The 56576-nt window shown below is 72.6% G+C and carries 48 protein-coding genes, 2 pseudogenes and 1 riboswitch (2 of these 51 only partly in view); of the genes and pseudogenes, 29 read left to right on the top strand and 21 right to left on the bottom strand.

The window, feature by feature from the left end:
- Positions 1-1170, bottom strand: partial view of an MFS transporter gene (locus ABZ567_RS23400; RefSeq protein ID WP_360792993.1) — the 5' portion only. It extends 267 nt beyond the left edge of the window; the window shows 1170 of its 1437 coding nt (coding positions 1-1170); it begins with the start codon at positions 1168-1170; its stop codon lies beyond the left edge, outside the window.
- A gap of 277 nt (positions 1171-1447) precedes the next feature.
- On the opposite strand from ABZ567_RS23400, the gene ABZ567_RS23395 reads away from it, so the two are divergent.
- Positions 1448-2098: a carbonic anhydrase gene (locus ABZ567_RS23395; RefSeq protein ID WP_360792991.1), complete on the top strand. Its 651-nt coding sequence runs from the start codon at positions 1448-1450 to the stop codon at positions 2096-2098.
- A gap of 101 nt (positions 2099-2199) precedes the next feature.
- Here ABZ567_RS23395 and ABZ567_RS23390 read toward each other — a convergent pair whose 3' ends face one another.
- The 4 genes from ABZ567_RS23390 to ABZ567_RS23375 are packed head-to-tail and all read right to left on the bottom strand — an operon-like array spanning position 2200 to position 6531.
- Positions 2200-3054, bottom strand: a complete 855-nt coding sequence (locus tag ABZ567_RS23390; RefSeq protein WP_360792989.1) for a galactosyltransferase-related protein — start codon at positions 3052-3054, stop codon at positions 2200-2202.
- Positions 3039-4355, bottom strand: coding sequence for a glycosyltransferase (locus tag ABZ567_RS23385; protein ID WP_360792987.1), 1317 nt, complete (start codon positions 4353-4355; stop codon positions 3039-3041). The genes ABZ567_RS23390 and ABZ567_RS23385 overlap by 16 nt, the downstream gene beginning before the upstream one ends.
- Positions 4352-5422 carry a glycosyltransferase gene (locus tag ABZ567_RS23380; RefSeq protein WP_360792985.1) on the bottom strand — a complete coding sequence of 357 codons (1071 nt, stop codon included), beginning with the start codon at positions 5420-5422 and terminating at the stop codon, positions 4352-4354. The genes ABZ567_RS23385 and ABZ567_RS23380 overlap by 4 nt, the downstream gene beginning before the upstream one ends.
- Entirely contained in the window at positions 5419-6531 is a 1113-nt protein-coding gene (locus ABZ567_RS23375; protein WP_360792983.1) for a glycosyltransferase, read from the bottom strand. The genes ABZ567_RS23380 and ABZ567_RS23375 overlap by 4 nt, the downstream gene beginning before the upstream one ends.
- 266 nt (positions 6532-6797) lie before the next feature.
- On the opposite strand from ABZ567_RS23375, the gene ABZ567_RS23370 reads away from it, so the two are divergent.
- Positions 6798-7019: a DUF5133 domain-containing protein gene (locus ABZ567_RS23370; protein WP_360792981.1), complete on the top strand. Its 222-nt coding sequence runs from the start codon at positions 6798-6800 to the stop codon at positions 7017-7019.
- A gap of 35 nt (positions 7020-7054) precedes the next feature.
- A complete protein-coding gene (locus tag ABZ567_RS23365; protein WP_360792979.1) occupies positions 7055-7324 on the top strand; it encodes a hypothetical protein in 270 nt (89 codons plus the stop codon).
- A 129-nt stretch (positions 7325-7453) separates the two neighbouring features.
- Here the strand turns inward: ABZ567_RS23365 and ABZ567_RS23360 are convergent, their stop codons facing one another.
- From ABZ567_RS23360 to ABZ567_RS23345, 4 genes are all read right to left on the bottom strand, one after another.
- On the bottom strand, positions 7454-8923 hold the full coding sequence (locus ABZ567_RS23360; protein WP_360792977.1) for a non-reducing end alpha-L-arabinofuranosidase family hydrolase: 1470 nt from the start codon (positions 8921-8923) through the stop codon (positions 7454-7456).
- Between the two features lie 211 nt (positions 8924-9134).
- Positions 9135-9965 (bottom strand): carbohydrate ABC transporter permease, encoded by an 831-nt coding sequence (locus ABZ567_RS23355; protein WP_360792975.1) that lies wholly within the window; start codon positions 9963-9965, stop codon positions 9135-9137.
- On the bottom strand, positions 9962-10897 hold the full coding sequence (locus tag ABZ567_RS23350) for a sugar ABC transporter permease (protein ID WP_360793218.1): 936 nt from the start codon (positions 10895-10897) through the stop codon (positions 9962-9964). The genes ABZ567_RS23355 and ABZ567_RS23350 overlap by 4 nt, the downstream gene beginning before the upstream one ends.
- Before the next feature lie 46 nt (positions 10898-10943).
- Positions 10944-12236: an extracellular solute-binding protein gene (locus tag ABZ567_RS23345; RefSeq protein WP_360792973.1), complete on the bottom strand. Its 1293-nt coding sequence runs from the start codon at positions 12234-12236 to the stop codon at positions 10944-10946.
- A 234-nt stretch (positions 12237-12470) separates the two neighbouring features.
- Here ABZ567_RS23345 and ABZ567_RS23340 point away from each other — a divergent pair, with 234 nt between their 5' ends.
- From ABZ567_RS23340 to ABZ567_RS23325, 4 genes are all read left to right on the top strand, one after another.
- The gene (locus ABZ567_RS23340; protein ID WP_360792971.1) at positions 12471-13484 is read left to right on the top strand and encodes a LacI family DNA-binding transcriptional regulator; all 1014 of its coding nucleotides are present in this window, start codon (positions 12471-12473) and stop codon (positions 13482-13484) included.
- Between the two features lie 9 nt (positions 13485-13493).
- Positions 13494-15716, top strand: a complete 2223-nt coding sequence (locus ABZ567_RS23335; protein ID WP_360792969.1) for a glycoside hydrolase family 3 N-terminal domain-containing protein — start codon at positions 13494-13496, stop codon at positions 15714-15716.
- Entirely contained in the window at positions 15713-17173 is a 1461-nt protein-coding gene (locus ABZ567_RS23330) for a glycoside hydrolase family 43 protein (protein ID WP_360792967.1), read from the top strand. Before ABZ567_RS23335 ends, ABZ567_RS23330 begins: the two co-directional genes overlap by 4 nt.
- A gap of 141 nt (positions 17174-17314) precedes the next feature.
- Entirely contained in the window at positions 17315-18748 is a 1434-nt protein-coding gene (locus ABZ567_RS23325; RefSeq protein ID WP_360792965.1) for an endo-1,4-beta-xylanase, read from the top strand.
- Between the two features lie 90 nt (positions 18749-18838).
- Here ABZ567_RS23325 and ABZ567_RS23320 read toward each other — a convergent pair whose 3' ends face one another.
- Both ABZ567_RS23320 and ABZ567_RS23315 read right to left on the bottom strand, forming a co-directional pair.
- Positions 18839-19015: a hypothetical protein gene (locus ABZ567_RS23320; RefSeq protein ID WP_360793239.1), complete on the bottom strand. Its 177-nt coding sequence runs from the start codon at positions 19013-19015 to the stop codon at positions 18839-18841.
- 76 nt (positions 19016-19091) lie between these two features.
- The gene (locus ABZ567_RS23315; protein WP_360792963.1) at positions 19092-19760 is read right to left on the bottom strand and encodes an anthrone oxygenase family protein; all 669 of its coding nucleotides are present in this window, start codon (positions 19758-19760) and stop codon (positions 19092-19094) included.
- Positions 19761-19936: 176 nt separating this feature from the next.
- On the opposite strand from ABZ567_RS23315, the gene ABZ567_RS23310 reads away from it, so the two are divergent.
- The gene (locus ABZ567_RS23310) at positions 19937-20806 is read left to right on the top strand and encodes a LysR family transcriptional regulator (protein WP_360792961.1); all 870 of its coding nucleotides are present in this window, start codon (positions 19937-19939) and stop codon (positions 20804-20806) included.
- Between the two features lie 162 nt (positions 20807-20968).
- Here ABZ567_RS23310 and ABZ567_RS23305 read toward each other — a convergent pair whose 3' ends face one another.
- On the bottom strand, positions 20969-21616 hold the full coding sequence (locus ABZ567_RS23305; protein ID WP_360792959.1) for a response regulator transcription factor: 648 nt from the start codon (positions 21614-21616) through the stop codon (positions 20969-20971).
- The gene (locus ABZ567_RS23300; RefSeq protein WP_360792957.1) at positions 21601-22821 is read right to left on the bottom strand and encodes a sensor histidine kinase; all 1221 of its coding nucleotides are present in this window, start codon (positions 22819-22821) and stop codon (positions 21601-21603) included. Before ABZ567_RS23300 ends, ABZ567_RS23305 begins: the two co-directional genes overlap by 16 nt.
- A gap of 110 nt (positions 22822-22931) precedes the next feature.
- Between ABZ567_RS23300 and ABZ567_RS23295 the strand changes: the two genes are divergently transcribed.
- Entirely contained in the window at positions 22932-23699 is a 768-nt protein-coding gene (locus tag ABZ567_RS23295; protein WP_360792955.1) for an ABC transporter ATP-binding protein, read from the top strand.
- Positions 23699-26068 carry an FtsX-like permease family protein gene (locus ABZ567_RS23290; RefSeq protein WP_360792953.1) on the top strand — a complete coding sequence of 790 codons (2370 nt, stop codon included), beginning with the start codon at positions 23699-23701 and terminating at the stop codon, positions 26066-26068. The genes ABZ567_RS23295 and ABZ567_RS23290 overlap by 1 nt, the downstream gene beginning before the upstream one ends.
- Positions 26069-26426: 358 nt before the next feature.
- Here ABZ567_RS23290 and ABZ567_RS23285 read toward each other — a convergent pair whose 3' ends face one another.
- Positions 26427-27638, bottom strand: coding sequence for a PQQ-binding-like beta-propeller repeat protein (locus ABZ567_RS23285; RefSeq protein WP_360792951.1), 1212 nt, complete (start codon positions 27636-27638; stop codon positions 26427-26429).
- 395 nt (positions 27639-28033) lie between these two features.
- On the opposite strand from ABZ567_RS23285, the gene dhaK reads away from it, so the two are divergent.
- The 11 genes and pseudogenes from dhaK (at position 28034) to ABZ567_RS23230 (ending at position 39365) form a co-directional block, all read left to right on the top strand.
- Positions 28034-29026, top strand: a complete 993-nt coding sequence (dhaK, locus tag ABZ567_RS23280; RefSeq protein ID WP_360792949.1) for a dihydroxyacetone kinase subunit DhaK — start codon at positions 28034-28036, stop codon at positions 29024-29026.
- A gap of 26 nt (positions 29027-29052) precedes the next feature.
- Positions 29053-29673, top strand: a complete 621-nt coding sequence (gene dhaL / locus ABZ567_RS23275; RefSeq protein ID WP_360792947.1) for a dihydroxyacetone kinase subunit DhaL — start codon at positions 29053-29055, stop codon at positions 29671-29673.
- Positions 29670-30110: a PTS fructose transporter subunit IIA gene (locus tag ABZ567_RS23270; RefSeq protein WP_360792945.1), complete on the top strand. Its 441-nt coding sequence runs from the start codon at positions 29670-29672 to the stop codon at positions 30108-30110. Before dhaL ends, ABZ567_RS23270 begins: the two co-directional genes overlap by 4 nt.
- A gap of 37 nt (positions 30111-30147) precedes the next feature.
- A riboswitch (cobalamin riboswitch) is annotated at positions 30148-30384 on the top strand.
- A gap of 28 nt (positions 30385-30412) precedes the next feature.
- Entirely contained in the window at positions 30413-31111 is a 699-nt protein-coding gene (locus ABZ567_RS23265; protein ID WP_360792943.1) for an energy-coupling factor ABC transporter permease, read from the top strand.
- Positions 31108-31410, top strand: a pseudogene (locus ABZ567_RS23260) (energy-coupling factor ABC transporter substrate-binding protein); the annotation flags it as partial. The gene ABZ567_RS23265 and the pseudogene ABZ567_RS23260, both read left to right, overlap by 4 nt.
- A gap of 345 nt (positions 31411-31755) precedes the next feature.
- The gene (gene cbiQ, locus ABZ567_RS23255) at positions 31756-32505 is read left to right on the top strand and encodes a cobalt ECF transporter T component CbiQ (protein ID WP_360792941.1); all 750 of its coding nucleotides are present in this window, start codon (positions 31756-31758) and stop codon (positions 32503-32505) included.
- A 5-nt stretch (positions 32506-32510) separates the two neighbouring features.
- Positions 32511-33395 carry an ATP-binding cassette domain-containing protein gene (locus tag ABZ567_RS23250; RefSeq protein ID WP_360793216.1) on the top strand — a complete coding sequence of 295 codons (885 nt, stop codon included), beginning with the start codon at positions 32511-32513 and terminating at the stop codon, positions 33393-33395.
- Between the two features lie 171 nt (positions 33396-33566).
- Complete coding sequence (locus ABZ567_RS23245; protein ID WP_360792939.1) at positions 33567-35582, top strand: NADPH-dependent 2,4-dienoyl-CoA reductase; 2016 nt, start codon at positions 33567-33569, stop codon at positions 35580-35582.
- Between the two features lie 32 nt (positions 35583-35614).
- Positions 35615-36160: a PadR family transcriptional regulator gene (locus tag ABZ567_RS23240; RefSeq protein WP_360792937.1), complete on the top strand. Its 546-nt coding sequence runs from the start codon at positions 35615-35617 to the stop codon at positions 36158-36160.
- A gap of 249 nt (positions 36161-36409) precedes the next feature.
- Positions 36410-37855 carry an FAD-dependent monooxygenase gene (locus ABZ567_RS23235; RefSeq protein WP_360792935.1) on the top strand — a complete coding sequence of 482 codons (1446 nt, stop codon included), beginning with the start codon at positions 36410-36412 and terminating at the stop codon, positions 37853-37855.
- A gap of 55 nt (positions 37856-37910) precedes the next feature.
- On the top strand, positions 37911-39365 hold the full coding sequence (locus ABZ567_RS23230) for an endonuclease/exonuclease/phosphatase family protein (protein WP_360792933.1): 1455 nt from the start codon (positions 37911-37913) through the stop codon (positions 39363-39365).
- 50 nt (positions 39366-39415) lie between these two features.
- Here ABZ567_RS23230 and ABZ567_RS23225 read toward each other — a convergent pair whose 3' ends face one another.
- Positions 39416-40756, bottom strand: a complete 1341-nt coding sequence (locus ABZ567_RS23225; RefSeq protein WP_360792931.1) for a DUF2252 domain-containing protein — start codon at positions 40754-40756, stop codon at positions 39416-39418.
- Positions 40757-40940: 184 nt separating this feature from the next.
- On the opposite strand from ABZ567_RS23225, the gene ABZ567_RS23220 reads away from it, so the two are divergent.
- Entirely contained in the window at positions 40941-41696 is a 756-nt protein-coding gene (locus tag ABZ567_RS23220; protein WP_360792929.1) for a GntR family transcriptional regulator, read from the top strand.
- 55 nt (positions 41697-41751) lie between these two features.
- Here ABZ567_RS23220 and ABZ567_RS23215 read toward each other — a convergent pair whose 3' ends face one another.
- Entirely contained in the window at positions 41752-43287 is a 1536-nt protein-coding gene (locus ABZ567_RS23215; RefSeq protein ID WP_360792927.1) for an amino acid permease, read from the bottom strand.
- Positions 43288-43396: 109 nt separating this feature from the next.
- A complete protein-coding gene (locus ABZ567_RS23210) occupies positions 43397-44371 on the bottom strand; it encodes a hypothetical protein (protein ID WP_360792925.1) in 975 nt (324 codons plus the stop codon).
- A 302-nt stretch (positions 44372-44673) separates the two neighbouring features.
- Between ABZ567_RS23210 and ABZ567_RS23205 the strand changes: the two are divergent.
- From ABZ567_RS23205 to ABZ567_RS23185, 5 genes and pseudogenes are all read left to right on the top strand, one after another.
- Positions 44674-46107: pseudogene (locus ABZ567_RS23205) on the top strand (FGGY family carbohydrate kinase); the annotation flags it as partial.
- Positions 46108-46364: 257 nt separating this feature from the next.
- A complete protein-coding gene (locus ABZ567_RS23200; protein ID WP_360792923.1) occupies positions 46365-47801 on the top strand; it encodes an FAD-dependent oxidoreductase in 1437 nt (478 codons plus the stop codon).
- Entirely contained in the window at positions 47798-49003 is a 1206-nt protein-coding gene (locus ABZ567_RS23195; protein WP_360792921.1) for an FAD-dependent oxidoreductase, read from the top strand. The genes ABZ567_RS23200 and ABZ567_RS23195 overlap by 4 nt, the downstream gene beginning before the upstream one ends.
- A 68-nt stretch (positions 49004-49071) precedes the next feature.
- Positions 49072-49548, top strand: coding sequence for an NUDIX domain-containing protein (locus tag ABZ567_RS23190; protein WP_360792919.1), 477 nt, complete (start codon positions 49072-49074; stop codon positions 49546-49548).
- Between the two features lie 62 nt (positions 49549-49610).
- Positions 49611-49856, top strand: coding sequence for a hypothetical protein (locus ABZ567_RS23185; RefSeq protein ID WP_360792917.1), 246 nt, complete (start codon positions 49611-49613; stop codon positions 49854-49856).
- Between the two features lie 60 nt (positions 49857-49916).
- Here ABZ567_RS23185 and ABZ567_RS23180 read toward each other — a convergent pair whose 3' ends face one another.
- Together ABZ567_RS23180 and ABZ567_RS23175 are read right to left on the bottom strand one after the other, a co-directional pair.
- Complete coding sequence (locus ABZ567_RS23180) at positions 49917-51167, bottom strand: cytochrome P450 (protein ID WP_360792915.1); 1251 nt, start codon at positions 51165-51167, stop codon at positions 49917-49919.
- Positions 51168-51438: 271 nt separating this feature from the next.
- On the bottom strand, positions 51439-52131 hold the full coding sequence (locus ABZ567_RS23175; protein WP_360792913.1) for an NAD-binding protein: 693 nt from the start codon (positions 52129-52131) through the stop codon (positions 51439-51441).
- 337 nt (positions 52132-52468) lie between these two features.
- Here ABZ567_RS23175 and ABZ567_RS23170 point away from each other — a divergent pair, with 337 nt between their 5' ends.
- Positions 52469-53722: a serine hydrolase gene (locus tag ABZ567_RS23170; RefSeq protein WP_360792911.1), complete on the top strand. Its 1254-nt coding sequence runs from the start codon at positions 52469-52471 to the stop codon at positions 53720-53722.
- A 78-nt stretch (positions 53723-53800) separates the two neighbouring features.
- On the opposite strand, the gene ABZ567_RS23165 is transcribed toward ABZ567_RS23170, so the two are convergent.
- Positions 53801-56164 carry an excinuclease ABC subunit UvrA gene (locus tag ABZ567_RS23165; RefSeq protein ID WP_360792909.1) on the bottom strand — a complete coding sequence of 788 codons (2364 nt, stop codon included), beginning with the start codon at positions 56162-56164 and terminating at the stop codon, positions 53801-53803.
- Between the two features lie 37 nt (positions 56165-56201).
- Positions 56202-56444: a DUF5133 domain-containing protein gene (locus ABZ567_RS23160; RefSeq protein ID WP_360792907.1), complete on the bottom strand. Its 243-nt coding sequence runs from the start codon at positions 56442-56444 to the stop codon at positions 56202-56204.
- A gap of 128 nt (positions 56445-56572) precedes the next feature.
- Here ABZ567_RS23160 and ABZ567_RS23155 point away from each other — a divergent pair, with 128 nt between their 5' ends.
- A protein-coding gene (locus ABZ567_RS23155) for an NAD-dependent epimerase/dehydratase family protein (RefSeq protein ID WP_360792905.1) crosses the window boundary here: on the top strand, positions 56573-56576 show its start. The gene runs 1034 nt beyond the window's last position; only the first 4 of its 1038 coding nucleotides appear in the window; the start codon lies at positions 56573-56575; its stop codon lies off the right edge, out of view.

The following is a 56576-nucleotide window of genomic DNA, read 5'->3' as shown; positions in this document are numbered from 1 at the left end:
GGCCGTGTTCGTCAAGGGGGCGTTGGCGAAGCCGAACCCGACGCCGATCAGCAGGAAGGCGAGGAGGATCACCCAGACGCCCGTGTCCTGGTCCAGGCGCACCAGGCACAGTCCACCGGCCGCGGTGAACCCGCCCGCGAGGACGAGCGGCAGCCGCGCGCCGCGCCGACCCACCAGGGCGCCGGCCCAGGGTGCGCACAGGGTGGCCCCGAGCGCCATGGGCAGGGTCGCGGCACCGGTCGCGAGCGGAGTCCAGCCGCGGGCGTGCTGGAGGTGGAGGGTGTTGAGCAGCAGGGTCACGTTCAGCGCGACGAACACCGCGGTCGCCCCGAGCACGGCCGTGACGAAAGGCGGCCGACGGAAGAGGCCGAGGTCCATCAGGGGTTCGTCGCGGCGCTGTTCGACCAGGACGAAGCCGGCGACGGCGGCCGCGGTCAGGGCGTAACCGGTGAGGGCCAGGGGTGACGTCCAGCCGATGCGCGGTCCCTCGATGAGGAGACCGACGGAGAGCCCGATCATCGCGGTGAGGAGCGCGGTCCCCGGCAGGTCGACTCGGCGGGCGCGCCGGCCACGGGACTCCGGTACGAAGACGGCGACCAGGACGAGAGCGACGAGGACCACCGGCACGTTGATCCAGAACACCGAGCGCCAGCCGAACGCGGCGATGAGCGCCCCGCCGGTGACGGGACCCGCCGCCATGCTGAGGCCGAAGACCGAGGCCCACACCCCGATCGCGCGGGCCCGTTCACGGGGGTCGGGCATCGCGTTCACCACGATCGCCAGGGCCACGGGGCTCAGCATCGAGGCCCCGATCCCCTGCGCGGCCCGGGCGGCGACGAGCGTGCCCAGGGAGGGGGCGAGGGCGCACGCGAGGGAGGCGAGACCGAAGACGAGCAGTCCGCAGCGGAAGACCCGGCGGCGCCCGAAGCGGTCCGCGAGGGCGCCGGAGACGATGAGCAGACCGGCCATGACGACGGTGTAGGCGTCGACGACCCATGCGAGGCCGCGGGTGGCCGTGCCGAGGCCGCGTCCGATCTCCGGCAGCCCCACGTTGACGATGGTGGTGTCCACACCGACCAGGAACATGCTGAGCGCGCAGACCGCGAGCACCGTCCAGCGTCTCCGTGGACTCAGTGGGGCGGGTGGGGCGGTCAGGGCTGTCGTGAGCATGGGCGTTCCCCCTTCGACGAAGTCGTACGCGCCCAGGTTGGGGCGGGGGGACGGCCCGGGACCAGAAACTTTGCGGATACCGCAAAACGGCCGCGTGGACGCTTTCTCGCATACCGCACAACGGCGCGCGGACGCCGGACTCGCGGACCGTTGCCGGGCCCGCCGCGGACGGTGCCGTCGTGCGCGTACGGCCGCCCCGGGAGGTCGGGGGGAAGTCGACGCGCGTCAACGGACCCCCGACCCGGCACGGAGTGCCGCCGGATCATAGGCTGCGGGTATGCCCAGAACTTCACCCCACATCGCCTTCGACGCCCTCCTCGCCGGCAACAAGCGCTTCGTAGCGGGCTCGGTCGAGCATCCGAACCAGGACGCCGCCCGTCGCACCGAGCTGGCCCCCGGTCAGAACCCGTTCGCCGTCGTCCTCGGCTGCTCCGACTCGCGGCTCGCCGCGGAGATCATCTTCGACCAGGGACTCGGGGACCTGTTCGTCGTACGGACCGCCGGCCACGTGCTGGGGTCGGAGGTACTGGGGAGCGTCGAGTACGCGACCAGCGTGCTCGGCGCACGTCTGGTCGTCGTCCTCGGACACGACTCGTGCGGGGCGGTCGCGGCCGCCCGCGCGGCGGTGGAGGACGGCTTCTCCGCCGGCGGCTTCGTCCGTGACGTCGTCGAGCGTGTCACGCCCAGCATCCTCGCCGCCCGGGCGGCCGGTCTGACCGGTGACAGCGACATCATCGACGAGCACATCCGGCACACCGTGGACCTGATGCTCGACCGCTCCCGTCTGCTGTCGCAGCAGGTCGAGGCCGGGGAGGTCGCCGTGGTCGGCCTCGGCTACCAGCTGGCCGAGGGCAGCGCGCGCCTGGTGACCTCGCGCGGGGACATCGCCGGAGGGGACGAGGAGGGCGACGCGCCTTCGAGCCGCTGACTGTCGACGCGTGACGTCGCCCGCCGACGCGTTGGTCCGCCGACGCGTCGGCCCGCTGACGCCCTGGTCCGTTGACGGTCGTGCGATCGGGAGCGGGCGTCTCACCCGGCCGGGCCGGGGCGCCCGGCGCCCGCGGGTTCCCGTCTGTGCCAGGAGCCGGTCCGGGGGTCGTGGGTGACCAGCCCGAGGCGGGCGAAGTCACGGAGCCAGCCCTCCATCGGCCACTCGCCCCACCGGTCGTGGAAGAGGGCGCCGTTGCGCAGGATGTCGTCCAGGTGCTCGACGGGCGGCCTGCTGACGGGGTGGTACTGGTGGTGGGCGGCGGCACCGCCGACCCACCACAGGTCCACCCCCCGGGCGGCGGCGGTCATGGCGAAGTCGGTGTCCTCGCCACCGTAGCCGGTGTAGTCCTCGCAGAAGCCGCCGATACGCCGCCAGGTGGCCGCGGTCACCGCGAACGACAGGGACCAGAACAGCCGGTGGTCGCCGCCGGTCCGCAACTCACCGTCCGAGGGGACGGGCCGTCCGGGGTGCGGCGGCGCCAGCCGGGACAGTGCGTCGAGGCGGTAACCGTCGGCGGGCGGCGGAGGGAGGTAGGCGACGGTGCCGCACAGCAGAGCGCCGTCCTCGGCGGCGTCGGCGTAGCGGGCCAGCAGGCCGGGTCCGGATACGCAGTCCACGTCGAGGAAGACCAGCAGGTCGGCGCCGGCCTCCAGAGCCCGCCGGGCGCCGGCGTTACGGGCGGCCGCCAGCGGCAGACCGCCTCCCTCGGTGCGCGGTACGGCCACGGTGTCGGCCGTCGGCGGACGGCCCCGCACCACGTCGGCGGCGCCCGGATCGTCCATGGTCACGACGACGTAGTGCTCGGGCAGACGGGCGCCGTGGGCGAGACCGCGTTGCTGCAGGGCCAGATGGCGGTGGCGACCCGCGACGAGGGTGATCACCGCGACGCGCATGTGCTGCTCCAGCCCGGGGGTGAGGTCGGGGCCGCGTCCGCGGGCGCGCCCGTGTCCGCGCGTACGCCGGTCTCCCCGCTTCCGCCCACGTCCGCACGTACGCCCGGGTGCGCGTGCGCTCCCAAGTCCTCACGCACGCCCAAGTCCTCACGCCCGCCCGAGTCCCTACGCGTACCCGAGTCGTCCCGCCTGCACGGGTCGGTGCGCGCCTCCGGGTCGGTGCGCGCCTCCGGGTCGGTGCGCGTCTCCGGGTCGGTGCGCGTCTCCGGCGAGGCCATGCGGTCGAGCAGTCGGGCGGCTCGCTCGGCCCCGTCACCCGGAGCCCACAAACCCCACCGGTCACCCCGGGTCCGTAGGGCTTCGTCCAGGAGGCCGGGCCAGTCCCGGGGCTCGGGCCAGCGGTCCCGGACGGTGGCGAGTCCGCCCGCCGCCAGGGCGCGGGCGGTGGCGTGCTGTTCGCCGTGCGGCCGGGACTGCGGGACGATCACGGCCGGAGTACGGGCCGCGGCGCACTCGGCCACGGCGTTCTGGCCCGCGTGGGTGACCACCACGTCGGCCCGGCAGAGCAGCGGCCAGGGGTCCTCGGTCCAGCCGCCCGGGCCGCCGAGCACCGTCCAGTTCCATCCCGGGGTGGCATCGGCCGCCCCCCGCAGGTCGGCCGCGGTCAGTTCGGTGCCTCCGGCACCCAGCATCAGCAGCACCTCCCGTCCGGCCGGGGACCGCTCGGACCGTGGACCCGCACCGTCCGGGTGACGCTCCTCGGGGCGGGGCCGTCCGTCGTGCCGGGAGAAGGCGCCGGTGTACTCGGTCTTGGCGTGCCACTCCGGTGGCCAGCCGGGTTCCGGCAGCGCCGCCGGCCAGGGCGCCATGAGGGCGTCGGCCAGGTCGTACGCGAGGCGGTGGGCCGCGTCGGAGCGGTCACCGCGCATCGCGGAGACCACGACGGGCACACCCATGAGCCGGGCCAGGGCGGCGACTTCGACCGAGACGTCGCTGACGAGCAGCGCGGGCGCGGTGCGCTCGATCCAGTCGGCGACGGCCGCCATCCGGGAGCGGAGCCCGGCGTGGTGGCGGGGTACCCAGTGCAGTCGGCCGTGCGCCGTGGGATCGGCGGTGGCGGTGCCCGCCGGTCCGTCGGTCACCGGCCCGGTGTCCAGGGGCAGCGGGATCCAGTCCCCGTGCCAGTCGGCGGGGCGGGGAAGCGAGGACAGACCGGTGAGGGGCGTACGGGTCCGGTGGGCGACGCACCGGGCGCGGTGGAGGTGCCCTCGGCCCTGGTGGTGGACGTAGTAGCCGATCACAGGGTCAACTCCTCGTAGATCGCGGTGTACTCCTGGGCCATGGTGTCCAGCGAGCAGAAGCGTTCGGCGCGTTCCCGCGCGGCCCGGCGGTCCAGCCGTACGGCCTCGGGAACGAGCGCGGCGAGGGCCGCGGGGTCGTCGGCCGGGGCGAGCCGCCCGCATTCCGGCGTGAGGATCTCGCGCAGCGCACCCCGGTCGAAGGCGCACACCGGGGTGCCGCAGGCCAGCGCCTCGGCGACGACCAGGCCGTACGGCTCTTCCCAGCACGGGGTGACGAGCGCCGCCGCCGCCCCGCCCACCAGCCGGGCCAGGGCCCTGCGGTCCAGGTGGCCGACGTAGTCGATGCCGTCGCCGAGGAGGGGTTCGACGTACTCGGCGAAGTACCGCGGGTCCCCCACCGGTCCCGCCATGCGCAGCGGCCGGCCGGCCTTGCGGGCCGCCTGCGCCGCCAGGTGCGCCCCCTTCTCCGGGACCAGCCGGCCCGACCAGACGAGGTAGGGCCCACCGGGGCCGGGAGCCCACAGGCGGGTGTCGATGCCGTTGCGCACCACCCGGGCCCCGGGCGCGGTCCCGCGCCAGGCCTCCGCGGTGTGGGCGCTGACGGCGGTGAACGTCACGGGGCAGCGGTCCTGCGCCTGGACGGCCGACTCGAGCCAGGGGGTCGGCGGGGTGTGCAGGGTGGTCACGACCGGCAGCCGCAGCGCCGACGCCATCGCCACGGGCAGGTGGTGGAGACTGTTGTTGTGCACCACGTCGAAGCGCCGTTCGCCGTCCTGCGCGAGGTCCAGCATGAGCCGCAGATAGGCGTGGTGCTCGGCCATCCAGACGGCGTCGGGCATGCTGACGTCCTGGCGGGCGGCGGGGCTCAGCACCGGCCGGTGCACGGGGAGTTCGCGCACCCCCAGGCTCGGGTCGGAGCCGGGGGCGGCGAACAGTTCCACGTGGTGCCCGCGCTCGGACAGCGCCTTCGCGAGCGTCCAGGTATGCGCCTCAAGACCTCCGGCGAACGGCTCGCCGACGGGGAAGCGGGCGGAGGCGATCAGGACGATCCGCAACGGGACGCTCATCGATCCAGCTCGTGGTAGAGGTCCCGGTGCGCGCGGGCGACGGCGGCACGCTCGGCGGCCCGGGCGGCGGCCGAGGCCCGCCACGCGGGACGCGTGCGGTACGCCTCCAGGACCGCGGCACGCAGGGACTCCTCGTCGAGTCCGTTCTCCGCGTCGTTGCCGAAGGACAGGCAGGGACGCTGCTGGGCGTAGTACCCGCAGGTGGGCGCCGCGACGGCGGTGCCCAGGTCGTGACACGCCTCGAGCCACCCCGAGTGGGTGCCGAAGGTGTACGGCAGGACGGACAGGTCCAGGCCGCCCAGGTAGTCCCACAGCGCGTCGTCGTCGAGGAAGTCGTGCTCGTGCAGGTGCAGCAGGCCGCGTGCCGCCAGTGCCCGCAGCTCGTCGAGCACGGCCGGGGCGTAGGCGTGCGCGCCGGGGTCGCCCACCTCGCGGTGGATGTTCACCTGGAGGTCGGAGTCGGGCAGCTCGGCGAGCGTCTCGGCCAGGACGCGCACCACGGGCAGGACGGCCATGTTGGGTCGCAGGCTCTTCGCGTGGAGGCCGACGCGGAAGCGGTCGTGCGGCGGGCGGGGCCGGGTCAGGTGCGGCCGCTCCACCACATGGGGGTGGGGCAGCACCGTGGCCGTACGGTTCCAGCGCCGTGCGATCTCGTCGGCGGCGCCGGGCGTGAGGGTGATCAGCCGGTCGGCCGCCGGGACGAGCACGTCCAGGGCGGCGCGGTGCGGCGCCGGGTCCACCTGGTGCGGGTTGTGCAGGTCGTGCACGGTGTAGACGAGCGGCTTGCCGTGGCGGCGCAGCGCGGTGACGAGCTCGTCGAGCGCGGCCGGGCCCTGCGCGTCGAAGCCGAAGTGGAGGTGGAAGACGTCGAACTCCGTATGGTGCCCGTCCACCCAGGCGGGTTCGAGCATGACGGGCGGCCACCAGCGGGCGGAGGTGCTGGGCGCGCCGTTGGGCCGGGGGTCCGTGAGGCGGATGACGCCGTCGGCGGCTTCCTCGTCTCCGCAGTGCCGGACGTACACGTGACCGGAGGGCACGGAGGCCACCCGTACCGAGCGGTCGACCGGTCGGCGGGGCGGTGAGGTCGGCAGGGCGGTCTGATCGGTCATGACGGTGCTGACTCCCGCGTGAGGGTTCCGGCGCCCTGGGCAGTGCCCGCGCCTCTTGTCACGGCATGCACGGCACGGGACCGGCGCGTCGGCACCGCTCGTCCCGTGCCTCGATGGTCGTACAGTCGCGTCGCCCGCGCCTCCGCTGAGGGTCAACCGTGGGGCGGACGGTTTTCCGTCGGATGCCGCGCATATCTCCGCGCCCCCGGGGGCAGGCGAGCGGCACGGGACGGGTGTCCCCTGTTGGGAGTAGAAGGAGAAGCCTGATGCTGATGGCCCACCCCACGGTGCTGACGGACCTCATCGAGCGGTACGAGACGCTGCTGCGTGCCGATGACGGTTCGGCCGAAGCGCGCCGACGGAGGGAAGACGTCACGTACACCCTGTGCGTGGCCACCGGCACGCGCGACATCGACACCGCGCTGGCCACCGCCCGCCGACAGCTGTCCGCCGCGAACACCGAGAGCCGCTTCGCGCTCGCCGGCTGACCGAAGCGCCGGCCTGTCCCCGAGGACAGACCGGCATGGGCGAGCACGGGTCAGGACCGGGGGAAGCCGCGCCCGGCCCTACTCACCCGCCGGTGAGGATGCGGATCTCCGCCACCGCCGGCACCGCTGCGGCGACCAACCAGATCAGCCAGAGGTCCATGGCGCTCTCCCGGCGGGTGCGACTCCGCGGAGGGCCGTACAAGCAGCGCACCCTTCTGTCGTGTCTACCCCGTTTTGCGACGGTGCACGCTCAAACCGCCGCCGTCGGCGCCCGCCTCCTGGACTGGCCCGACCAGCCCCTGTGATCAGTCTCCGGCCGGCCTGGTCGGTGTCGACGGAGACCTGCGGCGCGGCGGGAGTCCGGCCGGGCGGGCCCGGCCCTCGGCCGAGCCCGCCACACCGGCTCCCCACGGGAGCCGGACCGTGTCATGCCGTCAGCGCCGCAGTGTCAGCAGCCCCGGCCGGTAGGGCCACAGACCGTACTCACCCCCGGAGTCGGGATCGCGTCCCTGGTAGAGGAACTGCAGATTGCAGGGATCGACGGTGAAGGTCTGATCGGCGCCGGCGCGGATCAGCTCGCCATGGCTGATGTCGTCGGTCCACGTGACGCCGGTGTTGGCCTTGCCGGCGAAGGAGTTGCTCTCGGTCGCGGCCTGGGGCGTCCACGTGCCGTCCAGACTGGTGGCCGTGAACGAGCGGAAGTACCGGCCCTGCGAGCCGATCGCCTCGACGAGCATGAGGTAGCGGTTCTGACCTTGGAGCTTGTAGACCTGAACGGCTTCGAACAGGTTGTTCGTCGTGTCGCTCATGATCACGGTCGAGGTCGTTCCGAAACTGCCCGGGAAGTTCCCGATCGGCATGCCGGCCCGGTAGATCCTGCCGTTGTCACCGGCGAAGAACAGGTACATGTTCGTGCTGTCACCGATGAGCGTCTGGTCGATGGGTCCTGTCGAGGAGCCGGTGATGCTTCCGGAGAAGAGCGCCTGCTCCGACGACCAGCCGTTCGGGTTGGCGGGATCGCTCGACGTCCGGTAGGAGAAGGCTGTCCTCCCCCACTGGTAGGCGAGTACCCAGATGTTCTTCGGTGCGAAGTAGAAGAGCGTGGGCGCGACGACGGGCGTCGACATCGTGTTCTGGGCGGCCGAGGCCATCTCCGACCAGTCGGTGAACGGGCCGAAGTTCATCGAACCCCACTTCTCCCCCGTGTCGTGCGTCGTCGCGTAGACGAGCTGCCGGCCGTTGTAGGGGGCGACGGTGAAGTCCTTGAGCGAGACCCACCCCGGCTTGGGCTGTGCCAGCGGGCCCGTCGACGTCCAGCGGTACGTCGACGGAAGGGTGCACGGGCCGGGGTTGCCGCCGCCGACCTTGACGAGCTGCCACTGCTGGTTGCCGCCGCCCCAGTCGTCGTACTGGACGATGTTCGCGTTGTCGGCGGTGGAGCCGCCCTGGACTTCGAGGGCCTTGCCGCTGTGGCGCGCGATGAACCTCACGTGGCCGTCCGAGCTGTCGGCCAGCCGCCACTGCTGGTTGGCGCCGTTCAGGTCGGCCCACTGGACGATCGGGCCGCCGTTGGCGGTGGACCCGTTGTGGACGTCCAGCACCTTGCCGGAGTGTCGGGACTTGATGCGGTAGTAGCCGCCTCCCGAGTCGATGAGCTGCCACTGCTGCTGGTTCTGATCGTTCCTGGTCCACTGGGTGATGCGGGCACCGTCATGGGTCGCCAGGTTGTGGACGTCCAGGGCTTTGCCGCTGGTGCGGTTGACCAGCACGTACGAGGCGTTGGTGTCGATGACCGGCGCCGCGCCGGCGGGCTGCGCACCGAGGTAGGCGGCCAGGAACAGCAAGGGCACGAGGACCGCGAGCAGGCCTTTCGGGTGGAACGGGGACGGATGGCGGGACCACATCAGAAGAGCTCCTTCGGGGGGCGTGGGTGGGATGACCCCGACGAACCGCGGAGCGGAAGCGGCAGGGGGGCGGGTACGGGACGGACGCGGAGGCGGCCGCACACTCGACGCCGGATCGGGGCGCCGCATGTTAGCGCTAACAATTTGGTGCCTTCCGGTACGGTCGGGCGTTTGACGAGACTCCTCACGTGGAGGTGACACAGGGGCGTGTTCAGCCTTTGGTCGCGCCCGCGGTGAGGCCGCCGATCAGCTGCCGCTCAGCGACGGCGTAGAAGGCGAGGGCGGGGACCATGGCGAGCACGATGTAGGCGAGGACGAGCGCGTAATCGGTCGAGTACTGGCCTTGGAACTGCTGGACGCCGACCGGGATCGTCTGCCATGTCGGGTCGTTGAACACCAGCAGCGGCAGGAAGAAGTTGTTCCAGCTCGCGACGATCGCCAGCACCGAGACCGTGCCGAGCGCCGGACGCGCCATCGGCAGCAGGATCTTCCAGAAGAAGCGGAACTTGCCGCAGCCGTCCATGACGGCCGCCTCCTCCACCTCCGCCGGGACGGTCCGGAAGAAGCCGCGCAGAATGATGATCGTCATGGGGAGCCCGAAGGCCGCCTGCGGGAGGATCACCCCGAGCGGGTTGTCGAGCAGGCCGAAGTTGCGCAGCATGAGGAACAGCGGCAGGACGGCCACCGCGAACGGGAACATCAACCCGATCGTGAACAGCGTGTAGAACAACTCCCTGCCCCGGAAGGCATAGCGGGCCAGCACGAATGCCGCCATCGCGGCGGCCGCCACGGTGCAGCACGTCGTGCCGATCGCGATGCCCGCGCTGTTGGCGATCTGCCGCCAGAACATTCCGTCGCCGAGAATGCCGGTGTAGTTGCCGGTCTTCCACCGCTCCGGCAGGCCGAACGGATCGGTCGTCAGCTCGGCGGTGCTCTTGAACCCGGAGATCACCGCGTAGATCAGGGGCACGACGACGAACGCGCCGATCAGCCAGACCACGGCGTGCAGCGACAGGCCGCGTGCCGTCCCTCGGGCGTTCATCGGCCACCTCCCGTGGTGACGGCCCCGCCCAGGTCACGGCGGAGCACGTAACGCTGGTAGAAGAGGGAGAAGACCAGGCTGATCATGAACAGCACCACACTGATCGCACTGGCGTAGCCGACCTGGTACCGCTTGAACCCGAACTGGAACATCGAGATCGCCATCGTCTCGGAGGAGTGGTTGGGCCCGCCCGCCGTCATGACCCAGACGAGGTCGAAGAGCTGGATGGACCCGATGATCGAAAGGAAGACGCTGATCCGGATCGTCGGGCCGAGCAGCGGCAGCGTCACGTGCCGGAAGCGCTGCCAGGCGCCGGCGCCGTCGATGGAGGCGGCCTCGAGGATCTCGCGCGGGATGCTCTGCAGCCCGGCGAGGAAGAGCATCATGTGGAAGCCGAAGTACTTCCAGATCATGACCACGAACAGGGTCGGCATGACCGTGGAGGGATCGGCGAGCCACGTGCCCTGCAGCCCCTCCAGTCCGAGGACGCCGACGAGATGGTCGGCCATGCCGTCGCCGGGCAGGAAGATCATGGTGAAGAGGACCGCCGTCACCACCTCGGACAGGATGTACGGCGCGAAGAACAGCATCCGGTAGACGGCCCGGCCGCGCAGCCTCTGGTTGAGCAGGACCGCGGTGAACAGCGCGAAGGGCAGCTGCACCGTGACCGACATGACGATCAGGTACAACCCGCGCCGCAGGTCGCCGAGGAAGACCTGGTCGTCGAACAGCTTGGTGTAGTTGGCGAAACCGACGAAGTCGTCCATGGGGCCGATCCCGCCCCACTTGAAGAAGCCCGTCCAGACGGCGACGACGATCGGGGCGAGGACGAAGACGAGGAAGAGGACCAGAGCCGGGACGAGGAACCAGGCGACCGACGCCCAGCTTCCGCACGCGCGCAGGAGCGACCGGGCCGGGGCTGGCTTGCGCATCGGCACGGCGTCCTCCGTCCGCTCCTCGGCCAGGACGAACACGGAGTCAGGCACCCTTCGCAGCCTCGGTGATCGATGCGGTGACCTGCTCGGGCGTCTTCTCGCCGGCGATGAGGTCGGCGACACCGTCGTTGATCTCCTGGCCGACCGCCGGGGGGTAGGCCTGGTCGAGGAAGAGCTGGAAGCCCGTCGCCCTGACGAGGCTGTCGGCGACCACCTTCCTGTTCGGGTCGGTGAGTTGACTCTCCGCGCCCTTGACCACCGGCAGGAAGCCGTTGGACGCCAGCAGCTTGGACTCGTTCTCCAGGACGAGGAACTTCAGGAAGTCCAGCGCCTCCTTCGGGGCCCCCTTGCGCAGCGCGAAGCCGCCGCCACCGCCGAACACCTCGGTGACCTGACCGACGCCGCCGTCGACCGCCGGGAAAGGGAAGAAACCCAGGTGCGCTCCCAGGTCGGCGCCCGCGTCCTTCTGTACCGACGGCCCCCACTGCCCCATCAGCTCCATGGCGGCCTTGCCGTGGCCCATGGTCGCGGCCTGGCCGCCCGGGGTGGCGTAGCCGGCCCCGAGGAAGCCCTTCTGGAACGGCTGGAGGTCGACCAGTTCCTTGAGGTGGATGCCTGCCTGGACGAAGCCCGCGCCGGTGAAGTCCTTGGTCGTCGCGGCCTGCTGCAGCGCCGGGAGGCCTGCGACACGCATCGCGAGGTAGGCCCAGTAGTAGTGGCCCGGCCATTTCTCCTTGCCCGCGAGGGCGATCGGAGTGACACCGGCCGCCTTGAGCTTCCTGACGTCTTCGAGGAGCTGGGCCCAGGTGGCCGGCGGAGCGGTGATCCCGGCCTCGGCGAAAAGCTTCTTGTTGTACCAGAAGCCGACCATGCCGACGTCGTAGGGCACCCCGTAGGTCCGGCCCCCGAACTGATACGCCTGCAGCGAGACCGGCGTGAGGTCGGACGACCAGTCGAGCGCGTCGGTGAGGTCCTCGACCAGCCCCGCGTCGACCTGCTGCTGCAGCACACCGCCGCCCCAGGTCTGGAAGACGTCGGGGAGCCTGCCCGAGGAGGTGGTGGCGGTCAGCTTGGATTTGAACGCCTCGTTCTCCAACGAGGTCGTCTTGATCGTGACGTTCGGGTGAGCGGACGTGAACGCCGAGGAGATCTGCGGGAAGAGGGACTTGCCCGGTTCCGTGGTGGCGATGTTCCACCACGCGAACGTCACCTCGCCGTCGGCCGACCGCTGGTCGCCGGAGTCGTCGACGCCGCATGCCGCGGCCAGGGATACGGACAGTGCGGTCAGGCCCGAGAACGCCAGGAAGCTTCGTCGGCTCGGGGGTGTGCTGGCCATGGGACCTCCGGGGTGGGGAATGCCGGTGCGCGCCCGAAAACATTTCGAAACACTCTCGAATTCTGTGCTGCCACAAACTAGGAACGCGAGGCTTGTCGGTCAAGGCCTGTCGCCAACTTAAGCAAAAACAACGGCTGTTCGCGGGCTTGACAAGCAGTCACGCCAACCAGAAACTCTTCGAAAGTTTGCGATACCTTTCGCCAGCCGAAGGGGTCCGCGCGCAGAGGAGAGAAGTTGAGTGAGCAGCGCCCCACCCTCGCCGTCATCGCCGCGGAGGCGGGGGTCTCCCAGGCAACCGTGTCCAAGGTGATCAACGGCCGTTCCGATGTCGCACCCTCGACACGCGAACGGATCGAGGGTCTGCTGCGGTCCCACCACTACCTCCATCCCGGCCGGCCGGGCAGGGTCCGCAGGTCGGGGCTCGTGGACCTGATCATCGGCGGTCTGGACAGCGCGTGGGCGGTGGAGATATTGCGCGGCGTCGAGGCCGAGTGCGCCCAGCGGAGCGTCGGCACCGTGGTATCGCTCGTGCCGCCGGGCGAGGCCACGCCGTCGAGCTGGGCCGCCCTTCCGGCCCTGCACCACAGCGACGGCGTCATCCTGGTGACCAGCTCGGTCACCCGGGCCCAGCGCACCCAGGTCGAACGGGCCGGGGTGGCGCTGGTCGTCATCGATCCGATCGACCTGCCGGGCAACGGTGTGCCGAGCATCGGCGCGACCAACTGGGCGGGCGGCCTCGCCGCCACGGAGCACCTGCTGGAGCTGGGACACCGCCGGATCGCCACGATCGGCGGGCGCAAGGAGATGCTCTGCAGCCAGGCCCGCATCGACGGGTACCGGGCCGCCCTGGAGCGGGCCGGGATCGAGGTGGACCGCGCTCTGATCCGCTTCGGTGACTTCCAGCACGAGGGCGGGTTCCGGCAGGCCCGGGAACTACTCGCCCTCCCCGAGCCGCCGACCGCCATCTTCGCCGGCAGCGACCAGCAGGCGATGGGCGTCTACGAAGCCGCCCGGCAGGCCGGACTGAGCATCCCGCGGGACCTCAGCGTGGTCGGCTTCGACGACCTGCCGATGTGCGAATGGCTGTCACCACCGCTGACGACCGTGCGCCAGCCGCTGGAGGAGATGGGCCGACTTGCCGCTCGCACGCTCTTCCAGCTTCTTGACGGCCAACCCCTGGTCAGCCCCCGGATGGAGCTCTCGACCGAACTCAAGGTCCGGGTCTCCACCGCCCCGCCGCGTCCCTAGGAGAACCCCTTGACCACCGGTCCCTGGCGTGACCCACACCTCCCCGCGTCCGTACGCGTCGTCGATCTGCTCAAGCGGATGACGTTGGAGGAGAAGGCGGGCCAACTCGCGGGCTTCTGGGCGTTGCCCTCGGATCCGGGAGCGCCTGTCGCGCCGATGGAGGACGATTCGGGCGAATCCGCGCCCGGCCTCGACGACATCGTCGCCCACGGGCTGGGCCAGCTCACCCGGGTGTACGGCACCGCTCCGGTCACCGCTGAAGCCGGAATGGAACGGCTCGCCTCACTCCAGCGGCAGGTGACCGAATCCGGGCGGTTCGGAATTCCGGCGATCGCGCACGAGGAGTGCCTGACCGGGTTCATGACGTTCGGAGCGACGGTCTTCCCCGGGCCGCTGGCCTGGGGCGCGTCCTTCGATCCGGAGCTCGTGCGCCAGATGGCCGCCGCCATCGGCGCGGGTATGCGACGGGTCGGCGTCCATCAGGGACTGGCCCCGGTGCTCGACGTGGTCCGTGACTACCGGTGGGGCAGGACGGAGGAGTGCATCAGCGAGGACCCCTACCTCGTGGGAGCGATCGGCACCGCCTATGTGCAGGGCCTGGAAGGCGCCGGGATCGTGGCGACACTCAAGCACTTCGCCGGGTACTCGGCCTCGCGCGGCGGCCGGAACATGGCCCCCGTCGCCTCGGGGCCTCGCGAGTTCGCCGACGTGCTGGTCGAACCCTTCGTACGGGCGCTGCGCGAGGGAGGCGCCCGTTCGGTGATGAACAGCTACACCGACGTGGACGGCGTCCCGGTGGCCGCCGACCGACGGCTGCTGACCGAAGTGCTCAGGGGGGAGCTCGGCTTCAGCGGGGTCGTCGTCGCCGACTACTACTCCGTCTCCTTCCTGGAGACCCGGCACAACGTCACCGGATCGCGAGGTGCGGCCGGCGCGCTGGCGTTGACCGCCGGCATCGACGTCGAGCTGCCCACGGCTCGATGCTACGGCGAGCCGCTGACCGAACTCGTGCGGTCGGGAAGCGTAGCGGAGGAGCTCATCGACCGGGCCGCGGAACGTGTCCTGTTGCAGAAGGCCGAACTCGGCCTCCTCGACCCCGACTGGGAACCCGTCAAGCCCGAGCCCGTCGACCTCGACCCGCCGGAGAACCGGGCGCTGGCCAGGCTCCTGGCCGAACGGTCCACCGTGCTGCTCGCCAACGACGGCATCCTGCCGCTGCGGCCGTGCCGGGTCTCGATCAGCGGGCCCTACGCCGACGACCCCCAGTCCTTCCTCGGCTGCTACTCGTTCCCCAACCACATCGCGCGGCCCGGCGCCCTCGGGCTGGAGATCCCGACGCTCGGCGAGGCGCTCACCGCCGCCGGGTTCACGGTCACCACGGACGATCCGGACGTGCACGTACTGGTGCTCGGGGACCGGGCCGGCATGTTCGGCCGGGGCACCTCCGGAGAGGGCTGCGACGCCGAGACCCTCGACCTGCCCGGCGACCAGGCCGCACTCGCCTCCGCCGTGCTGGAGTCCGGTGTGCCGACCGTCCTGGTCCTCGTCGCCGGACGGCCCTACGCGCTCGGCTCACTGGCCGAGCGCGCGTCAGCCGTGGTGCAGGCCTTCTTCCCCGGCGAAGAGGGGGGGACGGCACTCGCCCGGATCATCAGCGGGGCCGCGGAACCGTCCGGGCGGCTCCCCGTCTCCATACCCCGCCGGGCCGGCGGTCAGCCCGGCACCTACCTGCACTCCCGGCTCGGCGGGCACACCGCCTGGAGCTCGGTGGACCCGACCCCGCTCTTCCCCTTCGGACACGGGCTGAGCTGGACCAGTTTCCGCTGCTCGGAGCTCTCGGTGGATCCCCACGCCGCGACGGACGGAGCCGTCGCCGTCTCGGTCACCGTACGCAACGTGGGAGAGGTGGCCGGAACCGAGGTGGTCCAGTTGTACCTCTCGGATCCCGAGGCGTCCGTCGTCCGGCCGCAGCGGTGGCTCGCCGGATTCGGCAGGGTCGAACTGCAGCCGGGCGCGGCCGCGCGGATCACCTTCTCCGTCCATGCCGACCGGACCTCGTTCACCGGGCTCGACCTGCGCAGAAGAGTGGAACCCGGAAGGATCGGGGTGGCCGTCGGACGGTCCAGCGGCGATCTTCCGCTCCAGGGCTCCTTCACTCTGGACGGCCCCGTACGTCACCCGGCGGCCGACCGCGTCCTGTCCGTTCCGGTCGAGATCGTCCCGGTTCCATGACCGGGTCGTTCGGCGATCCCGTACTGCCCGGGTTCCGGCCCGACCCTTCCGTCTGCCGAGCGGGAGCGGACTACTACGCGGTGACGTCCAGCTTCGAATGGTTCCCGGGCCTGCCCGTGTTCCACAGCCGCGATCTCGTGAACTGGCGGCGCCTCGGCTCCGCGCTCGACCGGGCATCCCAGCTCGACCTCGATGGGTGCGAGCCCTCGCGGGGGCTGTTCGCACCGACGATCCGGCATCACGACGGGGTCTTCCATCTCGTCTGCACACTGATGGACGGACCCGGCCACTTCGTCGTCACCGCGACCGACCCGGCGGGGCCGTGGTCGGAACCCCACTGGCTTGAGGGCGACGGCTTCGACCCGTCGCTGTTCTTCGACGACGGGCCGGACGACGGCGACGGCGACGGGGACGGCCGGGCCTGGTTCACCGCGGCCCGCGTACGGGACGAGGCGGCCGGCCGCACCGAGATCTGGATGCGCGAATACCTTCCCCTCGAGCGACGGCTCACGGGACCCGAACACGTCCTGTGGTCGGGCAGCCGACCGGGGGCCCGATGGTCGGAAGCCCCGCACCTCTACAAGACCGACGGCACCTATCTGCTGCTCACCGCCGAGGGCGGAACCGACGTGGACCACAGTGTGGTGGCCGCCCGCGCCGACCGCGTGACCGGCCCCTACCGGGGCGCCCCCGGCAACCCGGTGCTCCCACCCGCCACGGGCCCGACCAGGTGCACCGGGCATGCCGACCTCGTCCGAACCCCTGACGGCGACTGGTGGGCCGTCCTGCTGGGCGTCCGCCCGGGTTCCGCCATCGGCCGCGAGACGTTCCTCAGCCGGATCACCTGGGACGACGGCTGGCCGGTCTTCTCCCCCTCCGGCCACATCGGCCTTCGCCGCCCCCTCCACGACGACTTCGCCACCCTCTCCGCCGACTGGAACACGCTGCGCACGCCACGCACCCGGTTCTGGAGCACCGGCGACGGGCTCCGCCTCCATCTCCGCCCCGAGCGCCTCGGCGACCGCACCACCCCGTCCCTCCTGGCTCGCCCCCAGGAGCACCCCGACTGCGACGTCTCCACCGAACTGCGCTTCACCCCCGCCGCACCGGACGAACAGGCGGGGCTCGCCGTAGTCCTCGACGACGACACGCACCTCCTCCTCCTCCTGCACAGCACGGAAGGACTCAGCCTCCGCCAGGGGCCCGATGTCCTGGCCCGCGTTCCCGTTCCCCCGGGCCCCGTTCGCCTCGGAGTCCGCATCCGCGGCTTCCGTCACACCTTCGCCTACGCGGCATCCGACGGCACCTGGCAGGACCTGGCCACCGTCGAAGCCACCTTCCTCACCCCGCTGTTCACCAGCATCCAGCTCGGCCTCTACGCCACATCCAACGGCCGCGTGTCCACCAACCAGGCGCATTTCCCGTGGTTCGACATCACGTACCCGAGCCGGCAGTGACGGCCGGGACTCAGGCGCCGATGAGGAAATGCGCTTTTACGGCGATCTCTTCCCAAGAGTCGCCGTTCAGATCCCGCACCCTTGCGCGGAAATCCGCCGCGTTCAGTCCCGTTCCGTGAATTCCCTCCTGGAGGCTCAGTCATGCGCTTGACCGCCAGTCCCCCATCCACCGTCCGCCGGAAGATCGACGGCCTGTGTGCGGCGCTGATCGTCGCCGTCCTCAGTTCGGTCGCCGTACTGGTGGCGCCGCTGACATCGCACGCCGCCGAGACCACGCTCGGCAGCGCGGCGGCGCAGAGCGGACGCTACTTCGGCACCGCCATCGCCTCGGGCCGGCTCAACGACTCGGCGTACACGACGATCGCGGCCCGCGAGTTCAACTCGGTGACGGCTGAGAACGAGATGAAGATCGACGCCACCGAACCACAGCAGGGCCGGTTCGACTTCACCGCCGCTGACCGCGTCTACAACTGGGCGGTGCAGAACGGCAAGCAGGTGCGCGGCCACACCCTGGCCTGGCACTCCCAACAGCCCGGCTGGATGCAAGGCCTCAGCGGCAGCACGCTGCGCCAGGCGATGACCCACCACATCAACGGCGTGATGGCCCACTACCGGGGCAAGATCGTCCAGTGGGACGTGGTGAACGAGGCCTTCGTCGACGGCACCTCGGGAGCCCGGCGCGACTCCAACCTGCAGCGCACGGGCAACGACTGGATCGAGGTCGCCTTCCGCACCGCGCGCGCGGCCGACCCGGCCGCCAAGCTCTGTTACAACGACTACAACGTCGAGAACTGGACCTGGGCCAAGACCCAGGCCATGTACGCCATGGTCCGGGACTTCAAGCAGCGCGGCGTACCGATCGACTGCGTCGGTTTCCAGTCGCACTTCAACAGCGACAGCCCGTACAACAGCAACTTCCGTACCACCCTGCAGAGTTTCGCCGCCCTCGGCGTCGACGTGGCCATCACCGAACTCGACATCCAGGGTGCCTCGGCCACGACCTACGCCCAGGTGACAAACGACTGCCTGGCCGTCCCGCGCTGTGTCGGCATCACCGTCTGGGGTGTGCGCGACACCGACTCCTGGCGAGCGGAGCAGTCTCCCCTGCTGTTCAACGGCGACGGCAGCAAGAAGTCCGCCTACACCTCCGTCCTCAACGCGCTCAACGCCACCTCCCCTCCGCCCGCTCCGCCCGGTTCCGGACCGATCAAGGGCGTCGCTTCGGGCCGCTGCCTGGACGTGCCCGGCTCCAGTACCACCGACGGCACCCAGGTCGCCTTGTGGGACTGCAACAACCGCACCAACCAGCAGTGGACCCTCACCGCCGCAGGTGAGCTCAGGGTCTACGGGGACAAGTGCCTGGACGCCGCCGGCACCGCCAACGGCTCCAAAGTCCAGATCTACAGCTGCTGGGGTGGCGACAACCAGAAATGGCGCCTCAACTCCGACGGATCGATCGTCGGCGTCCAGTCCGGCCTCTGCCTCGACGCCGCCGCCGCCGGCACGGCCAACGGCACCCTGGTCCAGCTCTACTCGTGCTGGAACGGCGGCAACCAGCGCTGGACCCGCACCTGACCTGCCAGGAGTGGTGCTGACGGAGCGCGTTCCGTCATCCACGGCGGGGCCGCAGGCGGATGTGCCTGCGGCCCCGCTCGGCGCGTCGGGTCAGGACGGGTCGCCGTACTGGAGTCCGCGTCCGTTGGTGCCGACGTCGACGCGCGCGGCAGTTTCGGGGTCGCCGGTGATGACGCCGACACCGCCGACCATCCACAGGTCCCGGGCGGTGCCCGGGACGGCCATGAGCCGGCCCGAGGGCAGAGTGCCGGCGCGGGCGGTGAACACGCCCGGCCGGCCGGTGCAGACCGAACCGGCCGTCGCGTCGCCGATGGAGTCGGCGTACGTCAGGTACAGCGAGCCGTCACCGGAGACCTGGCGGCGCGGGTGGCGGGTGCTGTGCCGGATGCCGTTCAGCTGTCGGTGGGGGCGTGGTGGGCTGTGGTCCCCTCGCGTCGTCGGCGGGCTGCGGATGTCCCGCAGGGGACGCCGGGGTGAGGGTTCGCGGGGGCGCGCCGATGTCGTCGCTCCCGTGGGACCGGTGCGCGCCGTGCACGACCAGCGCCCAGAGCAGGCCGGCGAACGCAGCCGTGTGGAGGAGGGCGCGGACGTGGTTCCAGACGACCCACCGGTTCTCGAAGTCCGCGCGGACCTCCGCCAGATGACTGAGGTGGGCGGGGTCGCCCACGCTCGCGAGTCGGTCGTTCAGGGGGACGTTGACGGCGCTGGTGACCACGAAGGCCACCAGGTACAGGACCAGTGCGACGATCAGCCACGGCAGAGCGGGACGGCCCTCGTCGCGCCAGGCCAGGAACACCGCCAGGCCGAGGAGGGGGATCGAGCCCATGAACGGGAGCATGAAGGCCGGGTTGATGATCGCCTTGTTGATGCCCTGCATCGCTTCGACGAGGGTGTGGTCGGACGATCGGGCCAGGCCGGGCATGACCGCGTAGGAGAAGGCGGCGAACAGTCCGGCCATGAGCCCCGTGGAGAGCGTGGCGGCGAGCAGCACGACGGTCTGCAGGTTCTTCATACGGCATCCTCCTGGGTTCCGGATCCCCTCGACCACGCATCCATGACGTCGCCACAGCTCGACTGTCGCTCACGGTGACGGCCTCGGCAACGGCCTTTTCCGCAGCCTGCGTTAACCTGGCGGTTAACGCGACCGAGGGACGGCGGCGAACCGGGGGGCCCGTGGAGATCAGGGACATGGAGATCTTCCTGGCGCTCGCCCAGGAGCTGCATTTCGGTCGGACCGCCGAGCGGTTGCGCGTCTCCCCGGCCCGGGTCAGCCAGGCGATCAAGAAGCAGGAACGCCGCATAGGCGGCGCGCTCTTCGACCGCTCCAGCCACCACGTCCGTCTCACTCCGCTCGGCCGGCAGCTCTACGACGACCTGCTTCCGGTGCACCGTGGACTGCGGCAGAGCCTGGAGCGGGCGGCGTTGACGGCCGGCAGGGGGACGGAGGTGCTGCGCCTGGGCATGATGTCCAGCAACAGCGAGGACCTGCGGCCCGTCCTCGCCGCGTTTGCATCCCGCCGCCCCGGGTGCCGCGTGCAGATCCGCGCCGTGGGCTACGACGACCCGTTCTCCGCCCTGCGCCGCGAAACCGTCGACGTCCTCCTCGCCTGGCTCCCCATCCGGGAACCTGGTCTCACGGTGGGTCCGGTGGTCTACACCGAGCCCGTCGTCCTGTGCGTGTCCTCCACCCACCGGTTGGCCGCCCGTGAGTCGGTCTCCTACGAGGACCTCGCCGACGAGGCCGTCCCGACCGGTGCCACCCCCGACTACTGGCGCGAGGCGCTGATCCCCACACGCACCCCCGGCGGACGGCCGATCGCCAGGGGGCCGGCCGTGATCGACGGCACGCAACTGCTTGCCGTCGTCGCCAGCGGGGAAGCCGTCTGCCCCGTTCACGCGCACGCGCTGCGCTACTACGCCCGGCCCGACATCGCCTACGTCCCCATCCACGACGCCCCGCTCAGCCGCTGGACGCTCTGCTGGCGCACCGGCGGCGACACCGGCCCGATCCGCGACCTCGCCGAAGTGGCCGACGCCCTCGGCCCCTTGGCCCTGTGACCGGGGAGCGGCGAACGCGAAGGGCCTGGACGTACGGGGCGGGAACGGCGACCCGCTTCTGTCGGGGTGGCGAGGCCCCCGGCCTGCGTACGTTGCGGCCCCGCCCCTTTCGGGCGGGAGACGGGGTGCCTCGCGGTGACCGGGACCGGGACCGGGTCCCGGTCAGGACCGCAGGAAGGCGAGCACCGCGAGGACCCGTCGGTGCCCTTCGGTGGCCACCGGCAGGTCGAGCTTGGAGAAGATGTTGCCGATGTGCTTGTTCACGGCCGCCTCGCTGACGAACAGCTCGGCGGCGATGGTCGCGTTGGTGCGGCCCTGGGCGACCAGGCCGAGCACCTCGCGCTCGCGGGGGCTCAGCCCTTCCAGGGGGTCCTTCCGCATGCGTACGAGCTGCTGGATCACCTCCGGATCCACCACCGTCCCGCCGACGGCGATCCGGTCGATGGCGGCCGTGAAGTCGGCCACCGCCGCCACCCGCTCCTTGAGCAGATAGCCGACTCCGGCTCCGCCGCCGGAGTCCAGCAGGCCCAGCGCGTAGGAGCGTTCCACGTACTGGCTGAGCACGAGCACCGGCAACCCGGGGAACTCCTCCCGGAGTCGCACGGCGGCCTTGAGCCCGTCGTCGCTCAGCGTCGGCGGCATCCGTACGTCGGTGACGATCAGGTCGGGCCGCTCGGTGCGCACGGCCGCGACCAGGGCGCCGGCGTCACCGACCGCCGCCACCACCTCGTGCCCGACCCGCTGCAACAGCCCGACCAGGCCCTCGCGCAACAACACGGCGTCCTCTGCCACGATCAGGCGAAGCGACACGGAACCTCCACATGCAACAGGGTGGGACCACCGACCGGACTCGACACCCGCAGACGTCCGTCGAGCGCCTTGACCCGGTCGGCGAGCCCGGTCACACCGCTGCCCGCTTCCGTGTCCACGCCGCCGCGGCCGTCGTCCGTGATGTCGAAGATCAACAGATCGGCATGGTAACGACCGCGCACCTCCGCGCTCGCGGCCCCGCTGTGTCTGGCGATGTTCGTCATGGCCTCGTTGATGAGGTAGTACATGGTCGTCTCCACCTTCCTGGGCAGCTTCTCAGGCAGCCTCAGGTCCACCGTGACCGGGATCGGGAACCGGGCGGCGTAGTCCTCGATCGCCGCGACAAGCCCGTGATCGGCCAGGACCGGCGGATTGAGCCCCCGGATCAGCGCCCGCAACTCCTGGTGGGCGGCGGACAGCTGGGCCTCCGCCCGGGTGAGCAGGTCGGCCTGCGGGGAGTCCGGAGAGGTGTCCAGGCGCAGCATCCCGAGGGTCATCCCCAGGGACACCAGCCGCTGTTGCGCCCCGTCGTGCAGATCACGTTCGATCCGTACCCGTTCGGCGTCGAAGGTGTCCAGGAGGCGCGCCTGCGAGGCACGCACCTCGCGCAGCTCCTCCGCGAGCTCCCGGTCGCGCGGGGCGAGGAAGGTACGGGCCAGGGCGGCCCTGGCGCCCGCCCAGGAGGTCACCGTGTAGGGCGAGGCGAGCAGCACGGTCACGCTGAAGACCGCCCACGGCCAGGTCTCGCCGTCCAGCGAGCTGAGGAAGACGGCCGGCACCCCGAAGCAGAAGCCCAGCACCATCAGGTCCAGCCACCACAGCGCGGCCGTCGAGATCAGCGTGAACAGCAACTCCCGCCAGGTGACCTGCTCCTTGAGCCGGGTCGCCACCCAGGCCTTCGTGCCCCCTGCGTACGGGCGCCTGTGCGGGTCCGGCAGCCGGTCGAGGTCCACCAGCCGCAGCCGGTGGCGCTCCACCGTGGCGACCACCGTGGAAGCCAGCACCAGACCCACCAGGGGGGCTATCCCGATCAGCACCACCAGCAGGACGACTCCCGCCGCCAGACCGACGGCGAAGACCATCAGCGCCACCGCCCCGACCAGGACACCGCTGCTCAGATAGGCCAGCGACCGCCAGGGCCAGCTCGACGTCAGAAAGCTCATGGGGCGCTGGGCCATGGCCTGCCAGGCCGTAGTGGGACGCATCCGCCCACCGTAGCCGGGGCAGTCCGGGCCGCCGGGGTAGAGCTGGCACTACCTCGGAAGTAGAGCGGGGATCAGTGCCCCGCTCCCCCCTCCTGCGGTGAGATCGACGCATGACGACAACGAGGCAAACCTCCGGGCAGGACGCGGTCGAACTCCACGGCGTACGCAAGGTCCACGGCACGGGAGGCCACGCGGTGACCGCACTCGACAGCGTCTCCATCGGCTTCCCCCGCGGCACCTTCACCGCCATCATGGGGCCCTCGGGCTCAGGGAAGTCCACGCTGCTGCAGTGCGCGGCGGGACTGGAGCAGCCGACCGAGGGACACATCGTCCTCGCGGGCGTCGACATCGGCCGGCAGAGCGAGAAGCAGCGCACCGAGCTCCGCCGTCAGCACGTCGGCTTCGTCTTCCAGGCGTTCAACCTCGTCGAGTCCCTGACGGCGGCCCAGAACGTGGAGCTGCCCTCCCGCTTCGCGGGCCGCAAGGTCAAGCCCGAGCAGGTCGCGGGCGCTCTCGCCTCGGTCGGTCTGGCCGAGCGGGCGAACCACCGGCCCAGTCAGCTCTCCGGTGGCCAGCAGCAGCGCGTGGCCCTGGCCCGCGCCCTGGTCACCCGCCCCGACGTCCTCTTCGCCGACGAACCCACCGGCGCCCTGGACACCGTCACCTCGCACGAGGTGCTGCGCATGATGCGGATGCTCGTCGACCAGGAGGGCCAGACGACCCTGATGGTCACCCACGACCCCGTGGCCGCGGCCGTGGCCGACGTCGTCGTCTTCATCAAGGACGGCCGGATCGCCGACCGGATCGTGCTGGACCGGGACCCCCGGACGAACAACGCCGCGGCGATCGCCGCCCACATGACCCGACTGGAGGCGTGATGCTCATCCTCGCGAACGTACGTGAACGCTGGTCCAGCTTCCTCGGAGCCTTCCTCGCCGTCATGGTCGGGGTGGCCCTCATCACCACCACCCTCGTCATCCACGACTCCTCCCGCCCCACCGTCCAGGACCGCTATGCGGGCACCGCCGCCCTGGCCCTGCCCGAGCGGGCGCTCGACCGGGAGGGCAGCCCCGAGGACCGGATGCCGTGGAGCCAGGCCGAGGCCGCTCCGATCCGGGCCGAGCTCCACGCGGTCCCCGGAGTCGCCTCCGTCGTGGTGGACCGTTCCTTCTACGCCCAGGCCCTCAAGGGCGACGAGCCCGTCACCGACGAGGGCGCCGCGGAAGCGGGACACGGCTGGGGCAGCGCGCAGATGGCGCCCTACAGGCTCGTCTCCGGCCGGGCCCCGAGCGGTCACGGCGAGGTCGTGGTCGACCGCGCCCTGGACGTGGCAGCGGGCAGCGAGCTCACCGTCAACATCACGGAGGGCCGCAGGCAGTTCACCGTCGTCGGCACCGTCGACGGCCCCGGCTACTACTTCAGCGAGGCATTCGCCGCCGAGCAGCAGCCCGGCGTCGTCGCCCTCGCCCTGATCGCGGACGAGGGAGCGTCCGCCGCCTCCGTCGCGTCCGCCGCACAGGGGACCCTCGGCGGCAGGGGCGACGTGCTCGCCGGCGAGGCGCGCTCCGAACTCCAGCCCCGGTACGTCGAGCACAAGCGCAACCTCGGCGTCCAGCTCATCAGTGCCATGGCCGCACTCGGCCTGTTCACCACGGTCTTCGTCGTCGCCTCCATGCTGATCCTGTCGACCGGCATGCGCCGCCGTGAGATCGGCCTCCTGCGCACCATCGGCGCCGCACCGAGCCAGATCCGCCGCATGATCCTCGGTGAGGCCGCCGTGGTGGGCCTGCTCGGTTCGCTCGTCGGCTGCCTGACCGGCATCGCCGCCACCCCGATCCTGCGAGACATCCTCAAGGGCCTGGACGTCACCCCGCCGGGCATGGAGGTCACCGTGGCCGCCTGGCCGCTGCTCACCGCCTCGGCGGTCGGCGTCGGCGTCAGCCTCATCGGTTCCTGGGCCGCCGGCCGCAAGGCGGCGAAGGTGGCCCCGATCGAGGCCCTCCTGGACAGCCGTTCCGCCAACGACGGCATGGGGCGCGGCCGTTGGATCGCAGGACTGTCGGTCCTCGGCCTCGGGGCCGCCCTGGCCGTCGGCACCGCGACCACCGGCGCCGACACCCGTATCAGCATGGCGCTGTTCGCGACCATGACACTCATCGTCGCGGCGGCCCTGCTGGCCCCCGCCCTCGTCGGCCCCCTCGGCCGCCTCCTCACCGCTCCCCTCCGTACACGCGGCTCGGCCGCTCCCGTCCTGATCCGCTCCGAACTCACCGCCAACTCCCGCCGCGCCGCCTCCCTGGTGGCCCCCGTGATCGCCGCCGTCGGCTTCGCGGTCCTGCTCAGCGGAGCGGTGGAGACGATGCGGGTGGCCTACCCGGCGGGCGAGGCGCTCAAGGTCGCCGGCCAGACGATCGTCACCTCGGACGGCACCCCCGGCAACACCGATGAGGTCGTCGCCGCCCACCCGGTGGGCAAGGCCTCCCTGCCGACCCGCGCCTTCGTCGGCGATGAGCGGACCGTCCTTGACGTACTCGGCAGCCGTGACGCCCGGTGGAACAAGCCGGGAGAGGCCGTGCTCGGTCGGCGCACCGCCGCCGACCTGGGCCTGGAGCGGGGCCAGAGCGTCCTGGTGCGGTTCGCCGACGGCGCGGGCGTCGACCTGACGGTCAGCCAGATCTCGCCCGACGACCCGGCCCGCGGTGACTTCGTGGTCGCCCGTGACCTGGTCCGAGCCCATGACCCGGCCGCGCTCACCGACGACATCTTCGTCCCGGCGGGGCACAAGGCCTCCGCCACGATCCCCGGCACGGTCGTGCACGACGCCATGCGGTACGCCCTCGACGACTACAACACCGACGCCAAGCTCACCGACAGCCTGGCCGCCATGCTCATCGCCATCGCCGTCGGCTACAGCGTGATCGCCGTCGCCAACAGCATGGCCATGGCGGCCCACGGCCGTCGCCGCGACTACGCGGTGATGAGGTCCGCCGGCGGCACCGTCCGCCAGCTCCTCGGGCTGGCCGCCGGCGAGACCGCGGTGCTGGTGGCCGTCGGCGCGGGCCTCGGTGTCCTCGTGACACTGCCCCCACTGGCGGGCATGGCCTCCGGCCTCTCCCAGGCCACCTCGTCCGACGTCGGCCTGCACCTGAACAACGGAGCCGTCCTCACGGCGATCATCGGCACCCTGGTCGCGGCGGTCCTGGCGGGGGTGCTGGTCACCGGGAAGACCCTGCGGAAGACCGCCTAGCCACCCCGACGACGACGTGCCCGCCTGCCTGCGGCGGGTCGGGGCAGGGCCGGGGTCCGGATCGGACGTACGCGGTCGGCGTCCTCGCCCAGGGCGTTCCGCCCCGGCCACGGGCCTGACGTCCCTCCCCCGGGCTGTGAGGCCGGCGGGCCCGGTCGGTACGTTGCGGCCGCGGGCGCGGCCAGTCCCGACGCGCCGATACGGACAGGCCCGACGCCGCCGAGGGGGAGGCGCCCCCGACCGGCCGGAACGTTCGCAGCCCCCGCACACGCCCGACGGGGTGCCCGGCCGCCCCCGCACACGCCCGACGGGGTGCCCGGCCGCCGCCGGGCACCCCGTCTCAGCTGCGACCGCCAGGTCAGGCGTTGCCGAACGCGAGCAGGACGCCGCCCTGCGCGGGCGCGAACAGCCTCCCCTGCGCCGTCCCGAGCCCCGGCACGGTCCAGCCCCGCCAGTCGCTCTCCGCGACGATGTTCTCCATCGGATGCGGCTCCGCGGACAGCCGGTACGACCAGACCCTCTTCCCCGTCTGTTCCTCCAGGACCACCAGCTCGCCGGAGCCGTCGGCCACGTACACGTGCCCCCCGGCGACCAGGCGCACCGTCGCCGCCTGGCGCGGGCTCGTGTACGTCCAGCGCGTGGCGTATCCGGCGGTGGTGTCGAGGGCCTTCACGACGCCCCGGTTGGCGACGTACACCCGCCCCGTGCCGAACGCGGGCGTGGCGTCGGCGGGCAGCCTCCGCACCACGGCGCCCGTCCGGCGGTCGTAGGCGACGACGTTCGCGTCGTCGGCGAAGCTGTTCCGCAGCCACAGGGCGCCGTCGCCCAACGCGGTGGGGTTCCCGCCCGCCCCTGACCTGTCGGGCACGTCGTAGCGCCGCAGTTCCTTTCCGGTCGCCCGGTCCAGCTGCTGGTAGGCGAGATTGTCGAAGCCGATCCAGACGCCCTGGTCGTCGACGAGGACGGGGGCGAACCCGTTCTCGACGAGGGGGGCCTCCCACAGGCGAGCGCCGGTGTCGGCGCGCAGCGCGTAAGCCCTGCCCCGACCGTCCTGCGCGTAGACGACGTCGGCGTACCAGGCGGGCGGGTACTGGCAGAACCCGTTGCCGAGCTCCACGGTCCACTTCACGGTTCCGGTGGCGGGGTCCCACGCCCGTACCTGGCCGTCCATGGTCTGCGTGTAGAGCAGCCCCCCTCCGTAGGTGACGGTGGCGTTGGGCCGACTGGTCAGGAACCTCTGGGGCCACAGGGACCTGCCCGTAGCGGCGTCGAGCCCGACGAGTTCCATGCGCGGGCCGCCCTCGTCGCCCTGGTCGGCGTTGACGACGGCGAAGACCTGGCCGCCGACGGCCACGGGGGCCGACACGACCGACCCCAGGTCACGCTGCCACAGCTTCTTGAACGGCGGCTTCGCGGTGGCGCCCACGACCCGGCTGTCACCTCGCGCGTTGGCCCGGTACCCGACGGTGCCGCTCCGTACGGGCATCGCCGCGGGCCCTTCCGCCGACGGTACGGGCGACGCCGGCGGCGCGATCCCGAGCACCAGCAGGGCGCACGCCGTCGACGCCACCGCTCCCGCCCGCCACGGTCCTCGAAGCGCGGTCCCGTTCACATGACCCCCCACGGTCTTGCTGAAGTTGACGATCCGTCCGATCCACCTCGGACGGCCTCGCCCTCATACCCCCGCCCGTTGCTCCCATACACCCTCGGGAACGCACCTCGCCGTTCTCCGTGTGGGGAGCGGCGTCTTTCCGCACGGCGCATCCGACGTGCCGAGTGGCGCCGCAGCGGTCCTGTGCGGACCAGGGGGTGTCTGACACATGATCACCGCGCGGGGATGTGCATGCCCGGTCGCCTTGCCTTGCCGTACGGGCGTCGGCCCGTGAGTCTGGGTGGGTGCCGGGCCACTCCGACCTGCCAGGACCTGCACAGCGGCTTGTCTGTCCGTCTCATCAGGAGGTACTCATGAGGATGCTCATCAACGTTCCCGAGACCGTGGTCGCCGACGCGCTGCGGGGGATGGCGGCCGCTCATCCCGAGCTCACCGTCGACGTCGAGCGGCGGGTCGTGCTGCGGCGGGACGCGCCCGTGGCGGGGAAGGTCGCGCTGGTCTCCGGCGGCGGGTCCGGGCACGAGCCGTTGCACGGGGGGTTCGTGGGGCCCGGGATGCTGGCGGCCGCCTGCCCCGGGGAGGTGTTCACGTCTCCGGTGCCCGATCAGATGGTGCGGGCCGCGGCGGCCGTCGACAGCGGCGCCGGGGTGCTGTTCGTCGTCAAGAACTACACCGGTGACGTGCTGAACTTCGAGATGGCGACGGAACTCGCGGAGGACGAGGGCATCCAGGTCGCCAAGGTCCTCGTCGACGACGACGTCGCCGTGACGGACAGTCTGTACACGGCGGGCCGGCGTGGCACCGGCGGCACGCTCTTCGTGGAGAAGATCGCGGGCGCTGCCGCCGAGGAGGGCGCGCCCCTCGAACGGGTGGAGGCGATCGCCCGCCTGGTCAACTCACGCTGCCGGTCTTTCGGCGTGGCCCTGGGCGCGTGCACCACCCCCGCCAAGGGAAGCCCCACCTTCGACCTGCCGGCCGGGGAACTGGAGTTGGGCATCGGCATCCACGGCGAGCCGGGCCGTGAGCGGCGGCCCATGATGACCTCCCGGGAGATCGCGGACTTCGCCGTCGACGCCGTCGTCGAGGACCTCCGCCCGTCCGGGCCGGTGATCGCGCTGGTCAACGGCATGGGCGCGACCCCGCTCCTGGAGCTGTACGGCTTCAACGCCGAGGTGCAGCGCGTGCTGGGCGAGCGGCGCGTGCCGGTGGTCCGTACCCTAGTCGGGAACTACGTGACCTCGCTGGACATGGCCGGCTGCTCGGTGACGCTGTGCGAGGTGGACGAGGAACTCCTCCGCCTCTGGGACGCTCCCGTGCAGACGCCCGCGCTGCGCTGGGGTCGGTGAGACGAGGGATGGGAGAGGGGACCGGCATGACGGAGGACTTCGGCGCGGACTTCCTGGTGCGCTGGCTGACCGCGGTGGCCGAGGCCGTCGACCGTGAGGCGGACCGGCTCACCGAGCTCGACTCGGCCATCGGCGACGCCGACCACGGGGCCAATCTGAGGCGGGGGTTCACCGCCGTCACCGAGACCCTGGCCGAGGAGTCGCCGGCGACACCGGGCGCGGTGCTGACCGTCGCCGGACGGCAGCTGATCTCCACCGTGGGGGGCGCGTCGGGACCGCTGTACGGCACGCTGCTGCGTCGTACCGGCAAGACCCTCGGCGACGACGAGCGGGTCACCCGGGCACGGTTGGCGGAGGCGCTCGGCTCCGGCGTGACGGCCGTGTCGCAGCTGGGCGGCGCGCAGGCGGGCGACAAGACGATGCTGGACGCGCTCCTCCCGGCCGTGGAGGGCCTGCGGGAGTCGTTCGAGGCGAGCCGCGCCGCCGCCGAGGAGGGCGCTCTCGCGACCGTACCGCTGCGGGCGCGCAAGGGCAGGGCCAGCTATCTGGGTGAGCGGTCGGTGGGGCATCAGGACCCGGGGGCGACCTCGTCCGCGCTGCTGTTCACCGCGCTGGACGACACCGCGCGTGCGGAGGGGGCGTCATGAGCGGCGGGAGCCGGGGCGGGCCGGTCCGCGACGGTTCCGTGCGGGTCGGCATCGTGCTCGTCTCGCACAGTGCCGCCGTCGCGACCGCAGTGGCCGAGCTGGCCAGAGGGCTGTCCGGTGGCGGCGACCTGGCGCCGATCGTCCCCGCCGGCGGGACTCCGGACGGTGGTCTGGGGACGAGTTCCGGGCTGATCTGCGAGGCGGCGAAGGCCGCGGACCGGGGCTCGGGAGTGGCGATCATGGTCGACCTGGGGAGCGCGGTGCTCACCGTGAAAACGTTGCTCGCCGAGGGCGACGAGCTTCCCGAGGGCTCCCGTCTGGTGGACGCGCCGTTCGTCGAGGGCGCGGTCGCCGCGCTGGTCACGGCGAGCGCGGGAGCGGACCTCGACGCGGTGGTGGCGGCGGCGTCGGAGGCGTACGCCTACCGCAAGGAGTGACAGCGCTGTGTGAGCGAGAAGCCGCGCCGGGTGGCGACCGTGTTGTGATGTACCTGGTCAACACACTAGTGTCGCAGGGCCTTGGTGTTCGGGAAACCGGTGCAGTACCGGTGCGGCCCTCGCCACTGTGATCGGGAGGTCCGGCTCCACCCCCGCGGGATGTCACCCTCGGGGAAGCCACTGGACCGCGATGGGAGACCGTCGTGGTGTGGGAAGGCGGAGTCCGGGCGTATGACCGTCAGCCAGGAGACCGGCCAGGGTGCGTTGTCCATCCACGAGGTGCTGGAGAGGGTCTCCCAACCATGCATATAGCCGAGGGGTACCTACCCCCTGTGCACGCGGCCGCCTGGGGCGTCGCGTCCGCACCGTTCATCGTCCACGGGGTCCGCGCGCTGACCCGCGAGGTACGGTCCAACCCCGAGTCCACTCTTCTGCTCGGCGCCGCCGGCGCCTTCACCTTCGTCCTCTCGGCTCTCAAACTGCCGTCCGTGACCGGTAGTTGTTCCCATCCGACCGGTACGGGTCTGGGCGCGATCCTGTTCCGGCCGCCGATCATGGCGGTCCTGGGGACGATCACCCTGCTCTTCCAGGCCCTGCTGCTCGCCCACGGAGGGCTCACCACGCTCGGCGCGAACGCCTTCTCGATGGCGATCGTCGGGCCCTGGGCGGGTTACGGCACGTACCGGCTGCTGCGCCGGTCCGGTACGCCGCTGATGGTCGCCGTCTTCTTCGGCGCGTTCGTCGCCGACCTGTCGACGTACTGCGTGACCAGTGTGCAGCTGGCGCTCGCCTTCCCGGACCCGGGCAGCGGTGTGGCCGGGGCGCTCGCCAAGTTCGGCGGGATCTTCGCCGTGACGCAGATTCCGCTGGCCGTGAGCGAGGGCCTGCTGACCGTGCTCGTGATGCGGCTGCTCACGCAGTCCAGCAAGGGCGAACTGATCCGGCTCGGCGTCCTCGCCGGGCGGACGGCGGAGCAACGCGAGGAGGCGGCCGCGCGATGAGCCGGAACGCGAAGATCAACGCCCTGTTGCTGCTCGTCGTCGCGGCGCTCGCGGTACTGCCGCTGGCGCTGGGGCTCGGGGATCACAAGGAGGAACCGTTCACCGGGGCGGACGCGGAGGCGGAGACCGCGATCACGGAGCTCCGGCCGGACTACGAGCCGTGGTTCACGCCGCTGTACGAGCCGCCGTCCGGGGAGGTCGAGTCCGCGCTGTTCTCGCTCCAGGCGGCGCTGGGCGCCGGTGTCCTCGCGTACTACTTCGGTCTGCGGCGAGGGCGGAGGCAGGGCGCCGCACGGGCCGGGGCGACCGGGGCGGACGGGGCCGCCGGGGCTGCTGAGGCATCGGGGGTCGTCGGGCCTGCTGGGGTCTCTGGGCCTGCTGGGGCCGCCGGGCCTGCTGGGGCTGCCGGGGAGGTCGGGGTCTCCGGGGCTGCTGAGGCCTCCGGGGTCGCCGAGGCCGCTGAGCCTGCTGGGGCCGCTGAGCCCGCTGGGGCATCCGAGGCCGCCGGACCTGCTGCGGCCGCTGAGCCCGCCGGGGCGTCCAGGGCTGCCGGGGGCCTCGTGGACGGTGCGGTCGCGGCGCCCGGAGCCCGGGAGCCGGGCGGCCCGGGAGTTCCGGCCGACGGGCGGGACGCGTAGCCGCCGATGCTGCCGATCGACGCGGCGGCGCACAGCAGCCGCTGGCGCCGCCGTCATCCCGCCGAGAAAGCGCTGCTCGGCTTCGGTCTGACCCTGTGCGCGGTCTGTCTGCCGCCGTGGCCGGGGGCGGTGCTCGTGGCCGCGGTCACGCTCGGGGTGCTGCTCGGGCCGGCCGGTGTGCCGGGCCGGGCGCTGTGGCGGGCGTTCCGCGTCCCGCTCGGCTTCTGTGTCACGGGCGCGGTTCCGCTGCTCTTCGAGGTGGGCGGCGCCCGGGGGCTCGTCGCGTTCGCCCCGGGAGGTCCGGTCCAGGCGGTCGAACTGCTCCTGCGGACCGCGGCGGCTTCGCTCGGAGTGCTGTTGTTCGCGTTCACCACGCCGGTCTCCGACGTCCTGCCCCGGCTCGTCCGGGCGGGGGTGCCGGCGCCGGTGGTGGACGTGGCGCTCGTGATGTACCGGATCATCTTCCTGCTGCTCGACTCGCTGTCCAGGATCCGGCAGGCCCAGGCCGCCCGGCTCGGGCACACCACCCGGGCCGCGGCCTGGCGCTCGCTCGCCGGTCTCGGCGCGACGACGTTCGTCCGGGCCTTCGACCGGGCGCAGCGCCTGCAGTCGGGGCTCGCCGGGCGGGGGTACGACGGGACACTGCGGGTGCTGGTTCCCGGGTGCGTGCCGTCGCGCCGGTTCCTCGCCGCCACGGGCGCCCTGCTCGCGGGGCTCGTCGCCCTCACCCTCGTACTGGAAAGGTTCCTGCCGTGACGTCCGTGACGCCTCCGCCGCATTCGCCGCCCGCCTCCCTTGCGGCTCCCGTGGTGGAGCTGGTGAACGCGGGCTTCGCCTACGAGGAGGGCCCGGCCGTCCTGTCGGGCGTGAACTTCCCGGTGGTGCGGGGGCGCGCGGTCGCGTTGCTCGGGCGCAACGGCAGCGGCAAGACGACCCTGCTGCGGCTGCTGAGCGGCGGGCTTCGCTGCGGGAGCGGTTCGCTGGTCCTGGACGGGGCGGAGGTGGCGTACGACCGGAAGGGGCTGACCCGGCTGCGGACCACCGTGCAGCTGGTGACGCAGGATCCGGACGACCAGCTGTTCGCCGCCTCGGTCGGCCAGGACGTGTCGTTCGGTCCGATGAACCTGGGGCTGCCCGAGGACGAGGTGCGGGTGCGGGTCCAGGAGGCCCTGGAGGCGCTGGACATCGTGGCCCTGGCGGACCGGCCGACGCATCTGCTGTCGTACGGGCAGCGCAAGCGGGCCGCGATCGCGGGAGCCGTCGCGATGCGGCCGAAGGTGCTGATCATGGACGAGCCGACGGCCGGGCTCGACCCGCACGGGCAGGAACGGCTGCTCGACGCGCTCCGGCGGCTTCGGGAGGCCGGGACGACGGTCCTCATGGCGACGCACGACGTCGACCTGGCGCTGCGGTGGGCGGACGAGGCGGCGGTGCTCTCCCCCGCCGGTCTGCGCACGGGTCCGGTCGCCGAGCTGCTCGCGGACGACGCGCTGCTCGACGCGGCCCGGCTGCGACGGCCCTGGGGCACGGCCGTGGCCAGGCTGTTGCGGGCACGGGGCCTGCTGGCCGCGGACGCGCCGGAGCCGCGGACGCCGGAGGACCTCGACGTGCTGCTTGAGGCGGCGGCACGGCCGGTGACCGAGTAGCCGAGTAGAGGCGCCCGTGTCGCGGAAGGTGGAGCCGTTGCAGCCACCAAATGACGGGCGCTCCTGTTACCGAGTAGTACACATCACGTCCCCGACCTTCTGCAACTAGTTGCATAACAGGAAGGGGTCCCCTACAACTGAGGGCGACCATCCCGCGCGAGGAGGCGCCCCATGACCCCGTACCCGCACCTGCTGAGCCCGCTCGACCTCGGGTTCACCACCCTGCCCAACCGGGTGATCATGGGCTCGATGCACGTCGGCCTCGAAGAGACCGAGCACGGCTTCGAGCGCATGGCCGCCTTCTACGCCGAGCGGGCACGCGGCGGTGTGGGCCTCATCGTCACCGGCGGCATCGCGCCCAACGACGCCGGGCGCCCGTGGGACGGCGGGGCCAAGCTCACCACCGCCGACGAGGTCGCCGAGCACCGGCTGATCACCGACGCCGTGCACGGCGCCGGCGGCCGGATCGCGATGCAGATCCTGCACTTCGGCCGGTACGCGTACCACCCCGCCCTCGTCGCGCCCAGCGCCCTCAAGGCCCCGATCAGCCCCTTCGTACCGAACGAGCTGACCGACGCCGAGGTCGAGCAGACCGTCGAGGACTACGCACGCTGCGCCGAACTCGCCAAGGAGGCCGGTTACGACGGCGTCGAGGTGATGGGCTCCGAGGGCTACCTCATCAACGAGTTCATCGCCTCCGCCACCAACCAGCGCACCGACCGGTGGGGCGGCTCCTACGAGAACCGCGTCCGCTTCCCGCTGGAGATCGTCCGCCGCATCCGCGAGCGCGTCGGCGAGGACTTCATCCTCGTCTACCGCCTCTCCATGCTGGACCTCGTCCCCGGCGGCTCCACCCTGGAGGAGGTCGTCCGCCTGGCCAAGGAGATCGAGGCCGCGGGCGCCACCATCATCAACACCGGCATCGGCTGGCACGAGGCGCGCATCCCCACCATCGCCACCTCCGTGCCGCGCGGGGCCTACACCTGGGTGACGAAGAAGCTGATGGGCGAAGTCTCCGTACCGCTCGTCACCAGCAACCGCATCAACACGCCCGAGGTCGCCGAGGAGATCCTCGCCGACGGACGCGCCGACCTGGTCTCGCTGGCCCGCCCCTTCCTCGCGGACCCGGACTTCGTCGCCAAGGCCACGGCCGGGCGCGCCGACACCATCAACACCTGCATCGGCTGCAACCAGGCCTGCCTCGACCACACCTTCAACCTGAAGATCACCTCCTGCCTGGTCAACCCGCGCGCGTGCCACGAGACCGAGCTGGTCCTCTCCCCCACCCGCCGCGCCAAGCGGATCGCCGTCGTCGGCGCCGGCCCGGCCGGCCTCGCCTGCGCGGTGTCGGCCGCCGAGCGCGGCCACTCGGTGACCCTCTTCGACGCCGCCGACGAGATCGGCGGGCAGCTGAACGTCGCCAAGCGGGTCCCCGGCAAGGACGAGTTCCACGAGACGCTGCGCTACTTCCGCGTGCAGCTCGCCGAGCGCGGGGTCGACGTGCGCCTCGGCACCCCGGTCGCCGCCACCGACCTGGACGGCTACGACGAGGTCGTCGTCGCCACCGGCGTCTCCCCCCGCACCCCCGCCATCGCGGGCGTGGACCACCCGAGCGTCGTCAGCTACCTGGACGTGCTGCGGGACGGCGCGCCCGTCGGCGAGCGCGTCGCGATCATCGGCGCGGGCGGCATCGGCTTCGATGTCGCGGAGTTCCTCACGGACGGCGGCGAGGGCGCGAGCCAGGACCCCGAGACGTACTTCCGCCAGTGGGGTGTGGACACCTCGTACGAGAACAGGGGCGGGCTGCGGGCCCCCGAGCGCGCCGCGCCGCCTCGTCAGGTGCACCTGCTCCAGCGCAAGGAGACCAAGGTGGGCGCGGGCCTCGGCAAGACCACGGGCTGGATCCACCGCACGGAGCTCAAGCACCGGGGCGTGGCGATGGTGGCGGGCGTGTCGTACGACCGGATCGACGACGAGGGCCTGCACGTCACGATCGGCGGCGAGGCGCAGCTGCTGCCGGTCGACACGGTCGTGCTCTGCGCCGGGCAGGAGCCGCGCCGGGACCTGTACGAGGAGCTGGTGGCGGCGGGCCGGGTGGCGCACCTGATCGGCGGGGCGGACGTCGCCGCCGAGCTGGACGCCAAGCGGGCCATCGACCAGGGCACCCGGCTCGCGGCCACCCTGTGATCGCCGTGGCCGGCCGCTCCTAGGATGCGTGCATGTCCCTCCCGCACGCGATCCTGACCGCGCTGCTCGAGAAGCCGTCCTCCGGCCTCGAACTGACGCGCCGCTTCGACAAGTCGATTGGTTACTTCTGGTCGGCCACGCACCAGCAGATCTACCGCGAGCTGGGCAGGCTGGAGCAGGCGGGGCACATCCGTGCCCTGCCCACCCCGGTCCCGACGCGGGGGCAGCGCAAGGAGTACGAGGTGCTGCCCGCGGGCCGCGCCGAACTCGGCACCTGGGTCGCGCGGTCGGAGGACCCGAAGCCGATGCGGGCCGCCCTGCTGCTGCGGATGCGGGCGGCCGCCGTGGTCGGCGCGGCGGGACTGCGCGCGGAGCTGTCCCGTCATCTCGTCCTGCACCGGGAGCAGTTGGAGGAGTACCTGAGAATCGAGACCCGGGACTTCCCGGCGGAGCGCCGCAGCACGGAGCCCGACCGCCTGCGCCATCTCGTCCTGAGGGGCGGGATCGACATGGAGCGCTTCTGGGTGGAGTGGCTGACGAGCGCGCTCGCGGAGCTGGGGACGCCCGACCCGGCCTGATCCGGGCCTGGTCCCGGCTTGGCCCGAGCCTGATCCGGGCTTGCTCCGAACCTGATCCGAGTCTGATCCGATCTGGCCCGGCCCCCGTCCGGCCCGGCCCAGGCCGAGGTGTCCGCCCCGCCCACTGGCGCGATCCGCGCGCGGCCGAAACCGTACGGCCATGTCCGGGGCGCGGGTGACGGGACGCGACCGTGAGCGTACCGGCGTGGATACTGGGCCGTCGGAGTTCCACGACACGAAAGGGCGCACATGGCCGACGACTTGGGGCACCGCGTGACACGTCACGCGGTGGTCATCGGGGGAAGTCTCGCCGGGCTGCTTGCCGCTCGGGTGCTGGCCGAGCACGCGGAGCGGGTGACGGTCGTCGAGCGCGACCGCCTCCCGGAGGGGCCGGAGGCGCGGCCGGGCGTGCCGCAGGGCCGGCACCTGCACGTCCTGATCGCCGGCGGACAGCAGGCGCTCGACGAGCTGCTTCCCGGGTTCATGGACGAGCTGCACGCGCTCGGTGCGCCCAAGGTGGGTGTCCCCGAGGACATGGTCCAGTGGCAGAACGGGCAGTGGTTCAGCCGGACGGCGGCGACCGCGCACTTCTACGCCGGCCCGCGTCCCCAGCTGGAGTGGCTGGTGCGGCAGCGGGTGCTCGCCGACCCGCGCATCGAGCTGATCGAGGGGACGGAGACGGTGGGCCTGACCGGCGACTCCGCGCGCGTCCGGGGGGTACGGCTGCGTCAGCGCGGCGCGGGGACCGACAAGCAGCCGCGGACCCTCGCGGCCGATCTGGTGGTGGACGCGTCGGGGCGGTCCACGAAGGCGGCCGACTGGCTGGCGGACATCGGCGCGGAGGCCGCGCACGAGGAGATCCTGGACACCGGTCTGGCGTACGGCACCCGGGTCTACCGGGCTCCGGCCGGAGACGCGGGGACCGACGCGACCGGCTACTACATCGTGCCCGGTCCGGCCCAGGTGTACGGCGGCGTGGTGCTGCCCCTCGGCGACGGACGGCACCTGGTGACCCTGTCGGGGCTGCGCGGTGACGAACCGCCGACGGAGGAGGGCGCGTTCGAGGAGTACGCGAAGCGGTTGCCGCATCCGGTGGTCAGCGACTGGCTGGCGCGGGCCGAACCGGAGTCCCCGGTGTACGGATTCCGCGGCACCGCAAACATCCGGCGGCGGTACGACCGTCCCGGGCGCCGCCCGGCCGGGTTCCTCGCCACCGGCGACGCGCTGTGCGCCTTCAACCCCATCTACGGGCAGGGGATGGCGGTCGCCGCTCTCGGCGCGGTGGCGCTGCGACGGGCGCTCGCCGACCCCCGGCGCACCCCGACCACCCGGCAGGTGCAGCGCGCGCTGCTCGACGCTTCGCGGCAGGCCTGGGACATCTCGGCGGGCGCCGACAAGAAGATGCCCGGCGCGACCGGTGACGCGGCCCGGCCGGGGCCGCTGGACAAGGCCGTCGGCTGGTATCTGAGCCGGGTGCAGGCGCGGGCCGCGGGTGATCCGACGGTGGGGGCGCCGTTCCGTGCGGCGCTCACCCTGACCGCCCCCCTGACCTCGCTCTTCGCGCCGCCGGTGGCGCGGGCGGTGCTCTTCGGACCTGTGACCGACACACCGGCGGAACCGCCGCTGCGCCGCGACGCCCAGCCAGGCGTCGTCCCGGGCGAACCGGAAGCGGACCGGGATCTTGATCATGCTTGACTTCCCCTCGTTCACATCCACACACCGGTGCGGATGACTCACGAAGGAAACAGGCATGTTGAAGCCGATACGCCTCGCGCTGGCGGCGCTGCTCACCGCTGTCAGCGCCGTGGCGCTGGCCGCGCCGCCGGCCGTAGCCGCCGACCCGACGGTGCCCCCGTCGTCGGCGGGACAGAGATGGGCGCTGAAGGTCAGCGGTCACTACGTGACCGTGTCCGCCGGGCCGAACGGTGACACGAAGCTCAGGGCCAACCCGGAGGCCACCACGGCCAAGGGCTGGGAGCTCTTCACCCTGCACACCGACTACCTCGCGGACGTGAAGAAGTACGGGACGACGGTCAGCTTCCGCTCGGAGGCCACCGGCAACTACGTGACGGCGGAGGGTGACGCCGACGCGTCCTTGCTGCGCACCCGTGGGACGACCACCGGAACCTGGGAGCGCTTCAGGCTGAAGCCCCTGGCCGGAGGCGCCTTCGGCCTGCTGGCCCACAACGGCAGGTACGTGGCGGCGGAGCTCGGCACGTACCCCGACCGCGGGCTGCTGCGCGCCCGTACGTCCGTCTCCGATCCCCAGGCCCTCGGTTCCTGGGAGCGCTTCACCCTGGAGAAGATCGGCACGGAGGGCGCCTCCACCGGGAACATGCCCGCGCCCACCGCCCAGGCCCCGAGGGAGCGCGACGTCGTCTCGTGGAACGTCTGCGCCAACAACAACCTCGCCCCCGAGTGCGGTCTGAAGTACGCCACGCCCGCGACCGTCGCCGACAAGGTCTCGACCGCTCTCCACGCCGCCATGGGCACCAGGCGGCCCGACGCGATCTTCTTCCAGGAGATCTGCGAGAAGTCCGCCCTGCCCCTGGAGCTGGAGCTGGAGAGGTGGGCCGGACCCCTGGACGTCCGGTTCATGCCGACGTACTACAGCGTGGCCACCGCGTCCGACGGCACGGTCGTCCAGGCGCAGAAGAACTGCTCGGACGGCACCGACAAGGCCGACCGCGGAGCGTTCGGCATCGCCCTCGCCGTGCCCGACAGCAACACCTGGTACCAGGGCACCGTCCTGCCGTCGCCGGCCGGCACGGAGCAGCGGCCCATGCTCTGCGCGGTCGTTCCGGCCGAGGGTTCCGCCTACTGCAACGCCCACTTCAGCAGCGGTCCCTACCGCGACACCCACAACAACCTGGTCGGTGACGACATGGATCCCGACAACCAGTTCCGTCCGAAGCAGGCCGCGAAGATGGGCGAGAACGTCGACATGTTCACCGCCGGCGGATACGCCGCCTACTACGGCGGTGATCTGAACACCACCACGCAGGACGTCGCCCACCTCAGCACCCTCTACACCGGCCACCAGGAGTGCGGGCAGCCGACTCCGGGCTCACCGCCCACCGGCGAGGCCACGGACGGCGGCAACAAGATCGACTACGTCTTCGGGCCGCAGGGGCCCTCGTACTCCTGTCGTGTCGTGGACGGCGGCCTTTCCGACCACAGGATGATCCATCTGACGACCTCCTGAGGCCCTTCACGAGGGGCCCCCGGGGGCCCCTCGTTCGGCTCGGGCCGGACTCAGGCGTCCGGCGCCGCCGTCACCACGCCCGCGGCGATGGCGGCGCCGAGCGCCGCGTAGTCGTCGGCGTTCTGGCCCGCGTAGGCGAGGGCGAAGTCGGCGACGCTCCGGTCGAAGACGTCCGAGCCGCCGAGGTAGGCCGCGATCGCGACGCGGTCCCCGGAGCGGGCGTGGGCGCGGGCCAGGGCGCGGCCGCAGAGCCGCGCGTACTCCCTGAGCGCGGCCGGGGACATGGTCTCCACCTCGGCCGAGCCCCTCATGTCACGCAGTTGGCACCAGTAGAAGTGCCGTTCCTCCGGTCCGGTCATCCAGCCGAGGAAGATGTCGCTCGCGGCCTGGATCAGGCGCTGGCCGCAGACGACCCTGCGCCCCTGGTGGCTGTACGCGCTCGGGGCCAGGTACGTCTCCAGGACGGACGGGCCGGCCTCCTTGATCTGGAGGATCAGCGCGTCTTCTTCGTCCCGGCCTTCGAGGAGGAGGACGAAGCAGCGGGTGCCGACGCCCCCGACCCCGACGACCTTGCGGGCGGCGTCGCGGAAGCGGTAGCGGTCGAGGAGCACGCGCCGCTCCTCGGCGAGCGAGCTGCGGTAGTCGCTGAAGACCTTGCCGAGGGTGACGCGGTCGATGTCCGTGGTGCGTTCGAGCAGCGGCGGGTCGTCCACGATGTGCCGGACTCCGGCCGGGTCGGCCTCGGTCAGCGCGGCCAGGGCCTGCAGGCTGGTGCGGCGGCGGGCGCGGGCGAGCCGGTCGGCGAAGCGGGCACGGTCGTCGCGGCGGACCAGGGGGGCGAGTTCGTCGGCGGCGATCCGTTCGTACCAGACGGTGAGCTCACCGAGGCCGGCGAGGCGGCGCACGGTCGTCCGGTACGACTCGGTGGCCAGGAGGGCCGCCCGGTGGGCCTTGGGAGTGGTGCTGCCGTTCTGGAGGGCGGCGACGGCGACGCTGGCGGCGAGCCGCTTCACGTCCCACTCGAAGGGGCCGGGAAGCGTCTCGTCGAAGTCGTTCACATCGAAGAGCAGCGTCCGTTCGGGTGAGGCGTAGAGGCCGAAGTTGAGGAGGTGGGCGTCGCCGCAGAGCTGCACGGTGAGCCCGGTGTGGCGCAGGGCGGCGAGGTCGGCGGCCATGACCGCGGCGCCGCCGCGGAAGAAGGCGAAGGGGGAGGTCACCATCCGGCCGTAGCGGAGCGGGACGAGGTCGGGCAGCCGGTCCCGGGACTGGCCATCGAGGACGTCGATCGGGTGGGGGCGCTGGGAGCTGGGTATCCAGCGGCCGTGGGAGGAGCGCGGGACGCGTTTGCGGGCCGCCCTGCCCCGAGCGGCGCGCTCCGACGGTGTCGTCATCCGGCCTCACCCGCCTCTTCCGCCGCCGCGGCCTCGTCCCCGTCACCTGGTACCTCATTACAAGGCGCGGCGTTCGTTTCGGCCACTCTGCCGAAGTGGTCTAGTAAAATGGTTTAGACCAATGGTAGGAATTGATCACCCACACGGCCCATGCGGTCACGCTGAGCGAAGAGAGGGTCTGATCATGGCCGAGCCCGATTCCGAAGCGCCGGCGGAGGCGCCGCTGTATCTCCGGGTCGCCGCCGCGCTGCGCGAGGATCTCGCACACCGGCGCATCTCCCCCGGCAGCCGGCTCCCTTCGGAACGATCCCTGTCCCAGCGGTACCACGTCAACCGGCAGACCGTACGCAGCGCGCTCCAGCTCCTGCGCGACGAACGGCTCGTGGTCACCGACCGGCGCGGCACCTTCGCCGCCGCCGGAGCGGGGGGCGAGCCGAGTGTCCCGGCCCTCACGGCCCTGCGGCCGACGTTCCCCGGCGGTCCCCGCGCGGCGGAGGCCCTGGTCCGGGCCTCCCTCGCCTGGGAGCCCGCGCCCACCCCGCTGGTGCCCCGACTGCTGCTCGCCCCGGGCGAGCCGACGCTCGTCCACCGGCACGTCGTGCTCGGGCCGCAGGGCGCGGCGCTCCAGCGGGCGGTCTCGTGGTTCTCGCGGCGGGCGGTCACCGAGATCCCCCAGCTGTCGCGGTACCGGCGGTGCCGGGACAGCCGTCAACAGCCGGATCTGCGGCTGCTCTACCACTGGATGCACCAGGCGGGGCTGCGGATCACCCACCGGGAGTCGGTCGGCGTCCCGCCGGGTCCGGCCGCGACGACGGCCGGCGGCGCGGCCCGGCTGCTCGTCCACCGGGTGGTGAGCGATCAGCACGGGCACGCCCTGGAGATCACGGACATCGACTTCTCGGCCCAGTCGGCGGCCTGGACCTACGAGTTCAGCGCCTGAGAGGGCTCCTGGTCCCCGCCCGGTGGCGCGGCCACGCGGCGGGGACCGGGCGTCGTCAGACGATGCCCTCGGAGATCTCCGCCTCCTCGCGCGCGGTGCCGTACGCCGTCGGTGTCCCGTACGAGCGGCGGGCGACGTACCACCAGACGCTGGCCAGGACGAGGACGACGGCGAGCGCGATCACGGCGTAGTTCATGGTGTCGACCGTCACCGGGGACTTCTGCGGCAGGCAGAAGAGCACGGTGACGATCGCCACCCAGACGACGGCGGTCCAGCCGATCGGCCTGCTCCAGCGGCCCAGGCTCCACGGACCGGGGACGAACCGGTCTCCGGCGCGCAGCCGCAGATAGATCGGGATGGCGTAGGCGGGCGTGATGCCGATGACGTTGATCGCGGTGACGGCGCCGTAGGCGGTGGCGGAGTACAGCGAGGGGACGGCGAGCAGCGCGGCGACCGCCACCGCGAGCCAGACGGCCGGGACCGGGGTCTGGGTGCGTCCGCTGACCTTCCGCCAGATCGCCGAGCCGGGAAGGGCGTTGTCGCGGCTGAAGGCGAAGACCATCCGGCTGGCGGCGGCGACCTCGGCGTTGCCGCAGAAGAGCTGGGCGCCGATGACCACGAGCAGCAGGGCGGCGGCGCCGCCGGAGCCGAGCGCGTCGAGGAGGATCTGGGCGGGCGGGACGCCGGTGGCGCTGTTCTGCGTGGCGGCGTAGTCCTGGATGGCGAAGCTCAGTCCGGCGAGCAGGGCGAAGCCGGCGATCCAGGAGACCCAGATGGCCCGGACGATGCCCTTGGCGGCGGAGACGGAGGCGTTGGCGGTCTCCTCGGAGAGGTGGGCGGAGGCGTCGTAGCCGGAGAAGGTGTACTGGGCGAGGAGCAGGCCGATCGCGGCGACGTAGAAGGGGTTGGCCCAGCCGGTGTCGTTGACGAACTCGGTGAACACGAACCCGACGGACTGGTGCCGGTCGGGGACGATCGCGAGGGCACCGACGATGACCGCCACACCCGTCAGGTGCCACCAGACGCTGATCGAGTTCAGCACGCTGACCAGTCGGACGCCGAAGAGGTTCAGGACGGCGTGCAGCAGCAGGATCGCGAGGAAGATCAGGAAGGTGGAGCCCGCGGTGGGCTCGAATCCCCACTGGAGGTTGAGGAAGGCCCCGGTGAAGAGCGCGGCGCCGTAGTCGATGCCGGCGATCGCGCCGAGCAGACCGAGCAGGTTCAGCCAGCCGGTGTACCAGCCCCAGCGGCGTCCGCCGAGGCGGTCCGCCATGTAGTAGAGGGCGCCGGAGGTCGGGTAGGCGCTGGTGACCTCGGCCAGGGCGAGACCGACGCACAGCACGAACAGACCGACGCCGGCCCAGCCCCACAGCATGACGGCGGGCCCGCCGGCGCCCATCCCGAAGCCGTACAGGGTCATGCATCCCGAGAGGACGGAGATGACCGAGAAGCTGATCGCGAAGTTGCCGAAGCCGCCCATGCGGCGGGCGAGGACGGGCTGGTAGCCGAGCTCCCTCAGCCGCGCCTCCTCGTCCTGGGCGGCGGGGGGTGGCTTGCGTATCGCGTCGGTGGGGGCGGCCGTGCGGGACATCGGGTTCCTCCGGGGACGGGGGTGAGCGGGGTCGGGGGACGAGAACGGGGGCCCGCCCGGCGCGCGACGGGGCCACGGGTGCGCCGGGACTACGGGGTGCGCCGGCGCGTCAGCCGCCGAGACAGCGGGCGCGGGCCCGCAGGAAGACCTCTTCGGCGAGTACGCGGTCGTCCGGATGGGGAGTCCGGTACCCCCACGGCAGCGTCGTGTAGTACGGGCCGAGCGACTCGAAGACCCGGGCCGCGTCCGTGAAGCGGAGGGCGCCGAAGAGGGCGTGCGCCAGGTGGTTGAGGTCGAGCAGGGAGGCCTCGTCGGTGGCGCAGAAGAGGAACCAGGTGTCGAGGGCGCGCCGGGCGTCGCGTACGGCGTCCTCCGCGACCCAGTGGAGGTCGAGGGCGCGCTCGTGGCCCCGCTCACGGCGGTAGCGCTCGACCCGCACGTAGAGCGGGAGGGCGTGCAGGGCGGAGCCGACGGGGGCCGAGGAGGCCGCCCAGTGGGCGTAGTTGACGGCCTCGGAGAGCGGCCCTGGGCGCCGGGCGTAGACGAACTGCAGCATGCGGTGGTGCGCTTCGCGGTTGTACGGGTCGCGCTTCTCCGCCTCGGCGAGCAGGCCCCAGGGGCCGGGCGGCAGCATGGGCGCCGGCGGGGAGAGCCGGTGTTCGGCCATGCGCTGACGGCCGTCGAGGGCGGCGAGGGCGATCAGACCCACCCAGGGCACGGGGTCGGCGGGTGCGAGGTCGGTGACCTCGCGGCAGGCGGTCCCGGCCTCCTGCCAGAGTTCCCGGGTACGGGGATGGCCGGCGCGGTGGGCGCGCACGGCCCGTTCGACGGCCACCCGGCTGTGCATCACGGTGGCGGCGAGGCTGTCCGGCTGCTCGGCGCGCCAGGTGTGGACGACGTCGGTGCCGGCGGCGACGGCGGCGAGGACCTGGGTGCGCCGCGTCCAGCTGTCCCAGTCCGTCGTCTCGCCGAGGAGACGCGCCATCGCCACCCAGCGGCCGGTGCGTAAGTCCTGGACGGCGCCGCGCAGGGCGTGGTCGTGTCCCGCGGGATGGTAGACGGGCCGGAAGCCGTGCCCGGCCATCAGAGGGTGGGGCGTGGTGTGGATGACATGGGTCCTCGGTGGGTGGAGGGGGTGGTCAGTCCCCCGGGCGTCCCGGCCGTTGATCGGCGATCACTATAGAGGGCGATGGATGCGGCCGGTCCACTTTTCCGCGGGGCCGCAACTATCCGGCCAACGAACGCATCTGACGTCTCATCAGGCAAAAGCGGAGGACCTGACGGGGTCTGCCGGGGAGGCTTGACGAAGACGAGAGCGGAACGGCACCCTGACCCCTTTCGGTGATCGCTCGGTCACCGGGACGACCCAGGGACAGGAGCGGCACGATGACGGGCGGCCCGGTACTCGCCGTCGACCAGGGCACCTCGGGCACCAAGGCCCTCGTCCTGTGCCCCGAGCGCGGAGTCATCGGCACGGGTACGGCGCCGGTACGGCCCCGCTACCTGCCGGGCGGCCTGGTCGAGGTCGACCCGCGTGAGCTGTACGACTCCGTGGTCACCGCGGGACGGGCCGCGCTCGCCGACGCGGGTACGCCCGTCGTGGCCGTGGGCCTCGCCAACCAGGGCGAGACCGTCCTCGCCTGGGACCCCGCCACCAGCGAACCCCTCACCGACGCACTCGTCTGGCAGGACCGCAGGGCGGCCCCCCTCTGCGCCGGACTCGACGCCCACGCCGACCGGTTGCGGCACCTCACGGGACTACCGGTGGACCCGTACTTCGCCGCGCCGAAGATGGCCTGGATCCGCCGCCACGCCACCGGCGCCGGCGTGGTCACCACCAGCGACGCCTGGCTCGTCCAGCGGCTCACGGGCGCCTTCGTCACCGACGCGGCGACCGCAGGGCGGACCGGACTCCTCGACCTGGACACCGTCGCCTGGTCGCAGACCGCCCTCGACCTGTACGGCCTCGGCGGCGAGCGGCTTCCCCGGGTCGTGGACTGCGACACCTATGTCGGCGCCACGAGCGCCTTCGGCCCGCCGCTGCCGCTCACCGGGCTCCTGGTGGACCAGCAGGCGGCGCTGCTCGCCCAGAGCGCCGACGACCCGGCCGCCGCCAAGTGCACGTACGGTACGGGCGCCTTCCTCCTCTCCCAGACCGGGCCGCGGGCCCGACGCGCCGCCTCCGGACTCGTCAGCTGTGTCGCCTGGCGGCTCGGGGGGCAGGTCACCCACTGTCTCGACGGCCAGGTGTACACCGTCGCATCAGCCGTGCGGTGGCTCACCGACCTCGGCGTCATCGCCGGGGCTGAGCAGATCGACCCGGTCGGCGGCGCAGTGCCGGACGCCGGCGGGGTCACCTTCGTCCCCGCGCTCGCGGGGCTCGCCGCGCCCTGGTGGCGGGGTGACGTACGCGGCTCGCTCACCGGCCTCGGTCTGGACACCACGCCGGGACATCTGGTGCGCGCCCTGTGCGAGGGCATCGCCGCCCAGGTCGTCGAGCTCGCCGCGGCCGTCGCCGCCGACCGGGGCGAGCCCCTGACCTCCCTGCGCGCCGACGGCGGGCTCACGCGGTCCGCGCTGCTCATGCAGACCCAGGCGGACCTGCTGCAACTCCCGGTCGAGGTCTCCTCGTCGCCCGACGCCACGGCGCTCGGGGTGGGCGCGGTGGCCCGGCTCGGCCACGACCCGGGGCTCACGCTCCGCGAGGCCGTACCGGAGTGGAAGCCGTCGGCGGTGTACGAGCCGAGGATCTCGGGCGACGAGGCGGCGGCACGCCTCGGCCGGTTCCGTGAGGAGGTGGCGGCGGCGGTGGACCGGGCGGGGGCGGATTCCGGCGGCGGCGGTGCCTCCGACGACGGCTCCTTGTCCGGCTCCGGCTCAGGCCCGTCCGCCGGGTCCGGGTACGCGTCCGGCTCGCACTCCGGTTCCAGCACCGGCCCCGGCGCGGGCCCTGGCTCCGGGTCCGGGTACGCGTCCGGCTCGCACTCCGGTTCCAGCGCCGGCCCCGGCCCGGGCTCAGGTCGCGGCTCCGGCCCTGGCCCCGGCACGGGCTCCGGCAGCGACGGATACGGCCCCGGATGAGCGTCACCCGCACGGGTCCCCTCCCCGCCGGCTCAGACGCGGCGTACGACGTCGTGGTCGTCGGCGCCGGGGTGGTCGGATCCGCCATCGCCCGCACGCTGGCCCGCCACCCGCTGCGGGTCGCGCTCGTGGAGGCCGCGCACGACGTGGGCGAGGGGACGTCGAAGGCGAACACGGCCATCCTGCACACCGGTTTCGACGCCGCTCCCGGCACCCTCGAGGCGCGGCTCGTCCGTGACGGGCACCGGCTGCTCTCCGCGTACGCGCGGGAGACCGGCATCCCCGTGGAACCGCTCGGCGCCCTCCTCGTCGCCTGGGACGAGGAGCAGCGTGCCGCCCTCCCCCGGCTCGCGGCGAAGGCCGAGCGCAACGGACACCGCACGACCCGGCTGCTCTGCGCCGCCGAACTCGGCGCGAGGGAGCCGCACCTGGGCCGGGGCGCGCTCGCCGCGCTCGACGTGCCGGGCGAGGCGGTGATCTGCCCGTGGACGACGACCCTCGCGTACGCCACGCAGGCCGTGCGCTCCGGGGTGGACCTGCATCTCGACTGCCGGGTGGAGGAGGTGCGTCCGGGCGCTCCGTACCACCGCCTGGTGACCCGGCGCGGGGTGCTGCGGGCCCGTCACCTCGTCAACGCCTGCGGGCTCCACGCCGACGCGTTCGACGCGCTGGTCGGCCGCGAGGACTTCACCGTCACCCCGCGCCGGGGCCAGCTGCTGGTCTTCGACAAGTTCGCGCGTGACCTGGTCCGGCACATCCTGCTGCCCGTCCCCGGCCCCCTCGGCAAGGGGGTGCTCATCGCGCCGACGGTGTACGGGAACGTCCTGCTCGGGCCCACCGCCGAGGACCTGGACGACAAGACGGCGACCGGCACGACGGCCGAAGGCCTCGCCGGACTCCGCGAACAAGGCGGCCGGATCCTTCCGGCGCTTCTCGACGAGGAGGTCACTGCCGTCTACGCGGGGCTGCGGGCCGCCACCGGGCAGGAGGACTACCGGATCGCCGCGCACCCGGAGCTGCGGTACGTGACGGTGGGCGGGATCCGTTCCACCGGGCTCACGGCCTCCCTGGCCATCGCCGAGCACGTGCGCGGACTGCTCGTCGACTGCGGGCTCGCCCCGGGTCCCGAACGGCCGCTCGCCCCGGTCCGCATGCCGAACCTCGGGGAGGCCTTCGCCCGCCCGTACCGGGACGCCCGGCTCATCGCCCGCGACCCCGACTTCGGCGCGATCGTCTGCCACTGCGAGCGGGTCACCCGGGGTGAGATCCGGGCCGCGCTCACCTCGACGATCCCCCCGGCGGGCCTCGACGGGCTGCGCCGCCGCACGCGTGCGCGTGGCGGCCGCTGCCAGGGCCACCACTGCGGCGCGGAGGTACGGGCGTTGTTCGAGGGGTACGGGACGTACCGGACGGACGGGGAGGGCGCGCGGTGAACCGTACGGTCGACGTGCTCGTCGTGGGCGCGGGGCCCGCGGGGCTCGCCGCAGCCGCACACCTGGCGGCGGCGGGCGCGGGCCGCGTCGAGGTCCTGGAGCGGGACGAGGCCGCGGGCGGGGTCCCTCGGCACTGTGCCCGTACGGGATTCGGCGCGGACGCCCGGGGCCGCCCGCTGGACGGTCCGGCCTACGCGCGGCGAGCGGTGCGGGCGGCGCTGCGGGCCGGGGCGACCGTCCGTACCGGCGTGTCCGCCACCGGCTGGGCGGGGCCACTCACCCTGGACGTCACCGCGCCGACCGGGCCCGAGCGCGTCCGGGCCCGTGCGGTGGTCCTCGCGACCGGGGCACGTGAACGGCCCCGCAGCGCCAGGCTCGTACCGGGGTCGCGGCCCGCCGGGGTGCTGACCACGGGCGAACTGCAGCGGACGGTGCTCCGCTTCGGCGCCCGGCGGGAACGCTTCGGGCGGCGGGCGGTCGTCGTCGGCGGGGACCCCGTCGCCCGCGACGCCGTGCGGACACTGCGCGCGGCGGGGGTGGACGTGGTCACGGTCGTGACCGAAGCGCCGGGCCGCCGGGCCGCGTTCGGGTCCGTTCCGGTGGTCACCGGCGCGGTGGTGACGGAACTCCTCGGACGCGGGCGGCTGAGCGGGGTCGCGATCCGGGACCGTGACGGCCGTACGGGCACCCTGCGGTGCGACACCGTGGTCTTCACCGGCGACTGGATCCCTGACCACGAACTCGCCCGGGCCCGTGGGCTGCCCCTCGCTCCGGGCACGCGTGGGCCGGCGACGGACGGTGCCTTCCGCACCGCCGCGCCCGGGGTCTTCGCTGTAGGCAACCTTCTACGGGGGGTGGAACCGGCGCCGGTGGCCGCCGCGGAGGGCCGGGCGGTGGCGGCCTCCGTACGGGAGCGGCTGGCGGGCGGCCCCTGGCCCGCGCCCGGGGTGCCGGTGGTGACGGAGGGGGCGTTGCGCTGGGTGACACCCGGTCTTCTCGGCCCGGAGGCCGTCCCGCTGCTCGTCCGGCCCACGCATCTGCTCGTCCGTCCCGTCCTGACCTTTGCTCAGGACGGCGCTCCGCTCGGGCGACAACAGGTGAGCGGGGCGCTCGTTCCCTGGCGTTCGGTGCGGCTCCCGTCGCACTGGACGCGTGGGGTGGACCGGGAGGGCGGACCGGTGGTGATCGGCGCGGTGGGGTGAGACGGGGGCGCACGGGAGCGGGGCGTGCCCTCCTGCGGCGGCGGCGTCCTTCGGGGACACTGGGCGGCATGCCGGACAAACGCAGCGCGGGGCTCCTCGTCTTCCGCCGTACGACGAACGGTGGCGTCGAGGTCCTCATCGGTCATATGGGCGGGCCCTTCTGGGCCTCCCGCGAGCAGGCCGCGTGGTCGATCCCCAAGGGGGAGTACGAGCCGGACGAGGCTCCCGAGGTCGCGGCGCGCCGCGAGTTCCTCGAGGAGCTGGGGCTCCCGGCCCCCGAGGGCGCGTGGTTCGACCTCGGGGAGTCCCGGCAGCGCAGCGGAAAGGTCGTCACCGTCTGGGCCGTCGAGGGCACGCTCGACCCGGCCGAGGTCGTGCCGGGCACCTTCACCCTGGAGTGGCCGCCCACGTCGGGGGTGCTGAGTGAGTTCCCGGAGATCGACCGGGTGGGTTGGTTCACCCCGGAAGCCGCTGCTCCGCTGCTCGTAGCGGGGCAGCGGGTCTTCCTCGAACGCCTCCTGGAGCACCTCGACGGGCGGGGCTGAACGCGATTGTCAGACCCGTACGAGAGGGTGGTCAGCGCCGAACTGTCGAGAGGGAGCCCGACATGACCACGATCACCGCAAGCGAGCGCGCGGCCGCCCAGGCGTACCTGCGGCTGCTCGAATCCACCCAGGCCGTGCTGACCGATCCACAGCTCGCCCCGTACGCGGGGGTGATGCTCACGAATCCGATGGCGGAGGCGGACGAGGCGCTGCGCGCCGCGGGCCTCGCGGGGAACGAGGACCGGCTGCTGCGGCTCGTCTCGTCGCTGCGGGCCTCCCCCGCGTCCGCGTGGGGGCGCGCCGGCTGAACTCCCGGCTCCCATGCGGACCGGGGGCGGGAGCCGGCGGCGGGGGCAGGGAGCCGGTCCTCAGCCGCCCGGCCGGACGGGGAGCTTCCGGACGCTGTTCCCGACGAAGCCGGAGTGGCGGGGCAGCTCGGGTTCGGGGACGGCCAGGTCCAGCTCGGGGAAGCGGGTGAAGAGCGCCTCAAGGGCGACGGCGGCCTCCATCCGGGCGAGCGGGGCGCCCAGGCAGTAGTGGGGGCCGTGGCCGAGCGAGAGGTGCTTCACCGCGCCGGTGCGGGTGAGGTCGAAGCGGTCGGAGTCCGGGCCGTGGGCCTTCGTGTCCCGGCCCGCCGCCGAGTAGCCGGCCAGGACGGGGGTGCCCCGGGGGACGAGGGTGCCGTCGACGGTGAGGTCGCGGACGGGGTAGCGGAACGGGAAGTAGCTGACCGGGCTGTCCCAGCGGAGGGTCTCCTCCACGACGTCGGACCAGGTGGCGTGTCCTTCGGCGACCAGGGCGAGCTGGTCACGGTGGGCGCAGAGCGCCCTGACCGCGTTGGTGACCAGGTTCAGGGTGGTCTCGTGGCCGGCGACGATCAGCAGGAGCAGCGTGCCGATCAGCTCGGCCTCGCTGAGCCGGTCGCCGTCCTCGTCCCGGGCCGCGATGAGGGCGCTGGTCAGGTCGTCACCGGGGGCCGCGGCCTTGTCCGCGACGATGGAGGCGAGGAGTCCGGTGAGTTCACGGTTGGCGGCGACGGCCTGGGCGGGCTCGGTGTCGGTGGCGACGACCAGGCTGGAGAGACGGTGCAGCCGGTCCTGGTGGGCGGGGTCGACGCCGAGGAGTTCGCAGATGACGCCGAGCGGCAGCGGCAGCGCGTAGTGACGGCGCAGATCGGCCACGCCGTCGCCGGCCCTGGCGGCCTCGGCGAGTCCGTCGAGGAGCCCGGCGGTGACCGTCTCTACGCGCGGGCGGAGTTCCTCGACCCGGCGGGCGGTGAAGGCCCTGCTGACCAGGGTGCGCAGTCGGCGGTGGTCGGCGCCGTCCGCGGTGGTCATGCCGGGGACGACGGCGAAGGTACGCAGGGGCCAGCCGTCGGGTATGCGGCCTTCGGCGAGGGCGGTGAAGTGCTGTGCGCCCTTCGCGACGTCGGGGTGCGCGAGGAAGTCGCGCAGGGCGTCATGGCCGAGCACCGCCATGCCCTCGACCCCGCCGGGCAGGATCACCGGAGCCACGGCGCCCTCGGCGAGCAGTCGGGCGTTGTCGGCGTGCGGGCAGCCGCCCGCCGGGTCAAGACGGTGCGGCGGCCGGCCGGATGCGGCGCTGTGCGGTGTGTTCACGGGGGAACTCCTGACTGCGGGCGGCGGCTGGCCGGGGGTGGGGTCAGATCCTACGGTCAACCCCGGTCCGTGGGTACGGTGTCGACCACGGCGCTGTGGTCGTCGGGCCGGTCGGTGGGACCGCCCTCTGCCGAGGAGTTCGGCCAGGCCCCGGCGGGTGGCGGCCACGACGACCCGGTCACCTGGGCCGAGGACGCGCTCGGGGCGCAGCCCCCAGCCCGGGCCCCCGGCACCGGAGCGCGGACCGGCCCCGGAGGCCGTACCGGTCCCGTCAAGGGCGATGACCCGCCAGGCCCCGGCGTGGAAGGCCTGCCCCACGGTGAGGCCGTCCAGGAGCGGGTGGTCCGCGACGTCCACGGCGGCGAAGAGCAGGACGCGGCGCTCGACCGGGACGGCCCCGAGGACCTCGCCGGCCCAGCATGGCGCCGGCGAGGCCGGCAGCGGCGGTGTCGACGTCGGAGAGGACCGTGGTGGCGGCGTCGAGCTTCTCGGGGTCGAGGCCCGGTGCGGCGACGGCGGCGGCCTGGTCCAGGAGGGTTTCGAGGTGCTGGCCGAGCTTGTGGTTGTAGAGCCGGATGACGAGACGCAACCGGGGGTTGAGGCGGCGGGCGGTGAGCGCGGCCCGGATGTTGGTCTCGTCGTCCTCGTGGACGAGGGCGAGCGCGGCGGCCCGCTCCACCCCGGCGTCGGTCAGGGCCCGGCCGTCCGCCTCCGCGGCCTCGACGACGCGGAGGGTGCCGACGGGATCACCGCCGTCGGCGGCGCCGGTGGCCGCGGCGCCGGTGGCCGGGGCGGTGGTGGCGGTGCCCCGTCCGAAGAGGGCCATCGCCCGGCCCGCGCGGGCGACGGGGGTGCGCGGGGCGCCCGGCCGGTGCGGCACCAGGAGGGTGACCTGCTCCCCGTACACCTCGTGCAGTTCGCCCGCGAGGTGGTGGGCGAGGGCGTCGTCCCCGCAGACGATCATGTGCCCGTCCGGGGTCCGGCGCGGTTGCCGCTCGGTCCGGACGGCCGGTGTGCCGAACGGGCCGCCGGGGGCCCGGGGGGCCTGGCGGGGCCCGGGACGGACCCGGGGGCCGGTCCGGTGGGGGTGACTCCGGCGGCTCCGGCGGCTCCGGCGGGAAACGCGTTGCTCGGATCGGGGTGTGAGGGCACCTCACAAGGATGCCCTGCGGCACCGACAGCGCTCCCGGGAGCCCGTACCACCCGGGCGGGCTCACGACGCGCCGCCGTACGCCACACCCACTACCCCGGTCGGCGCACTCCGATCTGCGCGTCCCGCGCCGCCTTCCTACGGTGGCTGAATGATCGTCACGTCAGCTGTCCGTCATGCCGCCGCCGGTACCGCGGCGGTGCTGCTGGTGCTGCCCGCCCCCGCGGCCGCCGCGACCCCCTCGGCACGCTCCGTCTCCGTCGCCGGTGTGGTCGGGGAGCCCACCCCGCCAGCGCGGCAGTACGTCGACCCGGCACGGCTCGACCGGAGGGGCACGCAGGTGCAGCGGCTGGCCGGCGCCCCCGATGTGCCCTCGGTCTCCGCACTGTCGTGGGTGGTGGCGGACGCGTCGTCGGGAGAGGTGCTCGCCGCGCGGAACGCGCACCGGAAACTGCCGCCGGCCAGCACCCTGAAGGCGCTGTTCGCCCTCACCGCGCTCCCCCGCCACGACGCCTCCGCCCAGCACACCGTGGCCTATTCCGAGCTGACCGGGATCGGCGACGGCAGCAGCCTGGTGGGGGTGAAGGAGGGGTACACGTACAAGGTGTCGGACCTGTGGAACGGGGTGTTCCTCAGCTCGGGCAACGACGCGGTGCGCGTCCTGGCCGCGATGAACGGCGGCTGGGAGGCCACGGCCCGCCAGATGCAGGAGAAGGCCCGGTCCCTGGGCGCCCTGGACACGAACGTGGTGTCCCCCGACGGTTATGACGCCCCCGGGCAGGTGTCCTCGGCGTACGACCTCGCGGTGTTCGGCCGGGCCGGGCTCCAGGACCCGGCGTTCACCCGGTACTGCTCGACGGCGTACGCGGACTTCCCGGCGGGCTCCTGGTCGTACGGCATCGCCAACACGAACCGGCTCCTCACGGGCGCGGGCGGTGTGGCCCGCTACCCGGGGCTCATCGGGGTCAAGAACGGCTACACGAGCAAGGCGGGCAACACGCTGATCTCCGCGGCCAGGCGCGGCGGCCGGACCCTGGTCGTCACGGTGATGAACCCGCAGGGCGGTGGCGGCCTCGCCGTGTACGAGGAGGCGCGGGAACTCCTCGACTGGGGCTTCGAGGCGGCGGGACGGGTCCGGCCGGTGGGCTCGCTGCTGCCGGTACTGCCGAAGGAGACGGCCGTTCCTGACACCAGGACCGTGTCGGTGGCGCGCGGCGGGCGCGACGCGGAGGCGGTCGGCGGGGCGCCACGAGCCGGGGCGGAGGCGGCGCTCGCCTCCGCCGATGACCCGGCGGGCGACGAAGCCGCGTCTCCCGCCCTGCCCCTGGCCCTGGTGGGCTCGGCCTGCGCGGCAGCGCTCGCCCTGTGGGCCCGGCGACGCAGGACGGGCCACCGGGAGCCCTGACCTGCGCGGGGACCGGGTCCCCCGGCGGGCTCGGTGGGAGCCGGCGACCCCGCCGGCCGAAGCCCTCGCCCCTTCCCGTCAGGCGCCCACGTACGCGGCCAGGTGCTCCCCCGTGAGGGTGGAGCGCGTGGCCACGAGGTCGGCCGGGGTTCCCTCGAAGACGATGCGGCCGCCGTCGTGACCCGCGCCGGGGCCGAGGTCGATGATCCAGTCGGCGTGGGCCATGACCGCCTGGTGGTGTTCGACGACGATGACCGACTTGCCGGAGTCCACGAGCCGGTCGAGCAGGCCGAGCAGCTGCTCCACGTCGGCGAGGTGCAGACCGGTGGTCGGCTCGTCGAGGATGTAGACGCCGCCCTTCTCGCCCATGTGCGTGGCCAGCTTGAGCCGTTGCCGCTCGCCGCCGGACAGGGTGGTGAGCGGCTGGCCGAGGCTGAGGTAGCCGAGGCCGACGTCGGCGAGCCGGGCGAGGATGCGCTGCGCGGCCGGGGTGCTCGCCTCTCCGGCGCCGAAGAACTCCTCGGCCTCGGTCACGGACATCGCGAGCACCTCGCTGATGTCACGGCCGCCGAGGAGGTATTCGAGGACAGCGGGCTGGAACCGCTTGCCCTCGCAGTCCTCGCAGGTGGAGGAGACGCCGGCCATCATCCCGAGGTCGGTGTAGATGACGCCCGCACCGTTGCAGGTGGGGCATGCGCCCTCCGAGTTGGCGCTGAACAGCGCGGGCTTCACGCCGTTGGCCTTCGCGAACACCTTGCGGATCGGGTCGAGCAGTCCGGTGTACGTCGCCGGGTTGCTGCGGCGGGAGCCGCGGATCGGGCTCTGGTCGATCGACACGACGTCCTCGCTCGCGGGGATCGAGCCGTGGACGAGCGAGCTCTTGCCGGAGCCGGCGACGCCGGTGATGACGGCGAGCACGCCGAGCGGGATGTCGACGTCGACGTTCCGCAGGTTGTGGGTGCTCGCGCCCCGGATCTCCAGGGTGCCGGTGGACTCGCGCACCGAGTCCTTGACGCCGGCCCGGTCGTCGAAGTGTCGTCCGGTGACGGTGCCGGCGGCCCGCAGTCCGTCGACGGTTCCCTCGAAGCAGACGGTGCCGCCCGCCGTACCGGCGCCGGGGCCGAGGTCGACGACGTGGTCGGCGATCGCGATCGTCTCCGGCTTGTGCTCCACGACGAGGACGGTGTTGCCCTTGTCGCGCAGTTGGAGCAGGAGGTCGTTCATCCGCTGGATGTCGTGCGGGTGCAGGCCGATGGTGGGCTCGTCGAAGACGTAGGTGACGTCGGTGAGCGAGGAGCCGAGGTGCCGGATCATCTTGACGCGCTGGGCCTCACCGCCGGACAGGGTGCCCGCGGGCCGGTCGAGGGAGAGGTAGCCGAGGCCGATCTCCACGAAGGAGTCGAGGGTCAGCTGGAGGGCGGTGAGCAGCGGGGCCACCGACGGCGCCTTGAGGCCGCGCACCCAGGTGGCCAGGTCGCTGATCTGCATGGCGCAGGCGTCGGCGATGCTGATCCGCTTGATCTTCGACGCCCGTGCTCCTTCGGCGAGGCGGGTGCCGTCGCACTCGGGGCAGGTGGTGAAGGTGACGGCCCGCTCGACGAACGCCCGGATGTGCGGTTGCATCCCCTCCTTGTCCTTGGCGAGGAACGACTTCTGGATCCTCGGGACCAGCCCTTCGTACGTCATGTTGATGCCGGCGATCTTCATGCGGGTCGGCTCGTGGTGGAGGAAGGCGTGCAGTTCCCTCTTGGTGTACTTGCGGATCGGCTTGTCGGCGTCGACGAGGCCCGACTCGGTGTAGAGCCGGTAGTTCCAGCCGCCCTGCGTGTAGCCGGGGATGGTGAGCGCGCCCTCGGCGAGCGATTTGGAGTCGTCGTAGAGCTGGGTGAGGTCGATGTCGGAGACGGTGCCGCGGCCCTCGCAGCGCGGGCACATGCCGCCGGTGCGGTTGTAGGTGGCCTTGACGGCCTTCTTGTTGCCGACCTCGACGGTGATGGCGCCGCTCGCCCGGACCGAGGGCACGTTGAAGGCGTACGCGCTGGGCGGGCCGATGTGCGGCTTGCCGAGGCGGCTGAAGAGGATGCGCAGCATCGCGTTGGCGTCGGTGGCGGTGCCGACGGTGGAGCGGGGGTCGGCGCCCATCCGCTGCTGGTCGACGATGATCGCGGTGGTCAGCCCGTCGAGTACGTCGACCTCGGGTCGTGCCAGGGTCGGCATGAAGCCCTGGACGAAGGAGCTGTACGTCTCGTTGATCAGTCGCTGCGACTCCGCGGCGATCGTGTCGAAGACGAGCGAGCTCTTGCCGGAGCCCGAGACGCCCGTGAACACCGTGAGCCGGCGCTTCGGGATCTCGATGCTGACGTCCTTGAGGTTGTTCTCGCGGGCGCCGTGCACGCGGATCAGGTCGTGCCGGTCGGCCGGGTGCGGAGGCTGCGTGTCCATGCCTGCCACGCTAGCGGCGGCCGAACGGCGACGCTTCTCAAATCCTGATCGATGATCCTGAACGGTGATCCTGAGCGGGGCGGGATCCGGCCACATAGCGTTCGGCGGCGTGGACGGCTTCGCGGGCGGTACGTTCTCCCATGAGGACGCACAGGGTGTACGCCGTGTCCTCGAAGCGTCGGCGCGCCGACAGGTCGCACGGCCTGGCGAGCACGGTCCGCTCCTGGGCACGGTAGTGCCGGAGCAGCCGGTCGACCGTGTTCCTGTCGGGCAGCAGCATGGTGTCCTCCTTCTCCTGAGTCGCTCCATACTCCCGGTCGTCGGGCACGCTCGCGACCCGCACGGACACGCCGGGTGACGACGCCGCCCGGCGTGCGCTTCCGCCGTCCATGGCGGAGGGTCGAAGACATGA

This window comes from Streptomyces sp. NPDC016459 (genome assembly GCF_040632845.1).
Taxonomy (GTDB): domain Bacteria; phylum Actinomycetota; class Actinomycetes; order Streptomycetales; family Streptomycetaceae; genus Streptomyces.
This window is presented reverse-complemented; position numbering and strand designations above follow the sequence as displayed.

Coding starts and splice junctions, on each gene's coding strand:
- ABZ567_RS23395 (WP_360792991.1), top strand. CDS start 1,448: ATGCCCAGAACTTCACCCCACATCGCCTTCGACGCCCTCCTCGCCGGC.
- ABZ567_RS23390 (WP_360792989.1), bottom strand. CDS start 3,054: ATGCGCGTCGCGGTGATCACCCTCGTCGCGGGTCGCCACCGCCATCTG.
- ABZ567_RS23380 (WP_360792985.1), bottom strand. CDS start 5,422: ATGAGCGTCCCGTTGCGGATCGTCCTGATCGCCTCCGCCCGCTTCCCC.
- ABZ567_RS23375 (WP_360792983.1), bottom strand. CDS start 6,531: ATGACCGATCAGACCGCCCTGCCGACCTCACCGCCCCGCCGACCGGTC.
- ABZ567_RS23370 (WP_360792981.1), top strand. CDS start 6,798: ATGCTGATGGCCCACCCCACGGTGCTGACGGACCTCATCGAGCGGTAC.
- ABZ567_RS23365 (WP_360792979.1), top strand. CDS start 7,055: ATGGGCGAGCACGGGTCAGGACCGGGGGAAGCCGCGCCCGGCCCTACT.
- ABZ567_RS23360 (WP_360792977.1), bottom strand. CDS start 8,923: ATGTGGTCCCGCCATCCGTCCCCGTTCCACCCGAAAGGCCTGCTCGCG.
- ABZ567_RS23355 (WP_360792975.1), bottom strand. CDS start 9,965: ATGAACGCCCGAGGGACGGCACGCGGCCTGTCGCTGCACGCCGTGGTC.
- ABZ567_RS23350 (WP_360793218.1), bottom strand. CDS start 10,897: ATGCGCAAGCCAGCCCCGGCCCGGTCGCTCCTGCGCGCGTGCGGAAGC.
- ABZ567_RS23345 (WP_360792973.1), bottom strand. CDS start 12,236: ATGGCCAGCACACCCCCGAGCCGACGAAGCTTCCTGGCGTTCTCGGGC.
- ABZ567_RS23330 (WP_360792967.1), top strand. CDS start 15,713: ATGACCGGGTCGTTCGGCGATCCCGTACTGCCCGGGTTCCGGCCCGAC.
- ABZ567_RS23325 (WP_360792965.1), top strand. CDS start 17,315: ATGCGCTTGACCGCCAGTCCCCCATCCACCGTCCGCCGGAAGATCGAC.
- ABZ567_RS23315 (WP_360792963.1), bottom strand. CDS start 19,760: ATGAAGAACCTGCAGACCGTCGTGCTGCTCGCCGCCACGCTCTCCACG.
- ABZ567_RS23310 (WP_360792961.1), top strand. CDS start 19,937: ATGGAGATCTTCCTGGCGCTCGCCCAGGAGCTGCATTTCGGTCGGACC.
- ABZ567_RS23300 (WP_360792957.1), bottom strand. CDS start 22,821: ATGCGTCCCACTACGGCCTGGCAGGCCATGGCCCAGCGCCCCATGAGC.
- ABZ567_RS23295 (WP_360792955.1), top strand. CDS start 22,932: ATGACGACAACGAGGCAAACCTCCGGGCAGGACGCGGTCGAACTCCAC.
- ABZ567_RS23290 (WP_360792953.1), top strand. CDS start 23,699: ATGCTCATCCTCGCGAACGTACGTGAACGCTGGTCCAGCTTCCTCGGA.
- dhaK (WP_360792949.1), top strand. CDS start 28,034: ATGAGGATGCTCATCAACGTTCCCGAGACCGTGGTCGCCGACGCGCTG.
- dhaL (WP_360792947.1), top strand. CDS start 29,053: ATGACGGAGGACTTCGGCGCGGACTTCCTGGTGCGCTGGCTGACCGCG.
- ABZ567_RS23270 (WP_360792945.1), top strand. CDS start 29,670: ATGAGCGGCGGGAGCCGGGGCGGGCCGGTCCGCGACGGTTCCGTGCGG.
- ABZ567_RS23265 (WP_360792943.1), top strand. CDS start 30,413: ATGCATATAGCCGAGGGGTACCTACCCCCTGTGCACGCGGCCGCCTGG.
- cbiQ (WP_360792941.1), top strand. CDS start 31,756: ATGCTGCCGATCGACGCGGCGGCGCACAGCAGCCGCTGGCGCCGCCGT.
- ABZ567_RS23245 (WP_360792939.1), top strand. CDS start 33,567: ATGACCCCGTACCCGCACCTGCTGAGCCCGCTCGACCTCGGGTTCACC.
- ABZ567_RS23240 (WP_360792937.1), top strand. CDS start 35,615: ATGTCCCTCCCGCACGCGATCCTGACCGCGCTGCTCGAGAAGCCGTCC.
- ABZ567_RS23235 (WP_360792935.1), top strand. CDS start 36,410: ATGGCCGACGACTTGGGGCACCGCGTGACACGTCACGCGGTGGTCATC.
- ABZ567_RS23230 (WP_360792933.1), top strand. CDS start 37,911: ATGTTGAAGCCGATACGCCTCGCGCTGGCGGCGCTGCTCACCGCTGTC.
- ABZ567_RS23225 (WP_360792931.1), bottom strand. CDS start 40,756: ATGACGACACCGTCGGAGCGCGCCGCTCGGGGCAGGGCGGCCCGCAAA.
- ABZ567_RS23220 (WP_360792929.1), top strand. CDS start 40,941: ATGGCCGAGCCCGATTCCGAAGCGCCGGCGGAGGCGCCGCTGTATCTC.
- ABZ567_RS23215 (WP_360792927.1), bottom strand. CDS start 43,287: ATGTCCCGCACGGCCGCCCCCACCGACGCGATACGCAAGCCACCCCCC.
- ABZ567_RS23210 (WP_360792925.1), bottom strand. CDS start 44,371: ATGGCCGGGCACGGCTTCCGGCCCGTCTACCATCCCGCGGGACACGAC.
- ABZ567_RS23200 (WP_360792923.1), top strand. CDS start 46,365: ATGAGCGTCACCCGCACGGGTCCCCTCCCCGCCGGCTCAGACGCGGCG.
- ABZ567_RS23190 (WP_360792919.1), top strand. CDS start 49,072: ATGCCGGACAAACGCAGCGCGGGGCTCCTCGTCTTCCGCCGTACGACG.
- ABZ567_RS23185 (WP_360792917.1), top strand. CDS start 49,611: ATGACCACGATCACCGCAAGCGAGCGCGCGGCCGCCCAGGCGTACCTG.
- ABZ567_RS23175 (WP_360792913.1), bottom strand. CDS start 52,131: ATGATCGTCTGCGGGGACGACGCCCTCGCCCACCACCTCGCGGGCGAA.
- ABZ567_RS23170 (WP_360792911.1), top strand. CDS start 52,469: ATGATCGTCACGTCAGCTGTCCGTCATGCCGCCGCCGGTACCGCGGCG.
- ABZ567_RS23165 (WP_360792909.1), bottom strand. CDS start 56,164: ATGGACACGCAGCCTCCGCACCCGGCCGACCGGCACGACCTGATCCGC.
- ABZ567_RS23160 (WP_360792907.1), bottom strand. CDS start 56,444: ATGCTGCTGCCCGACAGGAACACGGTCGACCGGCTGCTCCGGCACTAC.